The 46,542-nt window shown below is 63.7% G+C and carries 28 protein-coding genes, 2 tRNA genes and 1 pseudogene; 12 read left to right on the forward strand and 19 right to left on the reverse strand.

The window, feature by feature from the left end:
• Window positions 1–536 (forward strand): IS630 family transposase (locus tag EO136_RS03685; protein ID WP_127143128.1); only part of this gene is annotated, 536 nt, incomplete at its 5' end.
• 109 nt (window positions 537–645) lie between these two features.
• Here EO136_RS03685 and EO136_RS03690 read toward each other — a convergent pair.
• Together EO136_RS03690 and EO136_RS03695 are read right to left on the reverse strand one after the other, a co-directional pair.
• On the reverse strand, window positions 646–4,110 hold the full coding sequence (locus tag EO136_RS03690) for a TonB-dependent receptor (protein WP_127143129.1): 3,465 nt from the start codon (window positions 4,108–4,110) through the stop codon (window positions 646–648).
• 3 nt (window positions 4,111–4,113) lie between these two features.
• The gene (locus EO136_RS03695) at window positions 4,114–12,360 is read right to left on the reverse strand and encodes a DUF7507 domain-containing protein (RefSeq protein WP_127143130.1); all 8,247 of its coding nucleotides are present in this window, start codon (window positions 12,358–12,360) and stop codon (window positions 4,114–4,116) included.
• 220 nt (window positions 12,361–12,580) lie between these two features.
• Between EO136_RS03695 and EO136_RS03700 the strand changes: the two genes are divergently transcribed.
• A complete protein-coding gene (locus tag EO136_RS03700; protein WP_164730428.1) occupies window positions 12,581–13,294 on the forward strand; it encodes a helix-turn-helix transcriptional regulator in 714 nt (237 codons plus the stop codon).
• Window positions 13,295–13,333: 39 nt separating this feature from the next.
• Here the strand turns inward: EO136_RS03700 and EO136_RS03705 are convergent, their stop codons facing one another.
• The 6 genes from EO136_RS03705 to cpdR all read right to left on the reverse strand — a co-directional run bounded on the left by EO136_RS03705 (window position 13,334) and on the right by cpdR (window position 17,143).
• Window positions 13,334–13,846: a L,D-transpeptidase gene (locus EO136_RS03705; protein WP_425466583.1), complete on the reverse strand. Its 513-nt coding sequence runs from the start codon at window positions 13,844–13,846 to the stop codon at window positions 13,334–13,336.
• 17 nt (window positions 13,847–13,863) lie between these two features.
• Window positions 13,864–15,816: an ice-binding family protein gene (locus tag EO136_RS03710; protein ID WP_127143132.1), complete on the reverse strand. Its 1,953-nt coding sequence runs from the start codon at window positions 15,814–15,816 to the stop codon at window positions 13,864–13,866.
• 115 nt (window positions 15,817–15,931) lie between these two features.
• On the reverse strand, window positions 15,932–16,315 hold the full coding sequence (locus EO136_RS03715; protein ID WP_127143133.1) for a hypothetical protein: 384 nt from the start codon (window positions 16,313–16,315) through the stop codon (window positions 15,932–15,934).
• Between the two features lie 53 nt (window positions 16,316–16,368).
• Window positions 16,369–16,443 (reverse strand) — tRNA-Val (locus tag EO136_RS03720).
• A 111-nt stretch (window positions 16,444–16,554) separates the two neighbouring features.
• Window positions 16,555–16,629: transfer RNA gene (locus tag EO136_RS03725), tRNA-Val, on the reverse strand.
• A 154-nt stretch (window positions 16,630–16,783) separates the two neighbouring features.
• Window positions 16,784–17,143, reverse strand: a complete 360-nt coding sequence (cpdR, locus tag EO136_RS03730) for a cell cycle two-component system response regulator CpdR (RefSeq protein WP_127143134.1) — start codon at window positions 17,141–17,143, stop codon at window positions 16,784–16,786.
• A gap of 196 nt (window positions 17,144–17,339) precedes the next feature.
• Here cpdR and EO136_RS03735 point away from each other — a divergent pair, with 196 nt between their 5' ends.
• Complete coding sequence (locus EO136_RS03735) at window positions 17,340–18,221, forward strand: N-formylglutamate amidohydrolase (protein ID WP_164730429.1); 882 nt, start codon at window positions 17,340–17,342, stop codon at window positions 18,219–18,221.
• Window positions 18,222–18,567: 346 nt separating this feature from the next.
• Complete coding sequence (gene hisN / locus EO136_RS03740) at window positions 18,568–19,380, forward strand: histidinol-phosphatase (RefSeq protein ID WP_127143136.1); 813 nt, start codon at window positions 18,568–18,570, stop codon at window positions 19,378–19,380.
• A gap of 29 nt (window positions 19,381–19,409) precedes the next feature.
• Here the strand turns inward: hisN and EO136_RS03745 are convergent, their stop codons facing one another.
• Window positions 19,410–20,369, reverse strand: a complete 960-nt coding sequence (locus tag EO136_RS03745; RefSeq protein ID WP_164730430.1) for an alpha/beta fold hydrolase — start codon at window positions 20,367–20,369, stop codon at window positions 19,410–19,412.
• Window positions 20,370–20,803: 434 nt separating this feature from the next.
• On the opposite strand from EO136_RS03745, the gene EO136_RS03750 reads away from it, so the two are divergent.
• The 3 genes and pseudogenes from EO136_RS03750 to EO136_RS03760 all read left to right on the forward strand — a co-directional run bounded on the left by EO136_RS03750 (window position 20,804) and on the right by EO136_RS03760 (window position 27,950).
• On the forward strand, window positions 20,804–21,262 hold the full coding sequence (locus EO136_RS03750; RefSeq protein WP_127143138.1) for an Hsp20 family protein: 459 nt from the start codon (window positions 20,804–20,806) through the stop codon (window positions 21,260–21,262).
• Window positions 21,263–21,858: 596 nt separating this feature from the next.
• Window positions 21,859–26,508, forward strand: a pseudogene (gltB, locus tag EO136_RS03755) (glutamate synthase large subunit); the annotation flags it as partial.
• 14 nt (window positions 26,509–26,522) lie between these two features.
• Entirely contained in the window at window positions 26,523–27,950 is a 1,428-nt protein-coding gene (locus EO136_RS03760) for a glutamate synthase subunit beta (protein ID WP_127143140.1), read from the forward strand.
• Between the two features lie 326 nt (window positions 27,951–28,276).
• On the opposite strand, the gene EO136_RS03765 is transcribed toward EO136_RS03760, so the two are convergent.
• Together EO136_RS03765 and EO136_RS03770 are read right to left on the reverse strand one after the other, a co-directional pair.
• Window positions 28,277–30,979, reverse strand: coding sequence for a hypothetical protein (locus EO136_RS03765; RefSeq protein ID WP_127143141.1), 2,703 nt, complete (start codon window positions 30,977–30,979; stop codon window positions 28,277–28,279).
• Between the two features lie 46 nt (window positions 30,980–31,025).
• Window positions 31,026–32,315, reverse strand: coding sequence for an adenylosuccinate synthase (locus EO136_RS03770; protein WP_127143142.1), 1,290 nt, complete (start codon window positions 32,313–32,315; stop codon window positions 31,026–31,028).
• A 182-nt stretch (window positions 32,316–32,497) separates the two neighbouring features.
• Here EO136_RS03770 and EO136_RS03775 point away from each other — a divergent pair, with 182 nt between their 5' ends.
• Complete coding sequence (locus EO136_RS03775; protein ID WP_127143143.1) at window positions 32,498–33,475, forward strand: DMT family transporter; 978 nt, start codon at window positions 32,498–32,500, stop codon at window positions 33,473–33,475.
• A 25-nt stretch (window positions 33,476–33,500) separates the two neighbouring features.
• Here the strand turns inward: EO136_RS03775 and EO136_RS03780 are convergent, their stop codons facing one another.
• Both EO136_RS03780 and galE read right to left on the reverse strand, forming a co-directional pair.
• Window positions 33,501–34,712, reverse strand: a complete 1,212-nt coding sequence (locus tag EO136_RS03780; RefSeq protein WP_127143144.1) for an SGNH/GDSL hydrolase family protein — start codon at window positions 34,710–34,712, stop codon at window positions 33,501–33,503.
• Window positions 34,713–34,753: 41 nt separating this feature from the next.
• Complete coding sequence (gene galE, locus EO136_RS03785) at window positions 34,754–35,755, reverse strand: UDP-glucose 4-epimerase GalE (RefSeq protein WP_127143145.1); 1,002 nt, start codon at window positions 35,753–35,755, stop codon at window positions 34,754–34,756.
• A 119-nt stretch (window positions 35,756–35,874) separates the two neighbouring features.
• On the opposite strand from galE, the gene galU reads away from it, so the two are divergent.
• Window positions 35,875–36,771, forward strand: a complete 897-nt coding sequence (gene galU / locus EO136_RS03790) for a UTP--glucose-1-phosphate uridylyltransferase GalU (RefSeq protein ID WP_127143146.1) — start codon at window positions 35,875–35,877, stop codon at window positions 36,769–36,771.
• Here the strand turns inward: galU and EO136_RS03795 are convergent.
• Window positions 36,755–38,128, reverse strand: coding sequence for an outer membrane beta-barrel protein (locus EO136_RS03795; RefSeq protein WP_127143147.1), 1,374 nt, complete (start codon window positions 38,126–38,128; stop codon window positions 36,755–36,757). The genes galU and EO136_RS03795 overlap by 17 nt on opposite strands.
• 202 nt (window positions 38,129–38,330) lie before the next feature.
• Between EO136_RS03795 and EO136_RS03800 the strand changes: the two genes are divergently transcribed.
• Window positions 38,331–39,110 carry a motility protein A gene (locus EO136_RS03800; protein WP_127143148.1) on the forward strand — a complete coding sequence of 260 codons (780 nt, stop codon included), beginning with the start codon at window positions 38,331–38,333 and terminating at the stop codon, window positions 39,108–39,110.
• A gap of 11 nt (window positions 39,111–39,121) precedes the next feature.
• Window positions 39,122–39,991 carry an OmpA/MotB family protein gene (locus EO136_RS03805; protein WP_246018256.1) on the forward strand — a complete coding sequence of 290 codons (870 nt, stop codon included), beginning with the start codon at window positions 39,122–39,124 and terminating at the stop codon, window positions 39,989–39,991.
• Between the two features lie 39 nt (window positions 39,992–40,030).
• Here the strand turns inward: EO136_RS03805 and hemH are convergent, their stop codons facing one another.
• The 4 genes from hemH to EO136_RS03825 form a co-directional block, all read right to left on the reverse strand.
• Window positions 40,031–41,053: a ferrochelatase gene (gene hemH / locus EO136_RS03810; protein WP_127143155.1), complete on the reverse strand. Its 1,023-nt coding sequence runs from the start codon at window positions 41,051–41,053 to the stop codon at window positions 40,031–40,033.
• Window positions 41,054–41,213: 160 nt separating this feature from the next.
• The gene (locus tag EO136_RS03815) at window positions 41,214–42,839 is read right to left on the reverse strand and encodes a HoxN/HupN/NixA family nickel/cobalt transporter (protein ID WP_127143149.1); all 1,626 of its coding nucleotides are present in this window, start codon (window positions 42,837–42,839) and stop codon (window positions 41,214–41,216) included.
• 19 nt (window positions 42,840–42,858) lie between these two features.
• Window positions 42,859–43,755, reverse strand: a complete 897-nt coding sequence (locus EO136_RS03820) for a LysR family transcriptional regulator (RefSeq protein ID WP_127143150.1) — start codon at window positions 43,753–43,755, stop codon at window positions 42,859–42,861.
• Window positions 43,752–44,561: a creatininase family protein gene (locus EO136_RS03825; protein ID WP_127143151.1), complete on the reverse strand. Its 810-nt coding sequence runs from the start codon at window positions 44,559–44,561 to the stop codon at window positions 43,752–43,754. The genes EO136_RS03820 and EO136_RS03825 overlap by 4 nt, the downstream gene beginning before the upstream one ends.
• A gap of 140 nt (window positions 44,562–44,701) precedes the next feature.
• Here EO136_RS03825 and EO136_RS03830 point away from each other — a divergent pair, with 140 nt between their 5' ends.
• Complete coding sequence (locus EO136_RS03830; RefSeq protein WP_127143152.1) at window positions 44,702–45,127, forward strand: hypothetical protein; 426 nt, start codon at window positions 44,702–44,704, stop codon at window positions 45,125–45,127.
• A gap of 314 nt (window positions 45,128–45,441) precedes the next feature.
• Here EO136_RS03830 and EO136_RS03835 read toward each other — a convergent pair whose 3' ends face one another.
• Entirely contained in the window at window positions 45,442–46,461 is a 1,020-nt protein-coding gene (locus EO136_RS03835; protein ID WP_127143153.1) for an IS110 family RNA-guided transposase, read from the reverse strand.
• Between the last annotated feature and the right edge of the window lie 81 nt (window positions 46,462–46,542).

The raw sequence follows: 46,542 nt of genomic DNA on the forward strand, positions 1-46,542 counted from the left end.
CCTATCTGGACCCCAATCGGCTGGTGTTCATCGACGAGACCTGGATCAAGACCAACATGGCTCCGATCCGGGGATGGGGACCAAGAGGTCAACGCCTGCGCGGCTTCGCCCCGAACGGCCATTGGCGCACCATGACCTTTTTGGGCGCTTTGCGCTGCGACGGGCTGATCGCGCCCTGCGTTTTCGACGGCCCGATCAACGGGACATCGTTCCGGGCCTATGTCGAACAAGTGCTCCTGCCCACCCTCCGGCCCGGCGATATCGTCGTCATGGACAATCTCGGCTCCCACAAGGCCGCCATCATCCGGCAGATGATCAAAAGTGCGGGAGCACGGCTCTGGTTCCTGCCGCCCTACTCACCCGACCTCAACCCCATCGAGCAGGCCTTCTCCAAGATAAAGCATTGGATGCGTATGGCCCAGAAACGAACCGTCGATGAAACCTGGCGACACATCGGGCGCCTCGTGCAGACAATCTCCCCGCACGAATGTGCAAACTACATCCAAAATGCCGGGTATGCTTCCGTCACAAAATGACAGAGCCTAGAGCATATCCTGTTCTGATTGAATCAGAACAGGAGTTCTAAGTCTTTGGTTTGGCGCGTTTCCGAACCGGAAAAGTGTTTCCACTTTTTCTGGAAACGCTCTAGTACCGTGCCGAAACGTTGAGGAACACGCCGTGATCGTCGGCTTCGACCTTGCGCAGATCGTCGGAGAAATGGCCGAAATTGTAGCCCGCACCGATTCTCACCGTGTCGTTGATGTCGTAGCTGATCATCGCGAGCGCGCCCAGATCGAGCACTTCGGTCTCCGCATGGAGAAGCCCGCGGGCCTCGAGCAGCACGCGCCAGTCCTCGAGCACCTGCAGATCGGCCCTGAGCACGCCCAGATGCACAGATGAGGCCTCGAAATCATCGGCCTCTCGGGTCTCGGAAATCTCTCCGATACGGAACCCGTATTTGGCACCGATGGTCAGCCATTCCGTAAGGTCGTAATTGGCATCGGCGCTGAAGATGTGGCTGCGCTGGGCCGGCCCCATGGTCGTGCCGTCGACCGATACCTGATCGGACGCGGGCAGATCGTAAAGATAGGTGTAGCGGATCAGCGCGTTCAACCTGTCGTTCTCGACCGGCCGATAAGCCGCCCCGATGCTCGCTTCGATATATTCGCCATCCAGGATCGAGCTCTGGTCGGACGCACTGAGCACGGCGCTCGCCGCCCCCAGAGCCCGCCATGTGTCGTCGATCTGAACCGAGAGGCCTGACTGGCCCAGGATCGTGGCCCGGTCCCGGGTGTCGTCATCGGAATCCTCGAGCCGCAATTCGCCTCGTCCTGTCCATTCCACCCCGCCATCGGTGTAGGCAAGCGCCGTGGACAGCGCATGGCGCGAGAAGTCTTCAGCGTCTGGATCTTCGATGGTGCCCGTCTCGTAGGTGCCAGAGGCGGTCCAGCGCTCATCGGGCGTGAACGTCACCCCATAGAGTCCGGTGAGCGACTGCTTGCCTCCGAAGACATCGTAGATATTCTCGGCATGAACGCTCGCGACGTCGCTGATCCGGCGCTCGGCGCCCGAAACGATGCCATTGGCCGGCGTATTGCGTACAAGGAAGCTGTCCATGATATCCGGCGACATGCGCAGGCCCAGATAGGAGCGGTTTCCGTCGGTGTCGGCATGAGCCACGGTGGCGTCGACCTGGGGCCCGGTCGTGCCGCCCGATGCCTCCAGACCGGCTGTCCAGCCATTCCCGATTTCCCATTCAAAGCCACCACCCACGCGGTCGTTACGCGGATATCCGGGCGTGTGGACGAGGGACGTTTGGCCGAACCCGTAAACGTCGAGCCGTTCGAAGCCCGTGTAATCAACGCGTGCACCCACATCTGTGCGGCTGCCACTGGTCCTGGAACCCGATCGCTGGCTGGAGGTGGTGCGGTGGATCATGCCCACGCTGATCGTCCAGTCCGGGTTCAGCATATACCCCAGTTCGGCCGCCACTTCGGTCCGCCGCTCGCCCTTGGCGTTCTCGGTGTGATCGGCTTTGACCTCCATATCCGCCACTTCACCGAACTCGGCCGACACGAACGTCGAAGCCGACACGGTGTCGGAAAGAACCTGATGGTCGAGTGTCGAAAAGCCCTCTTCCCTGTGTTCGACCGTCGCACCGGCCACAAGGCCGAAACTGCCGTCGAAATAGCTGCCCAGGTCGGTCCGGGCCGACACGCGGTAGGCGTTTGCCCCATTGGTCGAACCGGACACGGGCTGCTGGAAATGGGTGAAGCCGCCATCGGTCGAAAGCCAACTCCCCCGCTCCCGGCCTTCGCTATGAAGCACTTCGGCTTCGAGATAGGTATCGGCGTCAGCCTGCACACGGGCATTCACGCCAATCACCCTCAGGTCCTCGTCATCCCCATTGGTCTCGGCCATGCCGACCGCCCCCACCCGCACATGGTCGCCCAGCCAGGTCGAAGCACTGCCGCCGTAGGCGTATTCCTGTACGTCGGTGCCGATGGGCTTGTACTCGTACTGGACGAGCAGGTTTGCCACATCGGATTCGCTCGAGCTCACCGCTCCGCCGTCGCGGACCGACGCAGAAAGGGGCTCGGCCAGGATGATCAGGCCCTGCATATAGTTGATGGTGTAGTCCACGCCCGCGCGCAGGCGGCGCGTCGACGTCACCATGCCCGTCACCCCGTTCAGGGTCTCGATGGAGATGTTTTCGGAGGCCGGAACCACGTCCTGGCGCCGCAGCACATAGGCCGAGCCTCCCGTGCCGCGGAATGTGTCGCGCGCGGGCAGCGTCTGGGGCTGGGCGGCATAAAGGGTTGTCTCGGCATGCGGGCGCCCCTCGGAGGTAACGCTGGCGGTTTCGGCATGGAGAGAGGCCCCATAGAGCGTGCGCTGGGCCTGCAACATCGTCCCGTCGCCGATCTCGGTCTTGAAGTTACCCCACATGACGTGGTTGTTGCCGCGCTCCAGACGCAGATAGAGCTTCCCGCTCGTGGGTGCGTCATCGACCAGTTCGGAATCATCGCCATAGACCGGATAGTACTGGTTCGGATCGATCCGGCGCAGCAGCGCCTGCGGATCGGTCGAGAAAACGCCGGTGAACATCTCCTCCAGCGGCCCTTCGCCCGAATCGCCCGCTGCGGTCAGCAGCACGTCGCCCCGCATCTTGCCCCGCAGGTAGAACGCGGCGCGTCCCTTGACGTAAACGTCGTCGAACTCCTCGGGCGCGGCGTCGATGATTTCGCCCTCGCCCCAGCGGGCGCCGACGGTGAGGTCAGCCAGACCCACATAGAACCATTCGCTGTCGGGAATATTGATATCGCGGCTGAAGGCCACCGACTTGCCATCCAACCCCTCGACCGTGATGTCCACGGCGTGATCGCCTGCGGGCAGGATGCGCTGGACGACGAATGCCCCCGAGGCATCGACCGGCACGGGCTCGCCCAACACATATGCAACGCTCCCCGGCTTGAGGGCCGTGGCGTGCACGCTCACCGCACCGCCATGCACAGAGATCGACCGGTGCGCTGTCTGGTCCTGTCCCCAGATCGCGTGCCGGCCGACGCTGCGGCCGGTCTCATGACCGGCATAGAACGCCTGGGGCACGGTCTCGTCGAACCTGCCGTTGCCGTCGTAGACGCGTGCCACATAGTGATAGGTGGCGCTACGCCCGGCCGGCACGCCCCATTCCACGCGGTTCTCGGTGAATGGAAGGACCGCGAGGAGGGTTTTCATGTCCTCGTCAAAGACCCGGATCTCCGCCCGATCGATCCACTGCGCGTAGTTGGTGTCGAGCCGGAACGGTACCGTGCTGCCCGGCTCGGCCCTGCGGACACCATGCGTCGGGCCAACGGCCAGCCGCGCCTCGTTCTGCAGCCCCTCATAGGTCACCTGAATGTCGGCCTTGGCGAGCGCGACATCGGACTTGCGAACCGGATCGGTGGGCGTGGGATCCCCCGCCACATGCTCGCCATCCACCGAAATCGAGAACCCGGCCATCGCCAGCGCGGCGGGCGATAGCCCCAGCACCGGAACGGTGGCAATCGCGGTTCCCATGAGCAGTGAGAGTGCGCGTGTGCGCAAGGATGCGTAGGCGAAAATGGTCATGCCTCAGCGCCCCCCAATCGTGGTGTCAATGACGAGTTCATAGGGCGCGCCGGCCTCGGCCCAGCGCTGGCGGATGGCCCGCACGAGCCTGTCCATGCGGCTCCGGGCCATGGCCTGATCGCCGGCTGCTTCGTATTCCACGTGCAGATGCGCCTCCTGCTCGGCCAGAAGAGCGATCAGTTGGCCCAGCCCTGCCTCGAGTTCAGCGCCGGGCGTCGTCGCGTTTGCATCGAAGGCCGGATCGCTGACCGCGATCTTGATCTGACGTCCAACCTGCACCCCGAAATTGACTTCCACCATCTTGCCCGGGGTGACCCGCACCATGGCGGGGTTGTCGGTCGTCAGGGTGAAGCCGGTCGGCAGCGTGCCGCCATCGAGCTTGAGCACGAAGTTCGAGCCGATATTGGCATTGGGGATCGCCGCGCAGGGGATCGAGAAGCGCCCGAAGGCATCGGTGGTGACCAGCGTGCCGCGCACGGTGCTCAACCGGACGCCCGGAATCCCCGGCTCGCCCTCGTCCTGATAGCCGTTGCCGTCGCGGTCATCAAAGACCGTGCCGATAATGTCGCTGCAATCGAATACCGCATCGGGCACGATCTCGAATTCGGCCACCGATTGCGGTCCAAGCGGGGTGCCAAGCTCGTCATAGCCCAGCGCGAGATTGCGGTATCGACCTGGCGGGGTACCAGGCAGGGCCCGCAGGACCAGACCGATCTCGATGCGCTGCTCCGCGCCCAATGGAAGATCGGGAAAGGTGATCTCGTTGCCGGCAATTTCGGGCTCGAATGCAACCCCGTCAACGCTTGCCGAACCGTCCACGAGGACAAAGCCTGAAGGGATGCGGTCGACAATGGTGACGTCCCCGGCATTGGAGAGCGAATTGTTGCGCACCTCGATCTCGAAGGGGATCGTTTCCCCGCGATGGATCATCGGCCGGCTGGTGGTCTTGGTGATCACCACGTCGCTCGGCGGCTGGGGACTGAGCGTGAGAACGACGCTGTCCTCGGGTGAGGACACCGGACTCTCGGCGTCGTTCAACCCGATCGCGGTGCCCGTGGCGCGCGCGGTGTTCACCACGCCGTCGGTGACCCCGGCCCCGGCATTGAGGTCGTTCTGGGTCAACACATAGCTGGCCGTGAAAACCTGCGACTCACCGCGCGCGATCGTGGCGGACGGCGGATCGAATTCGGTGATCTCGGTCTCGGCGGGCGTGCCGTCGAACGCGAACGAGATTTCCTCAGGGCTGACATCCTCGACCGGAACGTTGCCGGTGTTGCTGACCGTGAAGGTGAAGTCGATCCGGTCGCCCACCAGCGTGTAGCTCGAACCGCCGCCCACGAACTCGGCTTCCTTGACGATGGCGAGTTCGGGCGCGACCGGGATGGTCGGCACGATCAGAGGTTCGTCAGTGTCGTTGGTCGGACCCGAGAGGTCCTCGATCGACTGCTCCCCATCACCGACATCGTAAGTGGCGCTGACAGTGGCCTGGTTCTCGACGAACTCGCGTTCGATGTCGTCTGCGTCGAGCGCGTAAGTGAAGGGTCCGACCGTAAGATCCTCTCCGGGCAGCAGTGTTCGGTCATCGGGGGCGTACGGCGTCGTCCACAGCATCTCATCGACGATCTCGATATCGTCGATGATGATATTGCCGGTGTTGGTGATGTCGAAATAATAGTCGATCTCCTCGCCCACTTCCGTGGGATCGCCCAGATCGGACTCTTGCCGCTTGACGATGGCCAGACCAGGCACCTGTTCGAGTTCAACGACAATCTCATTGGAGTCCGATGAGATCGGGGTCTCGTTCCCGGCATCGGTGAAACCGTCAGCCGTCGCGGTATTCCTTACCTCGCCGGACTGCACATCATCCTGGTCGATCGTGTAGGTCACCGGGCCATGGGTGACGGCATTGCCCTCCCCCGGCTGGAGTTCATCGATCGTCGTCAACGGATCGTCCGAAATCATCGGATCGGTGATCGCAACGTCATAGAGCGTGATGTTTCCGGTGTTTGTGACAACGAAGCTGTAATCGATCGTGTCTCCTGCCTGAGGCGGTGTCTGCAGGCTCGTCTCTTCTGACTTGACGATCTCCAGTCCGGTTTCGGTCTCCAGCTCCACTTCCGTGGCCGTGTCGTTGTCCACTGCAGTGCCGGATGCATCGGTGACCGTGACCAGTTCCCCGCTCTCGCCGATCCCTCGACCGCTCACGGTCGCCTGGTTTTCCACGATCCCGGCGTTGATGTCGTCCTGGGTCAGCGCATAGGTCGCCGTGAAGACGTCATCGACACGTTCGCCAGGCGACAGCGTGCCGCTCCACGAGCTTGGCGAAATCTCCGCGCCCTCGAGGGTTTCCGTGAGCGTGATCTCCCCGAGCACCACATTGCCCACGTTCCGGATCTCGAAGGCATAGGTGACCTCGTCACCCACCCGCGCAACACCTTCAGGCTGGCTGGTGATCGTCTTGATCAGACGAATCTGCGGGTTCCGATCGAGCGAGGTTTCGACCTGGTCGGTGTCGGTCACCGGTTCGTCAGTCGAGCCGACGGTGGGATAGGCCTCGACATCGGCAGTGTTGACCACTTCTCCCGCGTTGATGTCGTTCTGGTCCAGCGTAAAGAGGCCCTCGACCACGATGGTCGTGTCGGCCTCGGGGATGGTATCGCCCGCGTTCTGGGGCTGGAGAACAGCGTCAGCGAGCGCGGTTTCGTCCCCCTCATCGAGAACGAAGCCAGCAAGGCCATCGGTCAATGTGAGCGTATCGAGCGGGACGTTCCCTGTATTGGTGATGGTGAACCGGTATCGCAGCGTTTCTCCGGGCTCCCGCGGCACCGAAAGGTCCGTGATCATCTGCTTGGTGAGCGCGATGCCCGGGCTCTGGGTCAATGCGACGGTTTCATCATCGCTGTCGGTCGCCCCCTCCTCGGAGGACACGCTTGCCGTGTTCGTCACGTCCCCGGCGTTGATGTGCTCCTGGGTGATAGGCGCTTGGACGGTGAAAATGACCTCCCCATCGGGCGCGACGCTTGGATGGGATGCCGGTGATATCTCGGCTCCCGCGATGGGATCGGTCAGCACCAGATCGGTCAGCGTCACATTGCCGGTGTTGGTCGCCGTCACAGTCCAGGTGAGAATATCGCCGGCACTGGGGATCTCCGGGAGGGAATCGGTATCGATATCCTTGCTGATCTCCACCAATGGCTGCTGATAGACCGGTTGGGTCGCGTCGTCCGGCTCGCTTTCAACCGTCCCGGCCGCGTAGTCGCCAGTGGCATAGGCCTCGTTATCGACCCGCCCAGCGTCGATGTCGTCCTGGTCGATCGCGTAGGGGGCGGCGACAACCTCAGCCGCGCCGCCACGCGGCATCTCCCCGATGTCCAGCTCCGAGATTTCTCCCAGCAACGGATCGACGACGACCACGTCGGTCAGATCGGTGTTGCCGGTATTGGTGACCGTGAACTGGTATGTGATCGTTTCGCCGAGGCTACTGGGATCGCTGACCGTGGTGGACTGAACGCTTTTCTCGATCATGAGACCCGGATCGGCCAAGCCATCGATTTCGGCCTCGTCGGTGTCGGAAACAGTCAGAGCCTCGCCCCCGGCGTTCTCGCCCCACTGGCCTTGAGCCGAGGCGGTGTTGGCCACCGCATCATTGTTGAGATCGGTTTGTTCGAGATCATAGGTGGCGGTGAACGTCGCATCCTCGCCCGGCTCCAGCCTCAAAGGCTGGGTGGGACCATCGAGCGCCGACAGGCCGGGAAGATCATCGGTGACGGTGACGTCGATGAGCGGTGTGTTGCCGGTGTTGGTGACAACGAACGTGTAGGTGATCGTATCCCCGACATCGGCAACTTCGCCAGCCGGCTCGAAGTCCGCTGTCTTGTCCAACGAGATCGAGGGCGCGAAGTCCGGACTGACGACTGTCGGGGTGTTGTTGCCCGTCTCATTGCCGATCCCGTTATTGTCTGGGTCCGGGTTCGCGGTGTTGTTGGAAATGTCCGAAAGCTGATCGTTGCTGGAAGAATCCTGCCCCGAATACCTACCCTGTGCAGATATCGTGGCCTGGTTGGTGTGCGAGAGCCCTTCGGTCCGCGGTACGGCCGGATTGACGTGAACCGTATAACTCACCGTGCCGCTCTCGCCGACGCCAAGCGTGCCATCACTCACCAGCGTCTGCTGGGCATCCCCGCCAAAGTCGGTATTGAGCGTGCCGAAAGCCCCGCCCGTCACGGCGGTGACGGTATAGGACCCTTCCGGCGGCGTACCCGCGTCGCCGGTATAAGTGCCGAAATTCCGGTCGGGCCCATCGAGATCATCCTCGATCACAACATTGTCGACCGGCTCGAGGCTGAAATTCTCGGCCGTCAGCGTGTAGGTGATGGTGTAGCTGCCATCCTCCTCGAACTGCGCTGCGGTTGCGACCTTGCCAAGCCCTATCCGCGCCGTGGGAATGCGCGTGAAATCATAGTCGGTGCCGGCAACATCGGTCGTGATGACGACTTCGCTGATCGTTGTTTCATCATCGATGGTTCCGGCAGGATCGTTTGCGGTGGAATCGGTTCCCGGCAGCGCACTGCCTTCAACGAGGTGATCCTCGGAGATCGAGCCAGGGTCGTAGGACACCGTGTAGGTGCCCGGCGGTATGTTGGAGACGGTATAGTCGCCATTGCCGTCCGTCTGCGCCGACGCGGTGATCGTCTCGCCGTCATGCAGCGCCGTGCCGGAGACGTTGACCGTGACATTGGCGATTCCCGTGTCCTGACCGCCCGTCAGGATATCGTCAGCGTTGAAGTCACGATAGATCGTGCCGCTGATCGAGGACGCCTGGACCGTGTTCACACTACCCTCTGCGGTGTTGTCATCCTCATTCTGTTCGAAGGATTGCGTGGTGACGCTGACTTCGTTGACCACCGCGTCACCCGGCTCGTCCACCGCGATCACCTTCACCCAGATGCGTACCGTGACGGTCTCGCCGGCGCCGATTTCGTCAAGCTGGCAGACGATCCCTGTATCGTTCACACCGCCCGTACAACTGCGCGTTTCCGAAGGCTGAAGAATTTCCGGAACTTGCGTGAGCACCATACCTTCAGGGAAATCATCGGTGAGCACCACCGCCTCGGCGACGTCCAGTCCATCGCCTTGCTGCGCCGTGACCGCTATGTCCCAGGAAAACTCGTCGCGCAGATCGATCTGCGAGACGCTGGAGGACTTGGTCACCATAAGGTCGGACTTGACGCGGACAGTGGTGTCCTCGTTGGAGACATTGTTGCCCTCAACCGTGTCGTAGCCGGCCACTGTCTCTGCCGAGCGCACCGTCGCGGTGTTCGTGTGACGCCCGCGCGCGACGGCCTCCATGTCGATCTCGATGTCGACCTCGCTGCCCGCCATCAGCAAGTCCGCCCAGCAGGTCACGGTACTGTCCGGCGTGCTGGTGTCGGTGATCTCGATGTCGCAGTCCCAGCCCTCCGGCACAGAACTCACCCGCGGATTGGCGAGGCCGCTCTCGGGCAGATCGTCGACCACAAATATTCTCGTGGCATCGGAGGGACCGGAATTGATGACGGTGATGCTGTAGGTGGTGTCGGTATCGATTTCGACCGGGTCGGGCCCATCCACCTTCTGAATCTCGAGGTCGATCTCGGGCGGCAGGATCTCGATGGAGACATCGTCGGAGTTGTTGGTCTCGTCGATTTCCGGCGTGCTTGTTGAGACGCTCACGGAATTGAGGATGGCCATGGGCGTATCCGCGTCAAAGACATCCATAGTGGGCACCACCGTGATCGTGACGGTCTGCTGGCCCAGATTGCCGATGGTCCCCAGATTGCACTCGAGGACATCGTTCACGCCCGTGGTGATGATGGCCCCCGAAGCGGGCCCACCCGGGCCACAGCTACCCGCGCTGGGAATGGCCTCGAGGAACCGCACGCCAGCCGGAAGCGTATCGGTTATGGTCACGTTTCGGGCCGCGCTGAGCCCCAGATCTGGCACCTCCGCGGTGATCACATAGGTCAGCGACTGGCCCACCGCAGCACCGACCGCCTCGGACGTGCTTGTCTTGGTGACGGTGACGTCGGTGCGGGGGGTAACGGTGTAGTCCTCAGTCGAGATGTTGTTCTCGGTGTCGTCGTCGGGCGTCGCGAAGGAATAGGCAGAGGCCGTGTTCTGCTTGCTTCCCTCATCGCCGGGTCGCACCGTGATCTCGACCGTTGGGCAATCATCGTTCGGAGTGCAGACCGGCAGCGTGGCGATCGTACAGTTCAGCGTCCGCGAATATCCGCTGCCGGTCAGCGGGTCACACGTCAGTTCTTCGACGTTTCCCAGAGAAATCTGGGGCGTGATGTTCCCAGGCTCGCCGCCGTTTTCCCCGACGATCTCCGTCAATTGATCGACGAGCCGCACATCCTCAGCAACGGCATCGCCGGCATTGACGATCTCGATCCGGAACGTGATCTCGTCCCCCGAAACGACCGTGTCATCCCCGACGACCGTCTTGGTAACGTAGACATCCGCCCAGTTCCCTTCATTCGCACTGGTCAGGTCACCCGCATCCGCCGTGTTGTTGGTCGGATCGGCGTCCTCGCTTTCGAACTCGACCTCCATCTGGTTGTCCAGATCGCCCTCTTCGGTCACGAGCGCAGTCACCGTTATGGTGTCGGTCCACTGACCGATGCCCAGGGGCGCCGTCTCGTATTTTTCGGTTGTGCAGACGAGCGTGTCGGGGTTCACGATCGGATCCGTATCCGAAGGAGACGATCCCGACGTCGAAGAGACGCATGTCCAGTCGTCGGGAGCATCTACCGCAGTGATCGCAAGCCCCGCGCTCGGCACATCGATAATGCTCACCGGCTCGCTGAACGGAAGGTTGCCATTGTTGCGGGCCCGCAGCGTGAACTCATAGTCGTTGCCCACGGTAACCAGCCCACGCGGGGGCCCCTCTTTGTCGGCAACCAGGTCGATGCGGGGCACGTCGATCTGGGCACCGCCGTCATCGGCAGAATTGTTGTCCTCGGCCCCCTCGTTCTCGCCGTCCGAGGATATCTCGGCGACGTTGGTGACCACCCCGCCACCAGTGTTGGTCGCCGCCGTCGTTTCGATCATGATAGGATTGAGGAAATCGGCGTCCACACCGTCCAGGTAATTGCATTCGATCACCTGACCGTTCGCCTCACAGGTCCAGCCCTCACCCGCAATCACGTCTGCGATGTCGTAGTTTTCCGGCACCGTATCGGTGATCTGCGCAGCGCTCGGGACTGCCCCGGCCAGCGTTGGCTGCAGCGTGAAGGTGACTTGCTGTCCTTCAACGAGAACGCCCGATGGCGAGCGCGACTTGGTCAGCCCCAGGTCGGAGCCTTCCTGGATGTCGATAGCCGCCGTCATGATGTCGTTATCACTGATCGGATCGCGGGGCGTGGACCCGTCGACCTGCGCCTCCGCTGTCGCCGTCGATGCGTTGGCTGCGGTGACCTGCGTCGTGAAATCGAAATCTGCGGTTTCGTCTACCGCCAGATCTGCGAGATCGCAGGTAATGCGGCGATCGTTGATCGAGCAGGACGACGAGGGCGGGAACTGCACGTTGCGCGACAGCCCTACCGGCACATCCAGGATCAGTTGACCCTCTGTCGATTCGTCCGGTCCGTAGTTGGTCACCGCCGCCGAAAGCGTGACCATATCACCGGCCTGGACCGGAGACGGGTCCGCCGAAAGGGCCACGCCCAAATCCGCCCCGCGCTGCACGGTCGTCGTACGGCTGAAGTTCGGCCCGCCTTGGATCTGCGAGAAAAGAGTCGCTGCGCCCTGTTCCATATGCCGGAGGCTGACCACAGCCCCGATGTTACCTGCCGGTTGAATCACGGGCACGTCGCAAACCACGTCGACCGGAGCGGTGGTCGGGCTGGGTACGGTTTCGGGGGCCGGCGCGCAGTTCTCCAGTCCCGTTATCCCCACATAGATCGAGGGCTCGGGAATGGTGAAAGTCACTTCGGTTGCGGGGGTGGCGATATTGCCGGCGTTGTCGATGCGCACGGTGTACTCGACCACCCCGCCCGCAGGCATTGGGGTAAAACCGGTATTGTTGACGTTGATCGCCCAGTTCGACTGCGCCATGGCCGGTCCTGCACCGGCGGCCAGAAGCACTCCGCTCGCGACCGCAAGCCTGCCAAACAGTCCCACCCCGGCTCTACCCGTTCGTACGCCGAACGCATCGGTCAGAAAATCGAGGACAGCCGATGCCCGAGACAACAGGGAAAGTGGCGTCATATACAAATACCCGGAACCAGAAGACTGCGCGATCAATCAAGGGCAAAGCGCGCCCGGACCCGGACGTAGTTTCTCCCCGATCATAGAATACGGCGAAATCTTGCCTGTTCGACTGCGCGGTTAACCAGTTTTTAAGTATGCGCGAATCATATAGGCTTGCCCAAACTTGCCTAAGGCTTTGGGGGCATCCGGACTACATGCGTCCGGATTTGGGTTCATCGTGATCAGTTGGCTTTCCGAGACAGTGTCGTCGGCATGCGATGCCACGACGCGCAGCGAACTCCACGCCGTGGTGTCCACGGCGATCGACGCGCTGGGGTTTTCGAGTTTCAATCTCGCAGTGCTCAAGGCCGACAAGCGCGAGTTCATGACCGAGCCGACGCTCACCTCATGGACCTGGGACGAGCTCTCCCATTACGATGCCAATCAGTGGTATCTGCGCGACCCCCTGCTCGAGCGAGCCGCCTACGGAACCGAGCCGCTGATCTGGACGGCAAGCCAATGGGACGGGCAGCCTGAGCATGCCGACTACAGCAGCTTCATCAAGGCGCTCGGCCTGCGTGCGGGCGTGACCGTTCCCTTGCTTTGCAACAAGCCGGAACTCAGCGCCTTGACTGCGCTGTCATTTACCCGGGACAGTTTTTCAGAGCCCACGGCCCACGCACTCAAGATTCTCGGTGAAGTGGTCGCCGAAAAAACCTGCAGCCTCGGGATCACCCGCACACCGTCCCAGGCCGACATCAATGCCTTGCGGTCGCTCTCTGACCAGCAGATGACGATTCTCGAATGGGCAAGGCAAGGTAAGTCCAACGCCGACATCGCGGTCATCACGAACCGCTCGAAGCGTTCTGTAGACTACCATATGTCGGAAATCTTGAGACGGCTGTCGGTTTCGAGCCGCGCCCAGGCCATCTCGATCTATTGCGGGCGGTGAGCAGCGCTCTCCACCTCGCGGCGCCCGCAACCGGAAGGGTCAGAGACGAACGTGGACCGGAGAGCCGACGCCGGCGCGCGCAAACAGATCGAGGATATCGGCATTGAGCATGCGGATGCAGCCATAGGATACAAAGCCGCCGATCGAGGCGGGCGCATTGGTGCCGTGAATGGCGTAATCGCCCCCGGCAAGCGTCATGGCCGCCGCGCCCATCGGGTTTTCCGGCGCGCCGCCTGCAATCATCTCGGGAAGATGGGGATTGTCCCGCCTGATCTCGGCGGGCGGCACCCAGCCCGGCGCGACGAATTTCGCCTCGACATAGGTCTGGCCGGTCCATTGCCGGTCGATCCGTCCCACCCCCACAGGGTAGCGGATGGCGGTCCTCTCATCGACAATCAGGTACAGCGTCCTGATCGAGGTCTCGACCACGATGGTGCCCGCCGCGAACCCGGTCGTGAGCGACACCAGATCCCCAGCCCGGACATCGGACGGCAAGGCCGCACAGACCACCATCGCCATCCCGCCCAGGGCGTGAAGCCGTCGCGCCACCATAGGGAGTGCCAGCCGGCTCACCACGCGTAGCTGAGCGTGACGGCGCCGTCATAGCTGGCAGCATTTGCCGAGAAATCTCCACCGACCTGTGCGCCAAACGCCAGCCCGCCATCGAAAGAAAGTTCCATGCCCAGGTTCGCTTCGATCATATCGGCCTGCCCCCCTGCGCCCTGCACATCAAATTGCGAGCCGGCAATGGCCTGAAAGCTCGCCTCGAGGCTGTCCTGGGCGACGAGCGCATGGGTCCAGGCGAGCCCCGCGCCGAAATCGACCCGTCCGAAATCGGTTTCAATGCCGTGGTCGAGCCGAATGCCCAGTTCGGTAGCGAGGGCAATGCTGTGCTGGGCCTCGTAACTCAGGCTGTATGTCGACACCCCGGCCAGCACCGTTTCCGAATAGGCCGGCGCATCGAAGGACTGGGCATTGATGCCCAGATAGGGCGTGAAAATGCCCATCTGATAGCCTGCTTCGAGATCGGCGGCCAATGTATGGGCCTCGAACTCTGCGCCGAAGCGGTCAAGCCCGGCGATCGTCACGCTTCTCTCGGTGGAGACCGTGCCATAGCCGTATCCGAGCGCAGCGGTCACATAGGCCGCGTCACGCTCGGCGCGCAAATGAACGGCGGCCTGCAGAAGGTCGCTTGTACCGGCTCCTGCATCGTCCTCGAGCGAATAGATCGACCGTGTCTTGCCGACCGCGAAGCCGACCGTGGTGTCGGCATTGAGAAAGAAGTCCACCCCCGCGACGATGCCGTAATTGTGCTCCGTCCGGTCGCGGCTCCCCACGTCATCATCGCCTGCGGTCAGCCCGTATCCTCCGAATCCTGACGTCCAGATATTCCACGCGGGCGGAGATTGCGGCGGCAGGTCGAAAGCGGCGAACTCGGGCCGCACCGGCGCCACCGGAGCATAGCCCAGTGCACTGACCGTGTTGGACGCCGGGCCCGGTTGCCGGGTTGCCTGGGAACGTGGGCGGCTTGTGGAACGGGAGACGACGAGATCGAGGAAATTGCCCATCGCGCGCCGATTCGAAGGAGCCACCCCCGTCGCAACCTCCCCCGACAGCTGCGCCAGTGCCTCGCGCAATTCATCGAGGGTCAAGCTGGCCGCAAGGAGGGCAAACCCGGCCGGCAGAGTGCCGCCATCGGTCTCGAACGCATCGAGCAGCGCGGCGATAGCCTCTGCGTTCTCGGTCACGGGCGTGTCGTCGTCTTCGGTGTCCAGCGCCTCCTCAAATGTGGTTGAGTCGAGCACGCACACGTTGATCGTGTTGGTGTCGAGCGTTACCGCGGCGTTCCGGGCCAGGGCTGCGCCACAATCAATCGTGGCCTCTGTCTGCAGGGAGATCGAGGTCAGCGCGACAATCTGCCCGACGAAGCTGGTCGTGGTTCCAATCGTTGCCGAACTGCCGACGCGAAAAAATACATTGCCACCATGGGCCCCGTTCTCGAGCACGATTTCGGAGCCCGAGAGCGTTGTCAGGGTCGACCCGATATTGAAGATGAAGATGGAGTCCGGATTGCCGTTGCCATTGAGGGTCAGTGTCTCCCCCGCGCCCAGACCGGCCGAGGTATCGAAATTATAGACCCCCGGCAGCAACGTTCTGTTTCCCAGATTTTGGCCCGTCAGGTTCCCTCCCGAGGAGGTCGGCCGCGCCGCGAGGAAATTGTAAAGCGTGGTCAAATCCGCCTGGGCGCGCGCAGCAACTTCGTCGGTTATGAACGCGGTGCCGTTCAGCGTGATCCCCGTGCTGTCATACGCAGTGCCGGGGCTCAAACCGACATTTCCGTCGATCGTCGTGCTTCCGGTGTTGGTAATTGTCGTTCCGGCCAGGATTGCGAAGCTGTCGAGGTCCTGGGCCCATATGGGCTCAATCGCGATCGAGCTGAACACCACAAAACCCAAGGGCAAGGCGGCAATGGAGCGGATGGGGCGTTTCGAAGAGATATCGATCGTGGGGGCGGCACGCATTCTGGAGCCTCGTTCTCTGAACAATCACCTATCTTGCACGTCGCGATTGCCAGATCAATTTTATTCACAGTATTTTTCCAAATATACGAAATCAAACTATGTCCGTATTGGTGTCTTATTTTCTGAAGACTAAAATTACATCAAATAATTTTAACAACTCTACATGATCGTGGCAGACATTTATTTCATCTAAAAAGCTATCCGCCGTCCCTAACGCCATATGGACATGAAGCATTCTCACAATCATGGGTACGCTGGGGCCAAGCGCGCCAAAAGGGCCGGCCCATCGTGTGCGGGCGAGCAGCCCCGCAAGCTCGCAGAGTTGCCAGCCATCCCGTGCCCGGCCAGTTCCCGGTATTTGCTGGCCATAACGATAGTCCGGCGCAGCGTCGGGGGCGCCGACCGCCAGCCCCGGCCCGTTTGCACGCGAGATGCCGACGCCGCTGCATCCACGCAAGTCCCCGAACCGGAGGCCGTGCAGCGTGCGGATCGGACGCACGCCGCCACTCGGTCCTGAGCGACACAACAAAGTGATGAAATATTTGAAAAGTATGGTGGGTGTGACTGGGATTGAACCAGTGACCCCTGCCGTGTGAAGGCAGTGCTCTCCCGCTGAGCTACACACCCGCAGGCCGTTACCGCCAAAGTCTGGCCGCGATGGCGGCCGGCGGAGCCAGCGTTTCGTTCTGCCGACCGTGAGGTCGGCATTCCCGGCATGAGAAGGGCCGGTAAGAGAAATGGTGGGCGTAACTGGGATTGAACCAGTGACCCCTACGATGTCAACGTAGTGCTCTCCCGCTGAGCTATACGCCCATTTTCTCCCGCCCGCACGTCTTGATCAAGCTGCCCAGGCGCTGCGCAGGGATACACCACAAAACGCGCAGTGCGGTCAAGAGGGTAGCTCGGGCAAAATTTCCGTTGAGACGCCGTCGCCCATGGGGCCATGCCGCGCCGTGATTGCGGCCCCTCAGGCGGCCAGCATGCGTTCGACTTCCCCCACCAGATCCTTGAGGTGGAAGGGCTTGGACAGCACCGCTGCCCCCTTGGGGGCGGCGCTGTCGGGGTTAAGCGCCACGGCCGCGAACCCGGTGATGAACATGACCTTGAGGTCTGGGTCCAGTTCGGTGGCGCGCCGCGCCAGCTCGATGCCGTCCATCTCGGGCATCACGATATCGGACAACAGCAGGGTGAAAGGCTCTTCGCGCAGCCGCTCATAGGCTGACTTGCCATTGTCGAACGCCACCACGTCGTAGCCTGCGTTCTTGAGCGCGCGGGTGAGAAAGCGGCGCATGTCCGCGTCGTCTTCGGCCAGCAAGATCCGGTTCATCGGCACATCCTCTCGCGAACGGCGCATGCCGCCCTGCAGTCTGATTCGCATGTTTTACAGGCTAGGCCACATTGGCAACAGCCCTGTTCACGACTGAACTCCGCCCCTGGAATCCCGACGCGAATCTGTGGACAAAGCGGGCCTCTCATTGCACACTTGAGGCCAACCCGTCCCCTTGTCCGGCCAGGAACCGCGCGTGCAGTCCGATTTTGCCAACAGACCGGCTTTCGAGACCATCCGCCCGCGGCGCCAGCTCGCTCCCCTGGTGTTGAACTCCGCTCATTCCGGTTGCGACTATCCGGCGCGCTTCCTCGCCCTCTCACGGCTCAATGAGCGCACCATCCGCCAGTCCGAAGACGCGTTCGTGGATGCGCTCTTTGCCCGGGCCCCGCATATGGGCGCTCCCCTGCTCAAGGCGAACTTCCCCCGCGCCTATCTCGATGTGAACCGCGAGCCTTACGAGCTCGACCCCCGCATGTTCCGCGAGCCCCTGCCCGAGCATTTCAACACGTCCTCGCCGCGCATCGCCGCCGGGCTCGGCACGATCGCCCGCATCGTCTCGGAGAACCGCCCGATCTACCGTGAGCAGTTGACGCTCGAGGACGCGGCCATGCGGATCGAGGGGATTTATCGGCCCTATCACCGCACGCTCCAGCAATTGCTCAGCGAAACGGTCAACCGCTTTGGCGTCGCAATCCTGATCGATTGCCATTCCATGCCCCGGCTCAGCCGCGGCAAGGACCGGAGCGCGCCCGACATTGTTCTGGGGGACCGCTACGGCACAACCTGTGCGCCCGAACTGGTCGATCTGGTCGAAACGCTCATGTCCGCTGCCGGGCTCACCGTGGCGCGCAACCGCCCTTATGCGGGCGGCTACATCACCCGGAGCTATGGCCGCCCGCAGTACGGCGTCCATGCGCTCCAGATCGAGATCAGCCGGCACCTTTACATGCACGAGGCCACGCTGATGCGCCATTCGGGGTTCGATCGGCTCGCCGCGCTGGCCAATGGGCTGGTTTCCGCCCTCATGGCCTTCAACCATACCACTCTCGCCCAAGCCCGGGCAGCGGCAGAGTAAAGCAGGACCCTGCAGTTCCGGAGCGCGTTCAAAGCACCATGACCGCAGGCTCTACCCGCGCCCTCGAAACGCCCCCTGAAAAAAGAATGGGCCGCTCCAGGCGGCCCAAGTCAAGGGAGGAAACGTTGACCGCCCCGCCGGAAAAGCTGTCCGGAACGCGACGATCAAACCATCATGCACCCAATTGAATGGCCCCATTCGCACACATGTGCAAGAGATCGCTCATGACCGCACAACCAATGGGCAAGTGCTGTTGCAAAAAGGAATCACTTTTGAAAAGGACTTGTTAACGTTCAACTGCGGGACACGGTTCCCCGTTTCGCCCACCCAGTTTTCCGGAGCCCAGATGCCCTCTTCCATCGATCAGATCACGGATTCAGCCATCCGCTCGACCATGCTCGCTGCCTCCGCTGCGGCCTCGGACATCACCCTGGGGATGTTTCGCACCGGGCTTTCGGTCGACAACAAGCTCAAATCCGGCTTCGACCCGGTCACCGCCGCGGACCGGGACGCCGAAACGGTGATTCGCGGGATCATCTCGGACGGCCACCCGACCCATGGCATCATCGGCGAGGAGTGGGATGCGCTGCGATCGGAGAGCACCTTTACCTGGATCATCGATCCCATCGATGGCACCCGCGCCTATATCGCGGGCGTGCCGGTCTGGGGCACGCTGATCGGTCTGCTCGAAGGAGACCGGCCCGTCGCAGGGCTCATGCACCAGCCCTTCATCGACGAATGCTGGATCGCGACGGGGGGCCAGACCCTTTACCGACGCTCAGGCGTCGAGACCCCGGCCCGGACCAGCGCCGTCACCAGCCTTGCCCGGGCCCGTGCCACCACCACATCGCCCGAGATCTTCCAGGGCCCTCATACGGTGGGCTGGTCGGCGATCCGCGATGCGGTGCTCCAGGTGCGTTATGGGCTCGATTGCTACGGATACTGCCTGCTGGCCTCGGGTCATATCGATCTTGTGGTCGAAACCGAGCTCAAGGACGTCGACATCGCCCCCCTGATCCCCATCATCGAAGGCGCTGGCGGCGTCGTCAGCACATGGGATGGTGGGCCTGCAGCACGCGGCGGAACCTGCGTGGCGGCGGCCACTCCCGAGCTTCACGCCCAGGCACTGGCCCTTCTGCGCCGCGCCGTACTCGAATAGCGCTGGCCGTGGCCGGACCGCGAACTTTGTTAGCGCGTCTGGTCAGTCACGAACGCATCGAAGGCGGCAAACACCTGATTGCGCACCATGTCGGTTTCCATGAACAGCTCATGATGCGCACCGGCCAGCACCACATGATGGCCGGTGCGCATGCGCAGCGCCAACTGCTCGGTGGCAGCGGTCGAAACCACGCGGTCATTGCCCGCCGCAGCGATAAAGGTGGGAATCTGCAGCCGTGAGGGGAAAGAGACGGACTGCGCCGTGGTGATCCCCGAAAGCGCCGCGCTCACCCACCCGATGGTGGGCGCGCCGACCCCTAGATCGGGGCGGGACGCAAGCACCGCCATCATGCGCGCGAATCGCTTCGCATCGTGGGTGATGACATTGGTCTCGAAGCGCTGCGTCGCATCGACCCGACGCTGAAGCGGGATACCCGAAAGTCCCACGAACCGTAGGGCGTTGAGAATAACGAGGCACGCCCGGGGCGAGAAGGGCAGTCCGGGCAGCCCGATCATCGGGGAGGTGACGAACACTCTGTCGAACATCAGCCGGTCCCGGGCCGCGGCCAGAAGCGAAACCAGCCCGCCGGTCGAGTGGCCCACTAGGTAATAAGGGGGTGGGCAGTCGGGCAGGAGAATGCGCGAGTGAAAGCTTTTGAGGTCGATCCAGTAATCTTCGAACTGGTCCACATGGCCCAGCCTGCCATTGCCGATCAGCCGGTCCGATCCCCCCTGCCCGCGCAGGTCGAACGTCGCCACGGCAAAGCCGCGCTTCTGGAAATCGGTGATTGTCTCGAAATATTTCTCGATGAATTCGGTGCGCCCCTGCACCAGACACACGGTGCCCCGGTGCTCATCGCCCGTGCGGGCAAAGCGCCCGTAACGCAGCCGCACCCCGTCTTCGGTCTGGAAATAACCCGCCCGGGCGCCAGGGGGGACGGGGTTGTCCGGAATGTCGCACAGGATTGGGCGGTCGGTATTTGCTGTCACCGTGGCGGTCTCCGGGCTGGGTGCCGGATGGAGCCAGCCGGCAGATGGCGCTGACCATAGCCATAAATTCCGGCCCGGCGAAAGGCCAGTGGCCCAATGAAAAGACACGCCCTCCGCCGTTGGGCGAAGGGCGTGTCCAGGGAAACGACGATGCCGTTGCGGGGGGCGGTGAACGGCATCGGCGCCCCTGCAAGCCCCCCGTTGAGGACTTACAGTGCCCCCTTCTAGCCGAGACCACCTGAACCCAAGCCGAGTGCGCCGTTCAGATTCGATTCATCGAACCGAGTGGGGGTCTTGAACCGGCCACGCGCGCTCCTAAATCAATGCTGCGGTTGCCGGATGGTCCGGGTCCGCTCCTGTCGCCAGGCCTCGCCCAGCAGGGGAGGCAGAGGCGACGCCCAATGCTGTGATTCTTGCTGACAAGGAGAACGAACATGCAGCGTCTCGACTTCACCCCCTTCTACCGGTCCACGGTTGGTTTTGACCGGCTGTTCTCACGGCTCGACACCATGGTGGGCGAGGATGCCAAAAGCTATCCGCCCTACAATATCGAGCGCACCGGCGAAAACGCATATCGCGTGACCGTCGCCGTGGCGGGCTTTTCGAACGACGACATCGTCGTCGAGACCCGGGAAAACAGCCTTCTGGTCAAGGGCGGGCGCACGACCTCTCCTGCAGAGGACAAGCGCGAGTTCCTCCATCGCGGCATAGCCGAGCGCTCCTTCGAGTTGCGCTTCCAGCTTGCCGACTACGTGGAGGTCGCCGGAGCCAATATGGAAAACGGTCTGCTCCACATCGACCTTAGGCGCGAGTTGCCTGAATCTAAGCGCCCGCGCCAGATCGAGATCGGAGGCGCCCGCACGGCGACCATTGAGGACCAGACCGTCAACTGACCGGCGTTCGGACCGTTCAGGAGTCCGAACCCGCCGTTTACATGCGGCAAGGGGGCGCGGCCTTTGGGCCACGCCCTTTTTTGTTGGCTGGGCGACAGCATCATTTGCACACCCTCCCCTTGCCCCCAGCACCAAAATCTGACAATGTCGCCGCAAATTAGGACAGGGCTCCTGTCGCAAAAGCCACTGCCGATGGGCAGTGGCCTGCGTGAAGCTGCCGCCATCGGAGCGGCAAAAAGTCGGGTGATCCCCGAGCACAATTGTGCGATGGGTAACCCGTTCGCACCTCCTGCCGTCTCCCGGCCGGAGCGTGCGCTCGCGAAGGTCCGGATCTGGGAGGAACCGGGCCATTCGCGAGGAGACCGACAGGTCTTTGCAGGGCGGCCATTTGGATGCAGTGCCGCCCCGGTGTATTGAAACAGAAGGGCCGCTTGAGCCGAGCCGTACGCATTCGCGGTACGACCCGCCCAAGCACCCTGCACGACACAACCCGTACCGGGATATCCGGTACCTGAGGCGAGGATTGGTGTATGGGCGAATTTGACACGAGGCGGGCGGGTGCGGACATCAAGGCCGGAGTACCGGCCGTTGTCAAAGGCGCACCTCCGGCCCAGGGGCTCTACGATCCGGGCAATGAGCACGATGCCTGCGGCATCGGCATGATCGCCAACATCAAGAACAAGGCGTCCCACGAGGTCGTTCAGAAGGGACTCGAGATCCTTGAAAATCTCGAGCATCGCGGTGCGACCGGCGCCGACCCACTCATGGGCGACGGCGCGGGCATCCTCGTTCAGGTGCCCCACGCCTTCTTTGCCGCCACTGTCGATTTCGGTCTGCCCGAGGCCGGCCACTACGCCCCCGCGATGATCTTTTTCCCCAACGATACCGCGATGCGGGACCGGTGTGCGGCGCTGGTACGCAAGTGCATCGAGGCCGAGGGCCTTTCGGTCCTGGGCGAGCGCGTCGTCCCGTTCGATAATTCCTGCCTGTCCGAAGGAGTCATCGCCACCCAGCCGATCATCGAGCAGATGTTCGTCTCGCGCCCCGATGGGCTCACCATCGAGGAATATGAGCGCCGGCTTCTGGTCGTGCGCAAGATCATCTCGAATACGGTCTACCGCGAAATCCCCGAGGTCCAGGCCGATGACGGGTTCTACATCGTGTCGATGTCGGCCCGCACCATCGTCTACAAGGGCATGTTCCTTGCCGATCAGTTGGGCAAATTCTATCCCGACCTTTCCGAGGAGAGCTTCCAGAGCGCCATTGCGCTCGTGCACCAGCGCTTCTCAACCAACACATTCCCGTCCTGGAAACTGGCCCATCCCTACCGGATGACCATCCACAACGGAGAAATCAACACCATTCGCGGCAACGTCAATTGGATGGCGGCGCGCCAGGCTTCCGTGGCCTCCGAGCTTTTTGGCGATGAAATCTCCAAGCTCTGGCCGATCTCGTATGAAGGCCAGTCCGACACCGCCTGCTTTGACAACGCGCTCGAATTTCTCGTGCGCGGGGGCTATTCGCTGCCCCATGCCGCGATGATGCTGATCCCCGAGGCCTGGGCGGGCAACACGCTCATGGACGAAGAACGGCGCGCCTTTTACGAGTACCACGCCGCGCTCATGGAGCCCTGGGACGGACCGGCCGCGGTGTCGCTCTCGGATGGCCGCTATGTCGTTGCCACCCTCGACCGCAACGGGCTGCGCCCCGCACGCTATCTCGTCACCCGCGAGGGCCATGTGGTTCTCGCCTCCGAATCGGGCGTGCTCGACATCCCCGACGAGGACGTCGTCGAGCGCTGGCGTCTCCAGCCGGGCCGGATGCTGCTCATCGATCTCGAGGAAGGCCGGATCGTTTCCGACGAGGAGATCAAGAAGCAGCTTGCGGGCAAGAACCCTTATGCGGCCTGGCTTGCGCGCACCCAGATCGTGCTCGAGGACCTGCCCAACACCGAGCCCAAGGCCCCGCGCACGACCGAGAGCCTGCTCGATCGCATGCAGGCGTTCGGCTACACCCAGGAAGACGTCAAGCTTTTGATGACGCCGATGGCGACCACCGGCCAGGAGGCCGTGGGCTCCATGGGCACCGACACGCCCATTTCCGCGCTTTCGGACAAGCCCAAGCTGCTGTTCACCTATTTCAAGCAGAACTTCGCGCAGGTGACCAACCCGCCGATCGATCCGATCCGCGAGGAATCGGTCATGAGCCTGGTCTCGTTCATCGGCCCGCGCCCGAACCTGTTCGATCTCGAAGGCCTTTCGACCGTCAAGCGTCTCGAAGTGCGCCAGCCCATCCTCACCAATGAGGACCTCGAGAAGATCCGCGCCATCGGGGATATGGCCGACAACCAGTTCCAGACCGTGACGCTGGACATCACCTATGCGGCCGAGAAGGGCAAGCAGGGGATGGATGGGGCGCTGCACATCCTGTGCGAGCGTGCTGAACAGGCCGTGCTCAACGGGCACAACATCATCATCCTGTCCGACCGGCTTGTCTCGGCCGGCCGGATCGCCATTCCCTCGCTGCTGGCCACCGCTGCGGTCCACCATCACCTGATCCGCAAGGGCCTGCGCACCTCCTCGGGCCTCGTCGTGGAAACCGGTGAAGCGCGCGAAGTCCACCACTTTGCCGTTTTGGCCGGCTATGGCGCCGAAGCGATCAACCCTTATCTGGCGTTCGAAACCGTTGCGGCCATGCACGCCGAAGGCGAGTTCCCGCCCGAGGTCGACGCCCGCGAGGTCATCCACCGCTACATCAAGTCCGTGGGCAAGGGTCTTTTGAAGATCATGTCCAAGATGGGCATCTCGACCTACCAGTCCTATTGCGGCGCGCAGATCTTTGACGCTGTCGGCCTCTCCCAGGAGCTGGTCGATCGCTTCTTTTTTGGCACCGCCAGCTCGATCCAGGGCGTTGACCTCGATGCCATCGCCGAAGAGACCCTGCGTCGCCACACCCTTGCCTTCGGCGAGGACCAGGTGCTGCGCAAGGCGCTCGACGTGGGCGGTGAATACGCCTATCGCGTCCGTGGGGAGGCCCATGCCTGGGATCCGGGCATTGTTGCCAATCTCCAGCACGCGGTCCGGCTCAAGGACGAGACCCCACAATCCTCCCAGGAACGCTATGACGCGTTTGCCCGCGCGGTGAACGGGGACAGCGAGCGGTTCCTGACCATCCGGTCCATGTTCGGCGTCAAGCCGATCGGCGCGCCGATCGATATCGCGGACGTCGAATCGGTCGAAGACATCGTGCGGCGGTTCTCCACTGGCGCCATGAGCTTTGGCTCGATCTCGCGTGAGGCTCATTCGGCCCTTGCGGTCGCGATGAACAGGATCGGCGGCAAGTCCAACACCGGCGAGGGCGGCGAGGAACCGGACCGGTTCTATCCCCTGCCCGACGGATCGATGAACCCCCAGCGCTCGGCGATCAAGCAAATCGCGTCGGGGCGGTTCGGGGTGACCACCGAATATCTCGTCAACGCCGACATGCTCCAGATCAAGGTCGCTCAGGGCGCCAAGCCCGGCGAGGGCGGCCAGCTGCCCGGGCACAAGGTCGACTGGGTGATCGCCAAGACGCGGCACTCGACCCCAGGCGTGGGTCTCATCTCGCCCCCGCCGCACCACGACATCTATTCGATCGAGGATCTGGCACAGCTCATCTACGACCTCAAGAACGTCAACCCGGCGGCCGATGTCTCGGTCAAGCTCGTCTCCGAGGTCGGCGTGGGCACGGTCGCGGCGGGCGTCGCCAAGGCCCGGGCCGATCACATCACCATCTCGGGCTATGACGGGGGCACGGGCGCATCCCCGCTCACCTCGCTCAAGCACGCGGGCGGTCCCTGGGAGATCGGCCTTGCCGAAACCCACCAGACCCTCGTGCTCAACAGGCTGCGCAGCCGCGTCAAGCTCCAGGTCGATGGCGGGCTCAAGACCGGCCGGGACGTGCTGATCGGCGCGCTTCTGGGCGCCGACGAGTTCGGCTTTTCCACCGCGCCGCTCATTGCGGCGGGCTGCATCATGATGCGCAAGTGCCACCTCAACACCTGCCCGGTCGGCATCGCCACCCAGGATCCGGTGCTGCGCAAGCGCTTCAAGGGCACGCCCGAGCATGTCATCAACTACTTCTTTTACGTGGCCGAAGAACTGCGTGGCCTGATGGCCGAACTCGGCGCCCGCACGCTCGACGAGTTGATCGGACGTTCGGACCTGCTCGACCAGACCTCGCTCGTCGATCACTGGAAGGCCAAAGGGCTGGACTTCTCCAAGCTCTTTTACAAGCCTGAGCCGCTCGGCGGCGATACGCTGCATCATTCAGAGACCCAGAACCATCATCTCGAAGCGGTTCTCGATCGCCAGCTGCTCGAGAAGGCCAGCCCTGCCATCGAGTCGCGCCAGCCGGTGCGTTTCGATATGCCGATCCGGTCGGTCAACCGCACCGCCGGCGCCATGCTCTCGGGGGCCGTGGCCAAGGCCCATGGGCACAAGGGCCTGCCCGAGGACACCATTTCGGTGACCTTCAAGGGCACCGCCGGCCAGAGCTTCGGGGCGTTCCTCGCCGCGGGCGTCTCCTTCGAGCTGATCGGTGACGCCAACGACTATGTGGGCAAGGGCCTTTCGGGCGGACGGATCGTCATCCGGCCTTCGGAAACCGCCAGGATCATCCCCGAGAAGTCGATCATCGTGGGCAACACGGTGCTCTATGGCGCCATCGCCGGGGAGTGCTATTTCCGGGGCGTTGCCGGCGAGCGTTTCGCGGTGCGCAATTCGGGCGCGGTGGCCGTGGTCGAGGGCACGGGCGATCATGGATGCGAATACATGACCGGCGGTGTTGTCGTTGTGATCGGCGGCACCGGGCGCAATTTCGCGGCCGGCATGTCGGGCGGTGTGGCCTATGTCCTTGACGAAGACGACAGCTTCCGCTCGCGCTGCAACCTCGCCATGGTCGATCTCGAGCCCGTAGTCGAGGAAGAGGAGCTGATGCGCCGCCTCCACCACCACGGCGGCGATCTGGAATGGCATGGCCGCGTCGATGTTTCGGGCGACATGACCAAGCATGATGACGAGCGGCTTTTCCAGCTCATCTCCAACCATCTGCATTATACCGGATCGGATCGCGCCAGGACCATTCTCGACGATTGGGAAGCCTATCGGCCCAAATTCGTCAAGGTCATGCCCGTCGAATACCGTCGTGCGATCCAGGAAATGGAACAGCGGCGCAAGGGCGGTCACAGCCGTCCCGCCGCCGAATAGGGAGAGGCCAAGCCATGGGTAAGGTCACAGGCTTTCTGGAAATCGACCGTCAGGAGCCGCGCTACGAGCCGGCTTCGGACCGGATTCGCCATTTCGGTGAGTTCACCATTCCCCTCTCGACCGACGAGGTGCGCAAGCAGGCGGCCCGCTGCATGGATTGCGGCATCCCCTATTGCCACAACGAGGTCACCGGCTGTCCGGTCAACAACCAGATCCCGGACTGGAACGACCTCGTCTGGCAGGATGACTGGGAAGAGGCCGCGCGCAATCTGCACTCCACCAACAACTTCCCCGAGTTCACGGGCCGGGTCTGCCCCGCCCCCTGCGAGGAAGGCTGCACGCTCAACCTCGAGGACACGCCCGTCGCCATCAAGACCGTCGAGCAGTCGATCGCCGACCGGTCCATCGCCAATGGCTGGGTGCGTCCCCAGCCCTCGGAAACCCGTACGGGCAAGAGCATAGCGATCGTGGGGGCCGGTCCTGCCGGCCTTGCCGCCGCCCAGCAGCTCGCCCGCGTCGGCCATGATGTTCACCTTTACGAACGCGAGCCCCGCCCGGGCGGCCTGCTGCGCTATGGCATTCCCGACTTCAAGATGGAAAAGCACCACATCGACTTCCGCCAGGCCCAGCTTGAAGCGGAAGGTGTCGTGTTCCATTTCGGCGAAAACATCGGGGTGACCCGTCCGCTCTCGGACCTCCAATCCAGCCATGACGCAGTTCTGCTGTGCGGCGGCTGCGAGCATCCGCGCCATCCCGGCTGCGAGGGAACCGAGCTCGAGGGCGTGCATTACGCCATGCCCTTTCTCGTCCAGCAGAACCGTCGGGTGGGCGGCGAGGTCATCGAGGGCGAGGAACTTCTGGCCTCGGGCAAGCACGTCGTGGTGATCGGCGGCGGCGACACCGCCTCGGACTGCATCGGCACCTCGTTCCGCCAGGGTGCGATCTCGGTGGTTCAGCTCGACATTCGTCCCCAGCCGCCCCTCAAGGAAGACAAGCTGGTCTCGTGGCCGAACTGGGCCATCAAGATGCGCACCTCCTCGTCCCAGGCCGAGGGCGCGATCCGCGAGTTTTCTTCGGGCACCCTCGAAATCGTGGGCAATGAGCGCGGGCATGTGACCGGCGTCAAGTGCGCGCGCGTGGGCACCGAGCGCAAGCCCATCGAGGGCACGGACTTCATCCTCAAGGCCGACCTCGTGCTCATGGCTATCGGCTTTGCCCATCCCGTGCACGAAGGCATGCTCGATACGCTGGGCGCCACGCTCGACAAGCGCGGCAACCTGTTCGCAGACACCTTCAGCTACAAGACGTCTGTGGATGGCGTTTACGCCGCGGGCGACATGCGCCGGGGCCAGTCCCTGATCGTCTGGGCCATCCGCGAAGGCCGTCAGGCCGCGCGCGCCATCGACCTGGACCTGATGGGGACCACCAGCCTGCCCCGCTGATCGGCGGACAGGGCCCGAGCTCTGCCGCCCAGTCCGGTCTTTGGCGCGTCTCCAGGAAAGGTTGTGACCTTTTTCCCGATCGGAAACGCGGCAACTCACGGACTTGGAGCGCCTGTTCCGATTCAATCAGAATCGAAGCTGCTCTGTAAGAACAGATACGGCGCCTCGGTCGATCCACCGAGGCGCCGTATTCGTTTCAGCCGCCACTAGAAGATTTCCAGGGCAAAACACTTTTCCGGCTCGGAAACGCGACAAATCAAAGACTTAGAGCTCCTGCTCTGCGTCTATCAGAACAGGATATGCTCTAAGGACGTAACGCTCCAGGTCTATCCCGCGTCGCCGGTGTCCACCGGGTCCGAGGTTGCCGGGGCCGCCTCTGCATCCAGTTCGGCCCAGGCATCCATCACCGAGTCAAAAATCGCCGCGCCCTCATCACTCTTTTCCAGCGTGATGATCGCGCGCCGCCCGGTGCCATAGACCATGGCCAGATCCATCCAGGCGCGCTCCCGCAGCAACTGGCGGTTGTTAGCCACGTCCTGATCGCTCGCGCCCGACAGCGCAAAGAGGAATGAATTGCCCACGATCCTGGCCGAAGCGCCGGTCAAAGGCTGTCCCTGCACCAATTCCTCGTCCTTGAGCAGCACGCCCGGGAGATTGGCGATATTACCGCCCACAAAGCTCTCGGCCACGGTGAAATTAACTTCCATCAGATGGCTGGCAGGAAGGTTGGAGTCCGAATTGCGCCGCAGCAGAATCCGGACATCTAGGTTCCGGGCCGGAATCGACGCTTCACCGATGATCGTGGGGTGCCCCAGTTCGTCGGTGCCGCGCGCCCATTCCACAGACCCCGAATAAGGCACGGCCCCGGCTGCGCCATTGGCCTGCTCTTCGAGCAGCAGCGATTGCGGCCCGTCCGCGGGAACGACGGCCGCTACGTCACCTTCCGTCGTTTCTCCCTCCGCCAACGGCTCTGGCGCCGTCTCGGTGGGCAACCGGTCGTTGAAGGTCGCATCGGGCGCCCCGTTCGCCGTGCTGTCGGGTGTCTCGGTTTCGGCCCCCGCTTCCCCATCCTCGGCCACAGCCTCGGGCACGGGCGGCACGTCCGGCGTTGTGTTGCCCGGCTCGGGCGTTTCGGGCTGGAGCGGCTCGGGCTCTTCCTCGACCGCAGCGACTTCCTGCTGCTGGAGCGGCTCGGTGGTATCGCCCTGCGCAAAGACCGTGGAAAGGTCGATATAGCCCTCCCGCCACGCCCAGAAACCACCCACACCGCCGCCCGCGAGCAGCAGAACCGCAATCAGAAGAAATACGCTCAGCGCGCCGAAGCCACGCCGGCCCTCTTCCTCGTCGTCCTCATCATCCTCGTCGTCTTCGGCCTCGTGATCCCCTTCGGCTCCGATGGCACCAGCCATTGGCCGTGCCTGCGCTGCGGGGACCGCCGCCCGCCCGCCACGAGCCTCGGCAAAGGGCGTCTCGTCTGCCATGGAGAACGCGTCGGGCAACGGATCGACATCGCCCGGCTCAGCCTCTGCGTGCACGCTCTGGCTGCGGGCGGGAGCGCGGTCCGGGTCGACCGGCGCAACGGCCGCCGAACGCGCGGCTTCCGCCGCTTCCAGATCGCCCCGCGCTTCCCGGTCGAGCGTTGCGATGGCCCGATCAATCGCAACCTGAGCGTCGGTGAACTGTCCGCCATTGGCGTCCAGATCGACTTCGCGCACGCTCGACATTGCCTGACCGATGTAGGCGGCCGATGCGGCGGCGTCCGATACGGCCCCCTCACGCCCCCGCATGTCCACCGAGACATTGCGAATATCATAGGCGCGCGAGGCGTCGGGCAGCGGATCGAAATCGTCCCGCTCCTGATGGATCGGCAACTGCTCTGCGGGGCCGCGAAGCGGCAATCCACCCGGAGGCGCAAAGCGCGTCGCCGCCCGCGAGGGCCGGGATGCAGTCGACCGGCTGGCCGCTTCGGCCGCGGCAATGATCTCTTCGATGGACTGACCGTCATCGTTCAGGGGACCGGAATCATAACCATCGTCAAAGGGGCCATCTTCCCCCTCAGCGACCGCGTCGAACCGGTCGGGTTGGCGCTCGGGCGCGGACGGGCGCGATCGGGAGAACCCTGAATTGACCTTTATGCCCGTGCGGAACGGCGAGAACCGCGCACGGGGCTCTGGCTCGACGGCTTCGGGAGCCGGCTCATCCTCGAACTCGTCTTCCAGCGGTGGCGGAGCGGGTCGTGAAGGCGCCGAGCCCCGCGAAGCCCGAGAGCCCGGGCTTGCCGAGGCGGGACGGCTGGGCGCTGAACGCCGCGAGGGCGCTGCCGGGGCGGCAGATTCTTCGTCGTAATCGGGTGCATAGGGATCGCCGCCCGAAGCGGTCGGATCCTCGATAGCCGCCTCGAATCCATCATCGAAGGTATCCGGCTCCGAATCGGCAGGATATCCGGCCTGTGGATAGGGGTTCTGCCAGGTTTCCTCCTCGGGATACCCGCTTTGCGCATCATAGGCGTCGTGATCGGGATAAGAGGGGCGGCTGATCTTCTGGGCCGGCCGCGATGGCGCACTGGTCCGGGACTGTGGTTGAGGCCGCGAAGGCGCGCTGACCGGCAGGGAGGGTGCACTGGCGCGGGACGCCGGTCTCGGGCGCGAAGGCGCACTGGGCTGGGAGGCAGCGCTCGCCCGGCTCGGCATGGGACGCGAAGGCTGGGCCGGCTCGGGGCGGGAGGGCCCGCTCCGCACGGAGGGACGGGACGGAGCGCTGGGCGCGGATCCGGCCGATGGACGGCTGCGCTCGGCGCCGCGCAGATTGCTCAGCAATTGCTCGGTCGCGCTCTGCTCGACCTCGCGGATGCAATCCTCGAGCTTGAGCCGTTGCTGGGTAATCTCGCGCGCAGGCAAGGGCGGCTCTACCGCCCGCAACTGCGCAACGAGAGCTGCCCTGGCCTTTTCGTAGACCGCGCGACGGTTGGCGCCAGTATTGTCCGGCAAAGCTTCGACTGCCTTGCGCAACAGTTCGCGATAATCGGCCATTATTTACTCAACGTCATGGTCGTGCCGAAGGTTCTATCAAAAAAACCTAAACTTGGAACGGGTCCTGTACCAAAATCGTGTCCTCGCGTTCCGGACTGGTCGACAGCATCGCCACCGGCGCGCCGATCAGCTCTTCCACGCGGCGGACATACTTGACCGCCTGCGCTGGCAGATCGGCCCAGCTTCTGGCGCCTGCTGTGGTTTCAGCCCAACCCTCAAGGGATTCGTATATGGGCTTGACTCCACTTTGTGCCCCCATTGAGGCAGGCAGGTAATCAATTCGCGTTCCATTGAGTTCATAGCCCACGCAGACCCGGATTTCCTCGAGGCCATCAAGCACGTCGAGCTTGGTCAGCGCGATCCCGTGGATCCCCGAGGTGCGCACCGTTTGACGCACGATCACCGCGTCGAACCAGCCGCAGCGACGCTTGCGCCCGGTCACGACCCCGAACTCCCGGCCCCGCTCGCCCAGGAACTGGCCGACCTCGTTGTCCTGCTCGGTCGGGAACGGACCTTCCCCCACCCGTGTCGTGTAGGCCTTGGTGATCCCCAGGACATAATCGATCGCCGAGGGCCCCAGCCCCGAACCCGGCGCGGCCTGCCCAGCCACGGTGTTCGATGAGGTCACAAACGGATAGGTGCCGTGATCGTTGTCGAGCAGAGCCCCCTGAGCGCCTTCGAACAGGATGCGCTCGCCCCTGCGGCGGCGCTCGTCCAGCAGGGCCCAGACCCGGTCCACATAGGGCAGCACCTTGTCCGAGACGGCCATCAGCTCGTCCCATATCCGCTGGGCCGGGATTTCGTCGATTCCCATGCCCCGGCGCAGCGCGTTGTGGTGGGTCAGAAGACGCTCGATCTTGGCCATGAGCGTCTCGGGCTCGGCCAGATCGATCACGCGGATCGCGCGGCGGCCCACCTTGTCCTCATAGGCCGGGCCGATCCCGCGCTTGGTGGTCCCGATCTTGAGCCCGCTCGTGGCGTTCTCGCGGATCGCGTCGAGCTCCTGGTGCACCGACAGGATGAGCGGCGCGTTGTCGGCAATCCGCAGCAGCTCGGGCGTGATCGTCACCCCCTGGCCGGCCAGCTTGTCGATCTCCTCGACCAGATGCCGGGGATCGACCACCACACCGTTGCCGATCACCGAGAACTTGCCGCGTACGAGCCCGGAGGGAAGCAGCGAGAGCTTGTAGCTCACCCCGTCTATGACGAGGGTATGTCCGGCATTGTGCCCGCCCTGATAGCGCACCACCACATCGGCGCGCTCCGAAAGCCAGTCCACGATCTTGCCTTTGCCCTCGTCGCCCCATTGCGAGCCGACCACAACAACGTTTGCCACAGTGCCAATTACCCTTTCATATTCACCACGAAGCGGCGCCGGCGGGTCCATCGACCTCGCCTTGCCACCCTCAATGCCGGGGAAATCCGCGCGCGCCGATCAACGGCTGGTTTCGATTGCCCATTCAATCGCGGCGCGAAATGCTCTAAGCCCCCCGGGGTCTATAACCCACAAGGGGGCTCATGACAAAGCTCAAGAACGACCCTGGATCGGGCGGGGGATGGCTCGCTGCCCTCGCGGGACAGTCCTATCTTCTGCTGGTGCTCGCCCAACTATCCTGGGCGGGCAATATCGTCTCTGGCAAGCTGGCGGTCGACCAGATCGACCCGCTTTCGCTGTCTCTGCTGCGCTGGACCATCGCGCTGCTCGTGCTCGCGCCCTTTGCGCTCTCCCACGTGCGCCGGGACCTGCCCGCGATCAAATCCAATCTGCACTGGCTCTGCCTTTATGGCGCGCTGGGTTTTACCACCTTCAACGTGCTGATTTACGGGGCCTCGACCTTCACCTCCTCAATCAACATCTCGATGGAGCAGGCCGCGATTCCGGTCCTCGTGATGGTGGGCAATTTTCTCGTCTTTAAAGTCCGGGCCACCTGGATGCACATTCTGGGCGTCATCCTGACCATCTACGGAGTGGCCATGGTTGCCACCCATGGCGAGCCCGCCCGCATCCTGGGGCTCGACGTCAATATCGGCGACGGAATGGTCCTGCTCGCCTGCCTCTGTTACGCGTTCTATTCGCTTGTCCTGCGCTTCCGGCCGGCTATCCACTGGCTGAGTTTCCTGTTCGTGACCACCGCAGCCGCCGCGCTCGCGGCGCTCGGCTACCAGCTGTCGCTGGGCGGTGGCCCCGGTGCCTTGGTTGACGCCGTCGCCAACACCCCGCCCGCCGGCTGGATCATCGTTGGCTATGTCGCGATCTTCCCCTCGATCCTTGCCCAGCTCTGCTATGCGCGGGGCGTGGAATTGATCGGCCCGAACCGGGCGAGCCTCTTTATCAACCTGCTGCCGGTCTTCGGTGCCATCCTCTCGGTGGTCCTCGCGGGGGAAAAGCTGGAGGGTTATCACCTCATTGCGGCGCTCTTTATCATCGGGGGGATCGTGATCGCCGAATACGCAGCCCGCCGCCGCACGGCACGGACCCTCAAGCCGCCGGTCTGAGCGGTAAGGAGCTGGCCCCCGGCCCTCACCGCCCGGTCGGGTTCTCCACGACCGGGCCGTCCGCTTCGGCCGACCGGCCGACCCCAAAAGCATCGACACGCCCAGAAGGCGCGGCCAGCAGATCCTCGAGCGCAAAAGCCGAAGGCCGAACGGGCCCGGCCTCCAGATCGGCCAGCAGCAGATCGCCCGCACGCTGCGCGCCCCCGCCAATCTGCCGGATCGAGCCCGCGGTTTCATAGAGCCGCATCTGCCCCAATCCCTGAAAGGGAGGCCGAAGCAACCCGGCGGCATCAGTGCCCGCAAGAAGGTCCGCCACCTCCACGCTGAGCCCGCCCCCGCTGTAATGACGCCCGAGGGCACCATCGACGTAGAACGCCAGCTTGTCGGACCCGGCATCGGAAAAGTGGATGCCGTCGGACTTGCGCATGGACACCGTCTGGCCGTTGAGATCGGGGCCGGACGCGGCATAGCCGCCATCAGGCCCCATGTAGCGCTCATAGGTTTCCACCCATTCGCCGCCCGCCGCGGTCACCGCCTCCCTGTGCAGGGCCGAAATCTGCACCATGTCGGCTGAATAGCTGGGCTGCTCCATGGGCGGCAATTCGATCCAGACCACGGGCTTGCCCTCCGCGCGCAGCGCATCGAGAAAGCGATCGAGCCGCGCGCTATAGGCCTGTCTCCACCCGTCCGAAAGCGGCGAAGATCCGCCGAGGGCCTGCCGGTCGTTGATCCCGATCGCCACCACCGCGATATCGAACCGGTCCGCGGACAGCGCATCGGTCAGCGTGCGGTTCCAATCGTGGAAATCGTCGCGCACGAACCCCGAGGAGCCCACCCCCATACCCAGCACGGCCGTCTGGGGATCATCGGCGTAAAACCGCTGCATGGCGCGCGCCAGATCCACGGCGAGGGAATCCCCCATCACCGCGATACGGGTCGCGTCCTCGGCCTTGTCGGCGGCCGGAGCGGGCGCCGGAGCACTTGCCTGACGCGCGGGCGCCGGCGCGCTCTGGCGCCGCGGCGCAGGGGCTGGCGCGGGCTGGGTCCGCCTTGGCTGGGCCTGGGCCGGAGCCTGTGCGGGCGGAGCCGCCTGCTGGGTCTGCTGGTCGTCGCTGCCGAACAGCACTTCAAAAAGGCTCCGGCGCGGCCGATCCTGACCGAACGCCTCTGGCACAGCGAGCGGGACGACCAGCACAGCTAGCACGAGGCAGACCATGAAATGCTTGAGCGTTGTCATTGTGAGAGCTTACCCCAACTGCACCGGCACGACAAAACACGTCACCTCGAGCGATCGATATCGTTCCGGACCATCAGCTTCTGCTCCCAGGCGTGGGCCGCGGCGACGATCTCGTCGAGATGATCGTGCGCCGGCACCCACCCCATGGCGCGGATCCGCTCTGCGCCCGCAACGATCGAGGCAGGGTCCCCTGCCCTCCGATCCCCCCGCGTGACGGGGAAATCCACCCCCGTGACCGCCTTGACCTCGGCAATCACGTCATCGACGGAGAACCCGCGTCCATATCCGCAATTGAGTGTGACGCTCTCGCCCCCGGCCCGCAGATGCGCCAGCACCACCCCATGGGCCGCAGCCAGGTCCGAGACATGGATATAATCGCGCACGCAGGTGCCGTCGGGCGTGGGATAGTCGGTGCCGAACACGCTCATGGACGGCCTGAGCCCCAGCGCGGTCTGCACGGCGACCTTGATCAGGTGGGTCGCTTCGGCGGTCGCCTGGCCGGATCGCAATTGAGGGTCCGCTCCGGCAACGTTGAAATAGCGCAGCACGCCGAATTTCAGGGGATGGGCCGCCGCGACGTCGGCCAGCATCCATTCGCTCATCAGCTTTGAACGCCCATAAGGAGAGATCGGGGCCAGTGGCACATCCTCGCCGACCGGCTCGAGCCCGCCGACCAGCCCATAGACCGCTGCGGTCGAGGAAAAGATGAAATGTTCCACGCCCCCCGCCACGCAGGCCTCGATCAGCGTCCGGGTCGCGGCGGTGTTGTTGGCGTAATATTTGAGCGGATTGCCCACAGATTCGGGCACCACGACCGACCCCGCGAAATGGATCACCGAGCGCACGTCATGCTCTGCGATCAGCCGCGCAACCAGTTCGGTGTCTGCGACGTTGCCTGCCACGAAACGGGCACGGGAATCGACCAGCCATTGGAAGCCTGTGATCAGCGCGTCGAGCACCACGACCTCCTCGCCAGCGTCGAGAAGATTGAGGACCATATGCGAGCCGATATAGCCTGCTCCGCCAGTGACAAGTACGCTCATGAACACCCCATGCCATTGACCCTGATGGTCAAACCGTTCGAAACTGACACCCATAACCAGAACGGGCGCCGACCGAGACACTGTTGGCCCGCAGCCAGTTTGTAAAGGAGCCTTACCCCTTGGTTCGCAGAGTTCGTACAGCCGTCCTGCCCGTCGCCGGCCTGGGCACCCGCTTCCTGCCCGCCACAAAGGCTATGCCCAAGGAAATGCTCACCGTGGTGGACAAGCCCGTCATCCAGTATGCGGTAGACGAAGCCCGGGAAGCGGGCATCGAGCATCTGGTATTCGTGACCGGCCGGAACAAGGGCGTGATCGAGGACCATTTCGACCGCCAGTTCGAGCTCGAAGCCACCCTCGAATCGCGCGGCAAGCTCGAAGAGCTCGAACAGCTTCGCCGCGATCTGCCCCGCGCCGGCCAGACCAGCTTCACCCGCCAGCAGGAGCCTTTGGGGCTCGGCCATGCGGTCTGGTGCGCGCGCGACATCGTGGGCCGCGAGCCCTTCGCGCTGCTGCTCCCCGACATGATCTTCAAATCCGAACCGGGCGTCCTCAAGCAGATGATGGACGCCTATGAGGAAAGCGGCGGAAACGTCATCGCCGTCGAGGAAGTCGATCCTGCGGACGTCGCCTCTTATGGCGTGGTGGCCCGCGGCGAAGGCCCTGACAGCGGCTTTTCGATCACCGGCATGGTGGAAAAGCCCAGCCCCGAGGAGGCGCCCTCCAATCTCATCATTTCGGGCCGCTACATCCTCCAGCCCGAGATCTTCATGCTGCTGTCCGAGCAGACCGTGGGCACGGGCGGGGAAATCCAGATCACCGATTCCATGCGCCACCTGATGGACATGCAGCCCTTCACCGGCGTGAAATACGAAGGCCGGTCCTTCGACTGCGGCTCCAAGATCGGCTTTCTCACCGCCAATGTGGTCTTTGCGCTCGACCGGCCCGACATCGCCGAAACCTTCATGGACGAGTTGCGGGCCCTGACCGGGGAAATCCCCATCACCGTCGAAGAGTGAGCCCTGCCCCGATCCGGTGCTCATCGGCCTCGGCCGGGACCTGTGCCGGGTCGGTGCGCACCGCGTAATCATAACTCAGCGATGCCGCCACATGCGGGCCGATCTCCAACGTTCCGCTGGCGCCCGCGCCCAGCCGGCGGCTCGCTGGCTCATCCCCGGATTCGTCCTCCCAGCGGGCCTCGACCCGCGCGGTCAGCGACAGAAAGGGATTGATGCGATAGTCGGCACTGGCTTCCAGACCATGGGTGGTCCGGGGGCCTTGATCGGCCGAACCCGGCTCGATGCTGGTATCGAACGCCATCCGCAGCCCCAGCGTCGGGTTGGGGTCGAACTGCACACTCGATTCAAACAGCAGATCGTCCGCTTCAGTCGCGCCCGTACCGTCGTCTCGCCGCCACCCCTGCCCGATCACGGCCTCCCCGCTCCAGCCATTGGTCCATTGCGCGGATGCACCGACCAGAAGGCTGAGCGCAGTGCTCGACCGCCCCAGATCGAACCGGTCGTTCGCTATCCGCGCTTCAATGAACGGCGCAAGGATCGGGGAAACGGAATAGCCCAGCCGCAGCCCTGCGCCCGTGCGCCAGCCGCTCTCGGTCTCGTCCTCCGAGACCGTGCGGCCTGCAGAAATCTGCCCGCTCGCGTCCAGCCGACCGAAGCGTCGGGACACCCCCGCCTCGCCCTCGATAGTGACCACCGGCGCGTCGACCTCACCGCCCCCGCCTAGCCCGTCGGGGTCCGGATCGGTCACCGACAGCCCACCCGAAAGCGCGACCGCGGTCACCGAATCGATCTGCCGCCCATACGCGCCATCGATCTCGACGCTCCGGGCCTGGACATCGTCCTCGGCCCGCACCAGCCGGGCCGATCCGCGCAGATCCAGCGAATCGCCCGGCCCAGTGCGCGTGAGCGCGAAGGACGGAATGATCCCCAGCTCGAACCGGGTCCCCTCCTCATCGAGAACGGCGGTTCCCCGGGTTTCGAGTGCAAATTCCGTCTCGAAGGGCAAACTCTGGATCGGCTCGGGAGGCGCCGGGGGCGCGTTGAAGGCTTCCGGCTGATGGTACACAGACGCAAGCGACGGCCGAGGCTCCGGGGCCACCGGCCCAGGCGCGGGCGTCCTGGCCACCGGTGCCGGCGCGGGCACAGGTGCCGCGGCCGCCCGGTCCGGGATATCGCCCGCACCTCGCGTTCCGTAGTGGCAGAGCATGGCCGCCTCGCAGAACGGGCTGTAGGAGGTGCGCAACAGATCGAGATTGTCGGTATGCGAGCCATCGCCCTGCGCAAGGGCGCCCAGCCCCGTCACCAGAAGCGGCGCGGCCGCGACGAGGCTCAGACGATGCCGATGCGGGCGGATCATGAAGGCTCCAGATGCCGGTGTCCGGCGCGAGGACACCATCACCCCACCTTGGAAGTTTATGGTTAACAAAGCTTTAGCGCCGCAGCGAACCGGCAGATACGCGCACAGGGCGCAGCACCCGATTAAGGGCTGATTAGCCTATGGCCCTTAGAGTGCCCGCATCAGTATCGCGTACGTGCCCGCCCGGCACGAGGAGTAGGGCATGGATCTCGCCACAATTATTGGCATCATCGTCGGAGCGGCGGTGATTGCCTTTGCGATCTTCATGGGGGGCTCGTTCGGGGCCTTTCTCGACGTGCCATCCGTCTTCATCGTCATTGGGGGCGGCTTTGCCGCCACGCTCATACGCTTCCCGCTCGCCGGAGTAGGCCAGGCGCTGATCACCGGAGGCCGCGTTGCCTTCACCCACAAGAAGGTCGAGCCGCGCGAATTGATCGAGCGCATCGCCGAGATGAGCGACGTCGTCCGTCGCCAGGGCCCGCTCGGGCTCGAAGGCATCGAACTCGACGAGGCCAATCTGCGCAAGGGCGCCCAGTATATCGCCGACGGCTATGACGGCGCCTTCATCCGCGAGACCATGGAACTCGAGCGCGACCAGTATCTCAATCGCCTGTCCGAGGGCCAGCGCGTCTTCAAATCCTTGGGCGATGCCGCCCCTGCCTTCGGGATGATCGGTACCCTGGTGGGCCTCGTCCAGATGCTGGGCAACATGGACGACCCCTCAGCCATCGGCCCGGCCATGGCCGTCGCGCTGCTGACAACGCTTTATGGCGCGGTCATCGCCAACCTCGTCTGCCTGCCCATCTCCGACAAGCTGCTGGCCAAGTTCGACGTCGAGGAAGTCAACCAGACCCTGATCATCGACGGGATCATGTCGATCCGCGACGGCAAGAGCCCCAACCTCATCCGCGAAATGCTCGTCGCATACCTACCCGAAAACCAGCGCGAGGCTGTCGACGAGCCGCAGCTGCGGGCAGCGTGAGGGTCTGACCGGTGGCAAGGGCGCAAACGGGCGGCAGGAAGAAGAACAATAAGGCCGAAGTGCCCGAATGGCTTGTTACCTTTGCGGACCTGATGTCGATCCTTGTGTGCTTTTTCGTCCTGATCATCTCGTTTTCCATCCAGGACGAACAAAAGCTCCAGATCGTCGCCGGCTCGATGCGCGAGGCCTTCGGCGTCGTCCAGACCTTCTCGCGCGCTGCCATGATCGAGCGTGACGGCAACCCCGAGCGCGAGCATCTCAAATCGGTGACCCACGAACTCGAGCCACTCGAAACCCAGTTCGCCAGTGAAGATCACGACCGCTTCTCCCAGCAGGGCCCCGAGGCCAACACCTTCGAGGAAAAGCCCGCCGAGATCGAGCAGCCTGGACGCTTCGCGCTCGCCGCGGCGAGCCTGCGGCAGGCCTGGCGCGAGAACCCTGACATCACCGCGCTCAGTGCCCATCTGATCCTCGAGGAGACCGATGAAGGCCTCGATATCGTCATCGTCGATCAGGAAGGTCGGCCCATGTTCCCCGAGGGGTCCAGATTTCCCTACGAGGCCACCCGCAAGGCCATCGCCGCGATGGCGCCGCTGCTTGAGCGCATGCCCAATCCCATCCGGATCTCGGGCCACACAGCCGCAGGCCATGTGCAGCCTGGTGCCCTGCGGGACAACTGGCAGCTCTCGTTCGAGCGCGCCAACACCACGCGCACAATCCTCGAGGAATTCGGTCTTTCGGCCGCCCGGGTCGAATCGGTGATCGGCCGGGCCGACACCCAGCCCTATTTCGCCAACGACCCGTATCTGGCGGCCAACCAGCGGGTAAGCATCACGCTCCTTAACGAGGAGCCGCCGGTTCCCAACTCTCTCGAACCCTGATGGCGGTTCTGCTGGCCGATCAACGGCCGGGCCCGCGGGTCAGAGCCAACCCGAAAGCTCACGCCGTGCGATCGCCTCGATCACCTTCATCCCGCCCGCACTGTCATTGAGGCACGGGATGTAGCCATAGTGCTCGCCGCCCGCTTCCATGAACTCCTCGCGGCCTTCCATCTGGATTTCCTCCAGCGTCTCGATGCAATCGACCGAGAACGCCGGGGCGAGAATGGCCACCTTCTTGATCCCCTTGCCCGGTAGGGCTTTTAGGGTCTCGTCGGTATAGGGCTGAAGCCATTCGGTGGGCCCGAACCGGCTTTGGAAGGTGACCATCAGCTTCTCGGGCGCCCAGCCCAGATGCTCACGCACCAGCCGCGTGGTCTTGTAACACTGGCAGTGATAGGGATCCCCGCGCATCAGATAGGTCTTGGGCATCCCGTGATAGGAGGTGATCACCAGATCCGGCTCGAAGTCGAGCGCGGCAACGCCATCAAGGATCGACTGGGCCAGCACCTCGACATACAGCGGGTCCTCGAAATAGGCCGGCACGGTGCGCACCGCCGGCTGCCAGCGGATGTCGCGCAGCGCCATGAAGGCCTTGTCGTTCGCCGTGCCGGTCGTGGTCGCCGAGTATTGCGGGTAGAGCGGGAACATCAGGATACGGTCGCACCCCGCGTCCTTGAGCTTTTCGATCACGCTTTCGGTGGAAGGATTGCCGTAACGCATGGCGAAATCGACCACCACATCGTCCGCCGCGAACGCGGCCTGCAATTTTTCCGCCTGCCTTCGCGTGATCACCCGCAGTGGGCTGTCATTGTTGTCCTTGTCCCAGATCTTTGCATAGTTCGCCCCCGCCTTCTGGGGGCGAAGCGAAAGGATCACGCCATTGAGCAGCGGCCACCAGATCAATCGGGGCGTCTCGATCACCCGCCGGTCCGACAAAAACTCCTTGAGATAGCGCCGGACGCTCCAGTAGTCGGTGGCGTCCGGCGTGCCGAGGTTGAGCAGGACCACCCCGATCTTCTTGGGCTTGACCACAGGGTGGTCGGGCGGCAGCACTTGCGTCATGGACATCTCGCATATCCGGTTGTGAGGCGCGCCGGGCAAGGCCCCCTGGCCAGCGCGATAAGGGATCGGACGCACCATACAAGACGGGCCCCGTCGGGCAACATCGTGGACCCCGATTGCGTCCTTTTGCCCGTTTCTACGCGATATCCCAGCGTCCGGATTACGCGAGACTCGCAAACAGCAGCAAAAGCCCAAAGCCCATCACCGCGATGGCCGCGGCCAACTCGAGCCACCAGACCACGGCTCCGGCGCGCTCGCCGCCCCCGAAGATGCGCCCTACGGCGCCCTTGGCTCCAACCGCCAGCGCGGCCAGCACCGCCACCGTCAGCGCGGTGCCCGCCGCCATCGCAAAGGTCGCAACCACGCCTGCGGCAAAGAGCCCCTGGGTCAGCGCAAAGACCAGCACCACCAGCGCCCCCGAGCACGGCCGCAGGCCGACGGAGAACACCACCCCCGCCATCTCGCGCCAGTCCCCGCCCGTCCGATCGGGCGTGACCACATGATGGTCGCACCTGCCCCCCTCATCGGGATGCTGATCATGATGACCGTGATGATGATGGCCGTGGCCCGCCCCGGTATGGACATGAGCATGATTGTGCCCGAACCCCAGGATCTTGCGGGCCGCCAGCCAGGCGCCCAGCACCGCGATCATGGCATACGAGCCGACCGCCAGCCAGTTGGCCGCCCCGCTCATGGCCATGGAGGTGAGCTGGAGGAACCCCGCCGCCACGCCCACGAAGGCAACCGCGACCACCGCCTGCATCAGCGCCGAAAGCACGCTCAGCACGATCCCGCGCCGCAACTGGCGCTCATTGGCGAGCATGTATGAGGAGATGACCACCTTGCCATGCCCGGGCCCGGCGGCGTGGAACACTCCATAGAGAAAACTCAGGCCTCCCAACACCCAGAAGGCGTTGTTGTCGGCCCGGAGCGCGCCGAGCGCCGAGGTCAGCGCCCGGTAGAATTCGGATTGCCGGTCCGCGATCCAGCCGATCAGCCCACCGCGTCCGGTCCCCAGGTTGGGCTCGGCCGGCGGCGCGGCAAAGGGCGTGGGCGGCGGCCCGGCCTGACTGCGCGCCGTGGCATCGGCGATCGCGTCGAGCCCGTTGTCGGCCGGCCCGGTCGGGCACGATACCGTCACCAGATTGGCCAGGTCCCGCGCCGCCTGGCGCAGGTCGTCTGGCAACTCGGTGACATCGGGCCCCAGCGAGAACAGCCGCTCCTCCAGATCGGCGGAAATCGGCCTCGGCTCGCTGACCTCAACATAACAGGTCTCGGGCGCGTTCGAGAGCGAGACCGCATCGGCGCCCTCGAAGGTGAAGGCCGCATAATATTCGGGATCGCCCACCGAGATGTCATAGCCCCGCTCGATCTGGCGGGGCGTATCGAAAATCAGCGTGAAGGTCAGCTCGAGCTCGCCGTCCTCATAACGCATGGTGGGGTCGCGCACATCGGCAAAGCCCAGCGGATCCTGGTCGGCCCCCGAAAACGTGTAGTAGTCGTAGAACGCCAGCCCCACCATGTTCTCTTCGGCGAGCGGCTGCAGCTCCGATTGGGACAGATCCCCGTCCCCGTCGGTGTCCAGTCCCTGGACCGCCCAGGATGAGAAATACTCGTCGAACGTCCAGAAATGACGCATGCCCGACATCCTGCCGTCCTCGAACAGCAATTCGCCCCGCGCGTCGATAAAGACGTGCGGATGGGCGAGGGCCTGGCCGCCCCCGAACAGTCCTGCGAGCGTTGCGAGGCAGATTAGGCCGATGGATCGGCCCGGAAATCGGAACATGTCTTCCCCTATTTGCCCGTCAGACCGGGTTTCTGGCGAACCATTCGACAAGGAAATCGATCAGCGCCCTGACCTTGCCCGAAAGATGCCGGCGATGCGGATAGACCGCCTGCAGGAGCGGGCGCTGCGGCAGGTACTCGGCCAGCACCGGCACCAGTTCTCCCGACTCTATCGCCGATTCGCAAAGAAAACTTGGCAATAAGGCAAAGCCAAGGCCCTGCCGGGCAGCCGTGGCCACCGCCATGGGCGAATTGACCCGCACCGGTCCGTCCACATGCACCGAGAGCGTCCGCCCCTCCTCGATGAACCGCCAATTGGCCTGCCCACTCATATTGGTGTCGATGATGCAGGGCAGCCCGCGCAGCGCCTCGGGGGTCTTTGGCACCCCATGCGCCTTGATGACCTGTGGGGAGGCGCAGATATGGACCGAGGTTTCCGCGATCTTTCGCGCAATCAGCGAGGAATCCGACATCTCGGAAATCCGCAGCGCCACATCGTAGCCCTCATCGACTAGGTCGACCATCCGGTCCTCGAGCCGCAGGTCCAGCGTCACGTCCGGGTGCTCGCACACAAAGGCAAAGAGCGGTTCGGCCAGCGTCGATTCCCCGAAATTGCGCGGCGCGGAGACCTTGAGGATCCCCCGCGGTGCCGCGGTCTGCTCGGTGATCGTGGCGTCCAGATCATCGAGCTGGTTGAGGATCTGGCTCACCTCCCGGTAATAGGCCTCCCCCGCTTCGGTCAGGCCGAGCTTGCGGGTGGTCCGGTTCATCAGCCTGACGCCCAGATAATCCTCGAGGTCGGTGACATATTTCGAGAGCAGCGCCTTTGACCGCCCGTGAATACGCGCGGCGGCGGAGAACCCGCCCGCATCGTGGACCTGGACGAATGCCCGGATGCGGGCGAGATCCTGCGTCATGGCGTTCCCGCCCTCCGTTTTTCATCGAACAGCGAAAGGTCGAACCGCGCCACATCTGCGAGCAGTTCATTGAAGCCATTGAGGATGTGGGCAGCCAGTGCCGCGCCCTTGGCCGCATCGGCCGCCCCGGCATTGCCCACCACGCCCAGGTCGTTGAGGTCGGTGGACATCCAGCCGAACCGGTGCGGGCCATAGGCCGAAAGCCGATCGAACTCGGTCTCCCACCGGGCCAGCCGCGAGGGAAACTGCCCTGCCTTGTCCATCTTCACGAGATCGGGACGGTAATGGAGCATCAGCGAGGTCTCGATGGCCCCGCCATGGATGCCATGACGCCGCTCGATCTCGTCAAAAAGTCCATCGGGCTGCCCGAAGCGCAGCCAGGCGGTGCCCACTGCAAGCATGGAGAACCGGGCCCGGGCATTGAGCGTTACCGCATCGACGACCGGAGTGTTCCCGCCATGGCTCGAGACGATCACCAGACGCCTGCAGCCCGCCCCTGCAACCCTGCCGGCGATCGACGTCCAGTCGGCGACGAGATCGGCAACGTCGCGGCTTTGCGTTTCGGCGAACCCGCTGTGCTCGAGCGAGGCGCCTATGCGCGCGATGGGCAGCACCACTGCGTCGATGGCGCTGGACAGGCTCCCGGCAAGCGCCGCAATATGACCCTCGGCGATGTCGCAATCGGTGGACGCAGGCAGGTGAGGCCCGTGCGCCTCGGTCGCGGCGACGGGCAAAATGGCCACCGTCTCGGCCGTCGGCCGGAAGGCATCGAGATCGGACAATGCCCTGAAGATGGCGAGGGACACGGTGTCGGGAACTCCGTTTAACGGATCGGTCACAATAGAGATAGCCCGTGCGCTTTTCGCGAACAACCTTGAAGACGCTGATCAACTTTCGCCGCACTGTCGATTCGACGGGACGCCAGCCTTTGGATAATGCTTTGGTCATGCCCAGACCGCCCGCTGCATCGACGCTCTACAAACTGATCGAAGCCGGCCAGCTCGCGCGCCAGGCGCTGCTGGCGCCTTTGGCCGCGCGCGGGCTCGAAGCGGGCGACGATGCGATCCTGCTCGCGCTCGAAACGCCCGAAGGCGAGCCCCTCCCCGCCATCGAAGAGATGACCGGACTGTCCGGCCCGCCACTCGATGCCATGCTGGCCCGGCTCGAGGACAAGGGCCTCCTGCTCCGGCTGGCCGTGGGCCCCGAGATGGAACCCGGCGCGCGGCTCTCCCAGCAGGGCCAGGCCATGCGCCAGGGCATCGCCGATCATTGGGCCGTCCTCGAAGAGGCGCTGACCGAACAACTTGGCCGCAAGGATCGCAAGACCCTGCGCGCCGGCCTCAAGTCCATCATCGGCCTTCTGGGCCGCTGAACCCTAGAGCATGTCATTTGGCGATTGAATCAGATTTTGGATTCCGTTCAGGGAGTAAATCTGATTCATATGTGGACGCCCCCTATGGCAAGAGCTGGTTTTGTCATGTTGCGGTGATCGGTTGCTTTCATATGTCCGGCCTGTTTGTGCGGCGTGATATTCGCTGCTGGCCCTGATGGAAATCCGCCGGTGAGGTCCCTGATCAAGCTGGCGCGCACGAGTGGCGCATTGAATCAGACGGGTTTGCCTCTCCATTGGCTCGATCGTTACGCATCATCGACTGCCATTGCCAATTTGGTTCGGGCTGCGCGCGGTCAGGCAGGCCGCCCATAGGGTCTATATGTCTCTCCGCGGGTTAGTACTACCCAGGCGATGCGGGCGAGCTTGTTAGCGAGGGCGACCGAGGCGAGCCGGAACGGCTTCTTCTCCAGCAACCCATTCACCCAGTCTGTTATCGGCGTCGGGTTACGCTTGGCGTGTCGCATGACGGCCGTTGCGCCAACGACGAGCAGGCGCCGCAAATACCTGTCGCCCTGTTTGGATATACCACCGAGACGTGTTTTGCCTCCGGTCGACTGCTGCTGCGGCGTCAGCCCAAGCCAGGCGGCGAATTGCCTGCCTGATTGGAACTGATCGGGGTCTGTCACTGTTGCCGCGATGGCTGTCGCTGTGATCACCCCGACACCCGGGATAGCCGCGAGCCTTCGACTGGCCTCGTTCTCGGCATGCCAGATGCGTAATTCCTGATCGAGTTCGCCGACCTCCTCGGTTAACTCGGTGATCCGTCGGATCAATATCTCAAGCGCTCGATGAGCGTAAGTAGGAAGGGCTTCATCAGCAAAGGCCCTATCGGCCAGCTTCGCCAGATTGGCGATGCCGGGATTTGCGACGAAGCCGAATTCGGCCAGGTGAGCGCGCAGTGCATTCGCTGCCATGGTGCGCTGGCGCACCAGGAGAGATCGCGCCCGATGCGCCATCAGGATGCCCTGCTGCTCAACCGTCTTGACGGGCACGAACCGCATCGTGGGACGTTGCACGGCTTCGCAGATCGCTTCTGCGTCCAGCGCATCACTTTTGCCGCGCTTGACGTATCCTTTTACATAAGACGGCGGCATGATCCTGACGTCATGGCCCATGGCGATCAGCGTACGCGCCCAGTGATGCGCCGTAGCGCAGGCTTCAACCCCGATCAGGCAGGGTGCCAGTTTCGAAAAGAATGGCAGCATCTGTTTGCGATGCAGCTTCTTCACCAGCACTGTCTTCCCGGTGTCATCCACGCCATGTGCCTGGAAAACGCTCTTGGCCAGATCCAGTCCGATTGTATTGATATTCATTGTAAACGCTCCTTCTCTTGCTTTCACTTCCACAGCACCTTAACCGGCACTGCGCTGGCCGGGGGCGTCCACATCATCAAG

The sequence above is a fragment of the Pelagibacterium montanilacus genome (assembly GCF_003992665.1).
In the GTDB taxonomy this organism is placed as follows: Bacteria; Pseudomonadota; Alphaproteobacteria; order Rhizobiales; family Devosiaceae; genus Pelagibacterium; species Pelagibacterium montanilacus.

Coding starts and splice junctions, on each gene's coding strand:
- EO136_RS03780 (WP_127143144.1), bottom strand. CDS start 34,712: ATGACAACGCTCAAGCATTTCATGGTCTGCCTCGTGCTAGCTGTGCTG.
- hisN (WP_127143136.1), top strand. CDS start 18,568: ATGCCCTCTTCCATCGATCAGATCACGGATTCAGCCATCCGCTCGACC.
- EO136_RS03815 (WP_127143149.1), bottom strand. CDS start 42,839: ATGTTCCGATTTCCGGGCCGATCCATCGGCCTAATCTGCCTCGCAACG.
- EO136_RS03775 (WP_127143143.1), top strand. CDS start 32,498: ATGACAAAGCTCAAGAACGACCCTGGATCGGGCGGGGGATGGCTCGCT.
- EO136_RS03830 (WP_127143152.1), top strand. CDS start 44,702: ATGCCCAGACCGCCCGCTGCATCGACGCTCTACAAACTGATCGAAGCC.
- cpdR (WP_127143134.1), bottom strand. CDS start 17,143: ATGAACCGGATCTTGCTGGCCGAAGACGACGCGGACATGCGCCGCTTT.
- EO136_RS03705 (WP_425466583.1), bottom strand. CDS start 13,846: ATGGTGGCGCGACGGCTTCACGCCCTGGGCGGGATGGCGATGGTGGTC.
- EO136_RS03800 (WP_127143148.1), top strand. CDS start 38,331: ATGGATCTCGCCACAATTATTGGCATCATCGTCGGAGCGGCGGTGATT.
- EO136_RS03695 (WP_127143130.1), bottom strand. CDS start 12,360: ATGACGCCACTTTCCCTGTTGTCTCGGGCATCGGCTGTCCTCGATTTT.
- EO136_RS03765 (WP_127143141.1), bottom strand. CDS start 30,979: ATGGCCGATTATCGCGAACTGTTGCGCAAGGCAGTCGAAGCTTTGCCG.
- EO136_RS03690 (WP_127143129.1), bottom strand. CDS start 4,110: ATGACCATTTTCGCCTACGCATCCTTGCGCACACGCGCACTCTCACTG.
- EO136_RS03820 (WP_127143150.1), bottom strand. CDS start 43,755: ATGACGCAGGATCTCGCCCGCATCCGGGCATTCGTCCAGGTCCACGAT.
- EO136_RS03795 (WP_127143147.1), bottom strand. CDS start 38,128: ATGATCCGCCCGCATCGGCATCGTCTGAGCCTCGTCGCGGCCGCGCCG.
- hemH (WP_127143155.1), bottom strand. CDS start 41,053: ATGACGCAAGTGCTGCCGCCCGACCACCCTGTGGTCAAGCCCAAGAAG.
- EO136_RS03750 (WP_127143138.1), top strand. CDS start 20,804: ATGCAGCGTCTCGACTTCACCCCCTTCTACCGGTCCACGGTTGGTTTT.
- galE (WP_127143145.1), bottom strand. CDS start 35,755: ATGAGCGTACTTGTCACTGGCGGAGCAGGCTATATCGGCTCGCATATG.
- EO136_RS03760 (WP_127143140.1), top strand. CDS start 26,523: ATGGGTAAGGTCACAGGCTTTCTGGAAATCGACCGTCAGGAGCCGCGC.
- EO136_RS03710 (WP_127143132.1), bottom strand. CDS start 15,816: ATGCGTGCCGCCCCCACGATCGATATCTCTTCGAAACGCCCCATCCGC.
- EO136_RS03835 (WP_127143153.1), bottom strand. CDS start 46,461: ATGAATATCAATACAATCGGACTGGATCTGGCCAAGAGCGTTTTCCAG.